General features: G+C 62.0%; 48 protein-coding genes (1 of these 48 running past the window's edge). 34 read left to right on the top strand and 14 right to left on the bottom strand.

What is annotated here, in order from left to right:
• The 3 genes in view from lafT to PG887_RS09965 are tightly spaced (each overlapping or abutting the next) and all read left to right on the top strand, a layout consistent with a single transcriptional unit that may run on beyond the window.
• Positions 1-735, top strand: the 3' portion of a protein-coding gene (gene lafT / locus PG887_RS09975; protein ID WP_041211799.1) for a lateral flagellar motor stator protein LafT. The gene continues 123 nt to the left of window position 1, outside the view; only the last 735 of its 858 coding nucleotides appear in the window; the start codon falls outside the window, past its left edge; it ends in the stop codon at positions 733-735.
• A complete protein-coding gene (gene lafU / locus PG887_RS09970) occupies positions 735-1,682 on the top strand; it encodes a lateral flagellar motor protein LafU (protein WP_270821586.1) in 948 nt (315 codons plus the stop codon). The genes lafT and lafU overlap by 1 nt, the downstream gene beginning before the upstream one ends.
• On the top strand, positions 1,669-2,127 hold the full coding sequence (locus PG887_RS09965; protein ID WP_042015087.1) for a PilZ domain-containing protein: 459 nt from the start codon (positions 1,669-1,671) through the stop codon (positions 2,125-2,127). Before lafU ends, PG887_RS09965 begins: the two co-directional genes overlap by 14 nt.
• Here PG887_RS09965 and PG887_RS09960 read toward each other — a convergent pair.
• On the bottom strand, positions 2,063-2,920 hold the full coding sequence (locus PG887_RS09960; protein WP_045522257.1) for a lytic transglycosylase domain-containing protein: 858 nt from the start codon (positions 2,918-2,920) through the stop codon (positions 2,063-2,065). The two genes, PG887_RS09965 and PG887_RS09960, sit on opposite strands and share 65 nt — an antisense overlap.
• 255 nt (positions 2,921-3,175) lie before the next feature.
• Here PG887_RS09960 and PG887_RS09955 point away from each other — a divergent pair, with 255 nt between their 5' ends.
• The 20 genes from PG887_RS09955 to mutT all read left to right on the top strand — a co-directional run bounded on the left by PG887_RS09955 (position 3,176) and on the right by mutT (position 26,088).
• A complete protein-coding gene (locus PG887_RS09955) occupies positions 3,176-3,472 on the top strand; it encodes a hypothetical protein (protein WP_041211797.1) in 297 nt (98 codons plus the stop codon).
• Between the two features lie 238 nt (positions 3,473-3,710).
• Positions 3,711-4,169, top strand: coding sequence for a division/cell wall cluster transcriptional repressor MraZ (gene mraZ, locus PG887_RS09950; RefSeq protein WP_039040489.1), 459 nt, complete (start codon positions 3,711-3,713; stop codon positions 4,167-4,169).
• Entirely contained in the window at positions 4,170-5,108 is a 939-nt protein-coding gene (gene rsmH, locus PG887_RS09945) for a 16S rRNA (cytosine(1402)-N(4))-methyltransferase RsmH (protein ID WP_042015088.1), read from the top strand.
• Between the two features lie 3 nt (positions 5,109-5,111).
• Positions 5,112-5,426: a cell division protein FtsL gene (ftsL, locus tag PG887_RS09940; RefSeq protein WP_010675842.1), complete on the top strand. Its 315-nt coding sequence runs from the start codon at positions 5,112-5,114 to the stop codon at positions 5,424-5,426.
• On the top strand, positions 5,423-7,189 hold the full coding sequence (locus PG887_RS09935) for a peptidoglycan glycosyltransferase FtsI (protein ID WP_010675841.1): 1,767 nt from the start codon (positions 5,423-5,425) through the stop codon (positions 7,187-7,189). The genes ftsL and PG887_RS09935 overlap by 4 nt, the downstream gene beginning before the upstream one ends.
• Positions 7,190-7,284: 95 nt before the next feature.
• Positions 7,285-8,769 carry a UDP-N-acetylmuramoyl-L-alanyl-D-glutamate--2,6-diaminopimelate ligase gene (gene murE / locus PG887_RS09930; protein WP_039040490.1) on the top strand — a complete coding sequence of 495 codons (1,485 nt, stop codon included), beginning with the start codon at positions 7,285-7,287 and terminating at the stop codon, positions 8,767-8,769.
• A complete protein-coding gene (gene murF / locus PG887_RS09925) occupies positions 8,766-10,121 on the top strand; it encodes a UDP-N-acetylmuramoyl-tripeptide--D-alanyl-D-alanine ligase (protein ID WP_042864853.1) in 1,356 nt (451 codons plus the stop codon). The genes murE and murF overlap by 4 nt, the downstream gene beginning before the upstream one ends.
• Entirely contained in the window at positions 10,115-11,197 is a 1,083-nt protein-coding gene (gene mraY, locus PG887_RS09920; RefSeq protein WP_010675838.1) for a phospho-N-acetylmuramoyl-pentapeptide-transferase, read from the top strand. Before murF ends, mraY begins: the two co-directional genes overlap by 7 nt.
• 3 nt (positions 11,198-11,200) lie before the next feature.
• Positions 11,201-12,484, top strand: a complete 1,284-nt coding sequence (gene murD, locus PG887_RS09915) for a UDP-N-acetylmuramoyl-L-alanine--D-glutamate ligase (protein ID WP_270821584.1) — start codon at positions 11,201-11,203, stop codon at positions 12,482-12,484.
• On the top strand, positions 12,481-13,665 hold the full coding sequence (ftsW, locus tag PG887_RS09910) for a cell division protein FtsW (RefSeq protein ID WP_010675836.1): 1,185 nt from the start codon (positions 12,481-12,483) through the stop codon (positions 13,663-13,665). The genes murD and ftsW overlap by 4 nt, the downstream gene beginning before the upstream one ends.
• Positions 13,662-14,729 carry an undecaprenyldiphospho-muramoylpentapeptide beta-N-acetylglucosaminyltransferase gene (gene murG, locus PG887_RS09905; RefSeq protein WP_010675835.1) on the top strand — a complete coding sequence of 356 codons (1,068 nt, stop codon included), beginning with the start codon at positions 13,662-13,664 and terminating at the stop codon, positions 14,727-14,729. The genes ftsW and murG overlap by 4 nt, the downstream gene beginning before the upstream one ends.
• A 110-nt stretch (positions 14,730-14,839) precedes the next feature.
• Positions 14,840-16,294 (top strand): UDP-N-acetylmuramate--L-alanine ligase, encoded by a 1,455-nt coding sequence (gene murC / locus PG887_RS09900; RefSeq protein ID WP_041211792.1) that lies wholly within the window; start codon positions 14,840-14,842, stop codon positions 16,292-16,294.
• Positions 16,295-16,391: 97 nt separating this feature from the next.
• Positions 16,392-17,144, top strand: a complete 753-nt coding sequence (locus tag PG887_RS09895; RefSeq protein WP_029314839.1) for a cell division protein FtsQ/DivIB — start codon at positions 16,392-16,394, stop codon at positions 17,142-17,144.
• Positions 17,125-18,384, top strand: coding sequence for a cell division protein FtsA (ftsA, locus tag PG887_RS09890; RefSeq protein ID WP_010675832.1), 1,260 nt, complete (start codon positions 17,125-17,127; stop codon positions 18,382-18,384). Before PG887_RS09895 ends, ftsA begins: the two co-directional genes overlap by 20 nt.
• 39 nt (positions 18,385-18,423) lie before the next feature.
• Entirely contained in the window at positions 18,424-19,575 is a 1,152-nt protein-coding gene (ftsZ, locus tag PG887_RS09885; RefSeq protein WP_005305686.1) for a cell division protein FtsZ, read from the top strand.
• 102 nt (positions 19,576-19,677) lie between these two features.
• Entirely contained in the window at positions 19,678-20,601 is a 924-nt protein-coding gene (lpxC, locus tag PG887_RS09880; protein WP_010675831.1) for a UDP-3-O-acyl-N-acetylglucosamine deacetylase, read from the top strand.
• Between the two features lie 140 nt (positions 20,602-20,741).
• A complete protein-coding gene (locus PG887_RS09875; protein ID WP_039040495.1) occupies positions 20,742-21,647 on the top strand; it encodes a M23 family metallopeptidase in 906 nt (301 codons plus the stop codon).
• A gap of 57 nt (positions 21,648-21,704) precedes the next feature.
• The gene (secA, locus tag PG887_RS09870; RefSeq protein ID WP_041211791.1) at positions 21,705-24,425 is read left to right on the top strand and encodes a preprotein translocase subunit SecA; all 2,721 of its coding nucleotides are present in this window, start codon (positions 21,705-21,707) and stop codon (positions 24,423-24,425) included.
• Between the two features lie 65 nt (positions 24,426-24,490).
• Positions 24,491-25,675, top strand: coding sequence for a tetratricopeptide repeat protein (locus PG887_RS09865; protein WP_104452199.1), 1,185 nt, complete (start codon positions 24,491-24,493; stop codon positions 25,673-25,675).
• Positions 25,676-25,683: 8 nt separating this feature from the next.
• Positions 25,684-26,088, top strand: a complete 405-nt coding sequence (mutT, locus tag PG887_RS09860) for an 8-oxo-dGTP diphosphatase MutT (RefSeq protein ID WP_174213873.1) — start codon at positions 25,684-25,686, stop codon at positions 26,086-26,088.
• Between the two features lie 57 nt (positions 26,089-26,145).
• On the opposite strand, the gene yacG is transcribed toward mutT, so the two are convergent.
• From yacG to PG887_RS09815, 9 genes are all read right to left on the bottom strand, one after another.
• Entirely contained in the window at positions 26,146-26,340 is a 195-nt protein-coding gene (gene yacG, locus PG887_RS09855; RefSeq protein WP_039040499.1) for a DNA gyrase inhibitor YacG, read from the bottom strand.
• A gap of 10 nt (positions 26,341-26,350) precedes the next feature.
• A complete protein-coding gene (gene zapD / locus PG887_RS09850; protein WP_010675825.1) occupies positions 26,351-27,073 on the bottom strand; it encodes a cell division protein ZapD in 723 nt (240 codons plus the stop codon).
• 37 nt (positions 27,074-27,110) lie between these two features.
• Positions 27,111-27,725, bottom strand: coding sequence for a dephospho-CoA kinase (gene coaE / locus PG887_RS09845; protein ID WP_219596222.1), 615 nt, complete (start codon positions 27,723-27,725; stop codon positions 27,111-27,113).
• 18 nt (positions 27,726-27,743) lie between these two features.
• Positions 27,744-28,619, bottom strand: a complete 876-nt coding sequence (locus PG887_RS09840) for a prepilin peptidase (RefSeq protein WP_119197036.1) — start codon at positions 28,617-28,619, stop codon at positions 27,744-27,746.
• Positions 28,620-28,696: 77 nt separating this feature from the next.
• The gene (locus PG887_RS09835) at positions 28,697-29,938 is read right to left on the bottom strand and encodes a type II secretion system F family protein (protein WP_010675822.1); all 1,242 of its coding nucleotides are present in this window, start codon (positions 29,936-29,938) and stop codon (positions 28,697-28,699) included.
• A 127-nt stretch (positions 29,939-30,065) separates the two neighbouring features.
• Positions 30,066-31,772, bottom strand: coding sequence for a PilB family type IVa pilus assembly ATPase TapB (gene tapB, locus PG887_RS09830; protein WP_041211787.1), 1,707 nt, complete (start codon positions 31,770-31,772; stop codon positions 30,066-30,068).
• Entirely contained in the window at positions 31,772-32,161 is a 390-nt protein-coding gene (locus PG887_RS09825) for a pilin (RefSeq protein ID WP_080989820.1), read from the bottom strand. Before PG887_RS09825 ends, tapB begins: the two co-directional genes overlap by 1 nt.
• A gap of 312 nt (positions 32,162-32,473) precedes the next feature.
• The gene (nadC, locus tag PG887_RS09820) at positions 32,474-33,337 is read right to left on the bottom strand and encodes a carboxylating nicotinate-nucleotide diphosphorylase (RefSeq protein WP_069785553.1); all 864 of its coding nucleotides are present in this window, start codon (positions 33,335-33,337) and stop codon (positions 32,474-32,476) included.
• 3 nt (positions 33,338-33,340) lie between these two features.
• Positions 33,341-33,811 (bottom strand): retropepsin-like aspartic protease family protein, encoded by a 471-nt coding sequence (locus PG887_RS09815; RefSeq protein WP_042015101.1) that lies wholly within the window; start codon positions 33,809-33,811, stop codon positions 33,341-33,343.
• 128 nt (positions 33,812-33,939) lie between these two features.
• Here PG887_RS09815 and ampD point away from each other — a divergent pair, with 128 nt between their 5' ends.
• The 5 genes from ampD (at position 33,940) to lpdA (ending at position 41,877) form a co-directional block, all read left to right on the top strand.
• Positions 33,940-34,512, top strand: a complete 573-nt coding sequence (gene ampD, locus PG887_RS09810) for a 1,6-anhydro-N-acetylmuramyl-L-alanine amidase AmpD (RefSeq protein WP_053288099.1) — start codon at positions 33,940-33,942, stop codon at positions 34,510-34,512.
• Positions 34,513-34,788: 276 nt separating this feature from the next.
• Complete coding sequence (gene pdhR / locus PG887_RS09805) at positions 34,789-35,553, top strand: pyruvate dehydrogenase complex transcriptional repressor PdhR (RefSeq protein ID WP_010675815.1); 765 nt, start codon at positions 34,789-34,791, stop codon at positions 35,551-35,553.
• 83 nt (positions 35,554-35,636) lie between these two features.
• Complete coding sequence (aceE, locus tag PG887_RS09800) at positions 35,637-38,297, top strand: pyruvate dehydrogenase (acetyl-transferring), homodimeric type (RefSeq protein ID WP_039040509.1); 2,661 nt, start codon at positions 35,637-35,639, stop codon at positions 38,295-38,297.
• Between the two features lie 120 nt (positions 38,298-38,417).
• Positions 38,418-40,301, top strand: a complete 1,884-nt coding sequence (aceF, locus tag PG887_RS09795) for a pyruvate dehydrogenase complex dihydrolipoyllysine-residue acetyltransferase (RefSeq protein ID WP_270821583.1) — start codon at positions 38,418-38,420, stop codon at positions 40,299-40,301.
• Between the two features lie 148 nt (positions 40,302-40,449).
• Positions 40,450-41,877, top strand: a complete 1,428-nt coding sequence (gene lpdA / locus PG887_RS09790) for a dihydrolipoyl dehydrogenase (RefSeq protein WP_103259477.1) — start codon at positions 40,450-40,452, stop codon at positions 41,875-41,877.
• 73 nt (positions 41,878-41,950) lie between these two features.
• Here the strand turns inward: lpdA and PG887_RS09785 are convergent, their stop codons facing one another.
• The 3 genes from PG887_RS09785 to PG887_RS09775 all read right to left on the bottom strand — a co-directional run bounded on the left by PG887_RS09785 (position 41,951) and on the right by PG887_RS09775 (position 45,962).
• The gene (locus PG887_RS09785) at positions 41,951-42,133 is read right to left on the bottom strand and encodes a hypothetical protein (RefSeq protein WP_270821581.1); all 183 of its coding nucleotides are present in this window, start codon (positions 42,131-42,133) and stop codon (positions 41,951-41,953) included.
• Positions 42,134-42,276: 143 nt separating this feature from the next.
• On the bottom strand, positions 42,277-43,929 hold the full coding sequence (locus PG887_RS09780) for a methyl-accepting chemotaxis protein (RefSeq protein WP_270821580.1): 1,653 nt from the start codon (positions 43,927-43,929) through the stop codon (positions 42,277-42,279).
• Positions 43,930-44,051: 122 nt separating this feature from the next.
• On the bottom strand, positions 44,052-45,962 hold the full coding sequence (locus PG887_RS09775) for a methyl-accepting chemotaxis protein (RefSeq protein ID WP_201872796.1): 1,911 nt from the start codon (positions 45,960-45,962) through the stop codon (positions 44,052-44,054).
• A gap of 273 nt (positions 45,963-46,235) precedes the next feature.
• Between PG887_RS09775 and PG887_RS09770 the strand changes: the two genes are divergently transcribed.
• The 3 genes from PG887_RS09770 to PG887_RS09760 all read left to right on the top strand — a co-directional run bounded on the left by PG887_RS09770 (position 46,236) and on the right by PG887_RS09760 (position 53,169).
• Positions 46,236-48,539, top strand: coding sequence for a patatin-like phospholipase family protein (locus PG887_RS09770; protein ID WP_270821577.1), 2,304 nt, complete (start codon positions 46,236-46,238; stop codon positions 48,537-48,539).
• Between the two features lie 229 nt (positions 48,540-48,768).
• Complete coding sequence (gene acnB, locus PG887_RS09765; RefSeq protein ID WP_202041261.1) at positions 48,769-51,366, top strand: bifunctional aconitate hydratase 2/2-methylisocitrate dehydratase; 2,598 nt, start codon at positions 48,769-48,771, stop codon at positions 51,364-51,366.
• 231 nt (positions 51,367-51,597) lie between these two features.
• A complete protein-coding gene (locus PG887_RS09760; protein ID WP_104454839.1) occupies positions 51,598-53,169 on the top strand; it encodes an EAL domain-containing protein in 1,572 nt (523 codons plus the stop codon).
• Here the strand turns inward: PG887_RS09760 and PG887_RS09755 are convergent.
• A complete protein-coding gene (locus tag PG887_RS09755) occupies positions 53,166-54,083 on the bottom strand; it encodes a LysR family transcriptional regulator (protein ID WP_104454838.1) in 918 nt (305 codons plus the stop codon). The two genes, PG887_RS09760 and PG887_RS09755, sit on opposite strands and share 4 nt — an antisense overlap.
• Positions 54,084-54,159: 76 nt before the next feature.
• Between PG887_RS09755 and PG887_RS09750 the strand changes: the two genes are divergently transcribed.
• The 3 genes from PG887_RS09750 (at position 54,160) to PG887_RS09740 (ending at position 57,498) form a co-directional block, all read left to right on the top strand.
• Positions 54,160-54,777, top strand: coding sequence for a LysE family transporter (locus tag PG887_RS09750; RefSeq protein WP_270821575.1), 618 nt, complete (start codon positions 54,160-54,162; stop codon positions 54,775-54,777).
• Positions 54,778-54,892: 115 nt separating this feature from the next.
• Positions 54,893-56,299 (top strand): D-arabinono-1,4-lactone oxidase, encoded by a 1,407-nt coding sequence (locus tag PG887_RS09745; RefSeq protein WP_104454837.1) that lies wholly within the window; start codon positions 54,893-54,895, stop codon positions 56,297-56,299.
• Positions 56,300-56,370: 71 nt separating this feature from the next.
• Complete coding sequence (locus PG887_RS09740; protein WP_029314837.1) at positions 56,371-57,498, top strand: CobW family GTP-binding protein; 1,128 nt, start codon at positions 56,371-56,373, stop codon at positions 57,496-57,498.
• Positions 57,499-57,671: the final 173 nt, after the last annotated feature.

The following is a 57,671-nucleotide window of genomic DNA, read 5'->3' as shown; positions in this document are numbered from 1 at the left end:
GTCGGCTCCATGTTCCTTGGCAATTCCAAGGAGGTGATGCATGAAATGTGGCGCCAGATGAAGCTTTGCTTCAAGTCCAACAAGGACGAGAAGGAGATCTATCGCGAACTGCTGACCCTGATGCACCAACTGCTGGAAGAGACCCGCAACAAGGGGATGAAGGCGCTGGACGAACACGTGGAGAATCCGCAGCAGAGTTCCGTCTTCCTCATGTATCCCCAGGTATCGGAAGATCCGCAACTGCTGGGCTTCATCATCGACAACCTGCGTCTGCTGGGCATGGGCAAGATCACGCCCCATGAGCTCGACACCATACTGGAGCAGGAGATCATGGCCATCGAGGAGGACATGCTCAAGCCCGCCCACGCGCTGCACAAGACAGGGGAGGCCTGCCCCGGCTTCGGGATCCTGGCGGCGGTGATGGGGATCATCATCACCATGCAGCAACTCGACGGCCCCCTCAGCAACATAGGGGTGCATGTGGCGGCCGCCCTGGTGGGCACCTTCATCGGCATCTTCCTCTGTTATTGCCTGCTGGAGCCCATCAGCAATGCCATGGAAGAGATGGTCAAGCGTCGTATCGGCATGCTGATGTGCATCAAGTCGATTTTGATCGCTCAGCTGCGGGGCAAGACGCCGCTGCTCTCCGTCGATTCCGGCCGCAAGATGCTGGAACCTGACGTGAAACCCAGCTTCCTCGAACTGGAAGACTGGGTGACCAACAGGGCCATGTGATGCGCAACCACGAGCAGATCGTCATCAAGCGCCAGCAGCGGCGCAGCAGCGCTCCCAAGGGGGGCGGTGCATGGAAGGTGGCCTTCGCCGACTTCACCCTGGCCATGATGGCCTTCTTCATGGTGCTCTGGATCCTGGCCGTCTCCAGCCAGGAGGAGCGGGATGTGGTGGCCAGCCGTCTGCGCGACTACAGCATCATGGACAGCGAGGCAAACCCGTTCGACATCAGCAACAGCCCCTATCCGGTGGATCTTGGCGGCAACCCCTCGGTACTGGAGGAGTTGAGTCCCCAGTTCGTGGAGGAGGGGCAGCGCATGCCCAGACACATGGAGCGGGATCGCAGCATCTTTACCGATGGTGCCAAGGGAGGCTATGAGAGCCTGCTGGTGGGCAAGATTGAGGGAGAAAAGCAGATGGCGCAGTTGGCCGGTTTCATCGGGTCCATGGCGGATCAGATGCAGGCCAGAAACAACCTGGAGCTGCAACTGGTGCCCCAGGGTCTGCGGATCCTGATCCGCGACGATGACGAGCGCGAGATGTACAGCCGGGGCAGTGCGCGGATCAGCCCCTATTTCCGCCACCTGCTGATGGCTCTGGCCCCTGTTTTCCAGCGAGTGGAGAACCGGGTCATGATCTCGGGCCACACCGACAGCACCCCCTTTGCCGGTGACAACTACAGCAACTGGGAGCTCTCCTCCGATCGCGCCATGATGGCGAGGCGTGTCCTGCTTGCTGGCGGCATGCCCCCCGAGCGGGTGGGTCAGGTGGTCGCCATGTCGGATACCATGCTGGACAACACCGCCGATCCCAAAGACAGCCAGAACCGCCGCATCGAGTTGCTGGTGATGACGACCCAGGCGGAAAAGAGCCTGGAGCAGCTGTTCAGTGCCCAAACCCAAGCCGCCACCCGGACAGCCAAGGACGCCGTTGCCCATGGAAACCCCTGACGCCGATCTGCCCCCCGTGACACCGTTCAAGGATCCCAGGCGCAAACTGCCGCGCTGGTATCTCCATGACGGGACCACGCCCCTGGAATCCCAGAGTTGCGGCATCGCTGCCCGGCTCATGGTGTCCGGCCTGCTGTTCGACAAGCGCATCGGACGGGCGGTGATCAAGGATATCGGACCGGGTGGGGTCGGTTTCCTCGCCCCCGCCCGTTTTACCTTGCCCGATAACGTCAGCCTGTCGTTGTCACCGCGGATCGTGCTGGCGTGTCATATCACCCATCGCAGGGCCATAGGCCAGTACCTCAGCTTCTACGGCGCGCGATGGGTCGATCCTGACTCGGTGGATCTCGCGCCTGTTCTGAGCCACTGGCGCCACTGTTTCATGGCGCCAGCAGAGGGCGAGCCTGCTCCAATCCCAGTGGATCCGGCAACCGCTCAAGAGTGAGGCCTCCCCGCCCCATGTCCAGTCCCCGTGCAGGCAGCAACAGCAGGGGATCGTGCAGGCTTTCCAGGGACACGGCCCGCACCAGCTGCGGGCGTGTCTCTTGATGACGCGGGGCAGGAGGGGCCTTGCCCCCGCCATAAACGATGGGGCAGTCACTCACCTCCCGGGGATCGGGCAATCGCCAGGCGGGATTCCACCGGCTTGCCTCGTTCATGGCAACCCCCCGTTCCATGGCCCACTCCAGCAATGAGCAGCCCCCTGGCTGCCGCCAGACCCGGATATTTTCTCCCGCCTGCCAGGGCGGCAGGACAAACCCGTGCTGCGCCGCTCTGTCCAGCAATTGGGAGAGCGCGAGGAAGCGCGCCACATAGAGGCGCGTTTCGGTAGGCAACTGCAACTCCCACACATTGCGTGTCCCGCCGTTGAGCACCGCCTTCAGTACTCTTCCCTCTCCCGCGTTGTAGGCCGCCAGTGCCAGCAACCAGTCCTGCCCGAAGAATTGATGCAGCCACCCGAGGTAGGAGAGCGCCGCCTCCGTCGCCAATGGCAGGGAATAGCGGCCATCGAAGCCGTTCGTCATGGGGACGGAGAAGCGGGCTGCGGTATCCGGCATCAACTGCCAGGGCCCGGCGGCGCCCGCCGAGGAGATCACGTCAAGCCGGTAGCTGCTCTCGATCAGGGGCAGCAGTGCCAGCATGGGTGGGAGTTTTCGCGTCTGAACCTGCTCCGTGACCCAGCGGATCATGGGCTGGGACTCGGCGAGCCTCGTTTGCAGGTGGCTGCGCTGGCGCAGCAGAAAGCGGGTCTGCTCGTTGACCAGTTCGGCACCCGGGCCGACAACGGGGGTAGGAAAACCCGCCTGCCAGTGATAATGATCATAGGAGTAACAAACGGCACTGCTCAGTAGCGAGAGCCCGGGGAGAAGGCGCAGGGATATTTTGGCAACAGCGGACAGAGCCTGGCGGGAAAATGATAAAAACACGATGTATCTCAACAGTTTTTGACAATATCTGTCGACTGTTCATGTGGTATCCAGGACGTGATAAGCATGATAACACGAGTAAAAAAGACCCCAAAGGCGGGCAGGGCGATTCAGAAATTTCTGCTTTATCTGATCCTCGTTAATTTTGGTTTGATGTGGCTCTATATCATGTATGCCGACGAGCTGACATTGGGCGCCAATCTACTGCTGACTTTTCTTCTCATCGTCTATAACCTGCTGCTCTGCCAGCTGGTGGTGCTGCGAGCCCGTCGGGTAGGGGATGGCTATATCATCTATCCCGTGGTGGGCGTCAGCATTATCCTGTGCGCCGTCGTGCTGTTCCGTTTCATCATTTCCCCGTGAAATCGATTAATTACGAGGCACACTTCGCCGGGATGATTTAATTCCCCCATGAATAACTTGTGGAAAATCAATTCATTTAATCGGTAGTCCCATCACGCTGCGTCAATATGTTCCCCATGCCCGAGATCCTTGCTTGAAAAGCCCCCTGCTCGTCCTTAAACTTCATGGTGGAGAAAAGTGGATCAAAGTGGTTTTATTGGGCATCTAGCCCCCATAACTCACCTTCGGGGACTGCAATTTGTTGCGTGGCGCTCACGCCATCAGCCTGGACAGCAAGGGGCGGTTGGCGATTCCGACCAAATTTCGTGATTGGCTGCGCGACGAATGCGACGGCCAGCTGGTCTGCACCATCGACATCGCCCATCCCTGTCTGCTGCTTTATCCCCTGAATGAATGGGAAGAGGTGGAGCGCAAGCTGAAGACCCTTTCCAGCACCAACCCGGCAGAACGCCGCCTGCAGCGTCTGCTGCTCGGCCACGCGGCCGAATGCGAACTGGATGGCAATGGCCGTCTGCTGCTCAGCCAGCCGCTGCGCAGCCATGCCGGGCTGGACAAGAAAGTCATGCTGGTGGGCCAGCTCAACAAATTCGAGCTGTGGGATGAAGCCCGCTGGCAACAACAGATCAACGACGACATCCTGGGCCTGCCCGAGGACGACTGGGCAAGTTCACCACGACTACAGGATTTTTCTTTATAAATGACCCAAGCCGCTGAACACATCACAGTGCTGTTGCACGAAGCCGTCGAAGGGCTGGCCATCAAGCCGGACGGTATCTACGTCGACGGTACCTTTGGCCGGGGTGGTCACTCTCGTCTCATTCTCCAGCATCTGGGCCCCAATGGCCGTCTGATCGCCATCGACCGGGATCCCCAGGCCATTGCCGAGGCGGCCAAGATCCAGGATCCCCGTTTCGAGATCGTGCACGGTCCCTTCTCCGGCATCACCCGCTATCTGACCGAGCGCGGCCTGCTGGGCAAGGTCGATGGCTTCCTGCTGGATCTCGGTGTCTCCTCCCCCCAGCTTGACGATGCCGAACGTGGCTTCAGCTTCATGAAGGACGGCCCGCTCGACATGAGGATGGATCCCACCTCCGGTCAGAGCGCCGCCGAGTGGCTGGCCCGTGCCGATGTGGACGACATCGCCTGGGTGCTGAAAACCTTCGGTGAGGAGCGCTTCGCCAAGAAGATTGCTCGCGCCATCGTGCACGATCGGGTGACAGAGCCCTATGTGCGCACCCGCCAGCTGGCGGAGATGATTGCCCGGGTCAACCCGAGCAAGGAGAAGGGCAAGCACGCGGCGACCCGCAGCTTCCAGGCCATCCGCATCTATATCAACAGCGAGCTGGACGAAATTGAAACCGCCCTCAACGGCGCGCTGGACGTGCTGGCTCCTCACGGTCGTCTCTCCGTCATCAGCTTCCACTCTCTGGAAGATCGGCTGGTGAAGCATTTTATTCGCAAGCATGAGAAAGGTCCGGAAGTACCCCACGGGATCCCTCTGACCGAAGCCCAGCTGGCCGGTGGTCGCAAGCTGAAGTCGATCGGCAAGGCACTCAAGCCTTCCGACCACGAGGTCAATGAAAACACCCGGTCCCGCAGCTCGGTGCTGCGGGTCGCAGAGCGTCTTGCGGAGTAAGCGATGAGCGACGTGCGCGTTCACCTCGCCAGGGAGATCGTTGCGGATCTCTGGCGCCACAAGTTGCAGGTCCTGTTGACCGTCGCAGTGCTGGTCACCGCCTTTGCGGTGATCCTGGTGACCAACATGACCCGGGGTCTGACGGCCAAGCAGAACGATCTGATGGCGGAGGAGGACAGGCTCAACATCGAGTGGCGCCACCTCTTGCTGGAACAGGGCACACTGGCTGAGCACTCCCGGGTGGCGAGTCTGGCCATGGACAAGTTGCAGATGGCTCGTCCCCTGGTGACCACTGAAAAGGTAATTACACAACCATGACACGCAAGGCCGCCACCAAGGCTCCGGCAAAGGACAAAGCCAAGGCGAAAGCACCCTCACTCTACCCGTGGCGCTTTCGTACCCTGGTTTTCTTCATCGGCATCGCGTTTGCGGGGCTGATCCTGCGGCTGGCCTGGATCCAGGTGATCGATCCGGACAGACTGCGCCAGGAGGGGGACATGCGCTCCCTGCGCACCACCTCCACCCAGGCGGTGCGCGGCATGATCACGGACCGCAATGGCGAACAGTTGGCGGTATCCGTACCGGTCGAAGCGGTCTGGGCTGATCCCAAGACGGTGCATGAGTCCGGTGCCATCCACAACGAGCGTGCCTGGCTGGCACTCTCCGCGGTGCTCAAGCTCGACATCAACACCCTCAAGCATCGCATCGCCAACCCGAGCAAGCGCTTCGTCTATCTGCAGCGGCAGGTGACGCCTGCGGTGGCCGAGTACATCAAGGGGTTGAAGCTGGGGGGCATCTATCTGCGCCCCGAGGCGCGCCGTTTCTACCCGACCGGCGAGATAAGCTCCCACTTGGTGGGGGTGACCAACATCGATGGCAGCGGCATCGAGGGGATTGAGCGCAGCTACAACGAGTGGCTGACCGCAACCCCTGGCGAGATGAGGGTGCGCAAGGACAGGCAGGGCCGCGTCATCGAGCGCCTGGGCCTGGTGAAAGAGGGCAAGCACGCCAACGATCTGCAACTGAGCATCGATCAGCGGGTGCAGGCGCTGGCCTATCGCGCCCTCAAACGGGCTACCGACGAGAACAAGGCCACCTCCGGCTCCATGGTGATGCTGGATGTGAAGACCGGCGAGGTACTCGCCATGGTCAACACCCCCTCCTACAACCCGAACAACCGCGGCCAGTACCAGAGTTTCCGGGTGCGAAACCGGGTGGTCACCGACACCTACGAGCCGGGTTCCACGGTCAAGCCCTTGATTTTGCTCAGTGCCTTGCAGGCCGGCGTCACCAGCTGGAAGGATTTCATCCCGGGTGGACCGCTCTTTATCGGGGCCAAGCAAATCCGTGATGTGAGCATCCACAAGGCGACCAACCTGTACGACATCCTGCGCTACTCCTCCAACATCGGCATGTCGCGCATCGCGCTGCGGATGCCGGCCCAGGAGATGATCAACACCCTCAGCATGGTGGGCTTCGGGATGGATACCGGCAGCGGCCTGATGGGGGAGAGCAGCGGCATGCTGCCCCAGCGTCGCCGCTGGTCCGACATCGAGCGGGCCACCCTGTCGTTCGGCTACGGCCTCCGGGTGACCCCGCTGCAGCTCGCCTCCGCCTACGCCACCCTGGCCAACAAGGGCAAGCGGGTGCCGCTCTCCATCATCAAGGTGACCAAGCCGCCCAAGGGTGAGCAGGTCATCGACCACAACAACGCGGCCGCCATGCTGCAGGCGCTGGAGTACGTGGTCAGCAATGCCATTCCCAAGGCCCAGATCCCCGGTTATCGGGTCGGTGGCAAGAGTGGTACCGCCAAGGTGGCCGTGGCTGGGGGCTATGGCAAGGACTACATGGCCTGGTTTGCCGGTTTCGCGCCGGCCAGCAATCCCCGTTTCGTCATGGTGGTGGTGATCAACGAGCCCAAGGGGGATGCCTACTACGGCGGTGCCGTGGCGACCCCGCCCTTTGCGGAGGCCATGGGAGGCGTGTTGCAGCTCTTCAACATCCGTCCCGATGCGATCCCGCCCGAGGTACCCGCCAAGCTTGCCCGCACGGAGGCCAACAATGGCGCACCGCGTACTTGACGGGCATCCGGCTTTTTCCATCGGCCCCGCTGCTGTCGGGGCGTTTTCCATGGCGTGTACGAGCGCCCGCATTCCCGCATTTTCGGAGGCTTCCCATGCCGCCCCGCACACTTGATCAACTGATGAGCCGCTTCGGCATCGATGCCCCGGCGCTTTCCCTCACCGATCTCCAGCTCGACAGCCGGCGGGTCGGTCCCGGCTCGCTCTTCGTGGCGATTCGTGGCCATCAGGTGGATGGCAGGCGCTTCATCGAACAGGCGGTGGCTCAGGGAGCGACCGCCGTGCTGTTTGAGGAGGACGGAGAATTCGTCCCTCCGGCGACCCAGATCCCCTGCATCGGCATGAGGGATCTTCCCGCTCGTCTCTCCGAGCTGGCCGGTCATTTCTACGGTCACCCTGCGCAAAAGCTGCAACTGGTGGGCATCACGGGCACCAACGGCAAGAGCACCACGGCCCTGCTGGTGGCCAACTGGCGCACCCTGCTGGGGGGCAAGGCCGGGGTCATGGGCACCATAGGCAACGGTCTGTTTGGCGAGCTCATCGAAGCAGAGAACACCACGGGCAGCGCGGTCCAGGTGCAGGCCAATCTGGCCGCCTTGCAGCAGCAGGGGGCTGATCTGGTGGCGATGGAGGTCTCCAGCCACGGTCTGGTGCAGCATCGCGTGGCGGCCCTGCCGTTTGCCGCGGCAGTCTTCACCAACCTGAGCCGGGATCATCTGGACTATCACGGCACCATGGAGGCCTATGCCGCCGCCAAGGAGGAGCTGCTGAAGCTGGTGGATGAGCCTTGCGCCGTCATCAACGCCGATGACCATCTGGGACGGCAATGGCTGGCGACCTATCCCGGTGCGGTGGCCTTCGGGGTTCATGGTCCGATTGAAAACCATGCCGGACGACAACTGACGGCGCAGGATCCCCACTTCCACCAACAAGGTTTTGATACGCGCATTAACTCCAGCTGGGGGAATGGTGTATTATCCGCCCCCTTGCTCGGCCGCTTCAACGTCAGCAACGTGCTGGGCGCCATGGGTGCCATGCTGGTGCTCGGCTACGACTTCGATGACCTGCTGGCGACGGCCCCCAGACTGCAACCGGTGACCGGTCGCATGGAGTGCTTCGGCGGTGGCGATGCGCCGCTCGCCGTGGTCGATTACGCCCACACCCCGGATGCGCTGGAGAAGGCCTTGCAGGCCCTGCGGGTGCACTGTCACGGCCGGCTCTGGTGCCTGGTGGGTTGTGGTGGCGACAGGGATCGCGGCAAGCGTCCCATGATGGCTGCCATGGCGGAGCAGCATGCGGACTGCGTGATCCTGACCGACGACAACCCCCGTACCGAGGAGCCGGCCCGGATCATGGCCGACATGGTGGCGGGTCTTCGCGATCCCGGCGCCGTGCAGATTGAGCACGACAGGACCAAGGCAATCCAGCTGGCACTGAGTCAAGCGAGCAAAGAGGACATCATCCTGGTGGCTGGCAAAGGCCACGAGGATTATCAGATCATTGGAACCGACAAGCGGCACTACAGCGATCGGGAAACCGTCGCAGCCGCCTTGCACACATTAATGGAGTCATTCAAATGATGACCCTCAGGCTTGCCGACCTGGCGCAGGTGCTCGATGCCCGTCTGATCGGGGGCGACCATGAGATCACGGCGGTCAGCACCGACACCCGTACCCTGGGCGCGGGGGCGCTGTTCGTGGCCCTGCGCGGCGAGCGTTTCGACGCCCACGATTTCTGCGACCAGGCGGTTGCCGCCGGCGCCAGTGCCCTGCTGGTGGAGCGCGAATTGCCGCTGGCCATTCCACAACTGGTGGTGGGCGACACCCTCAAGGGGCTTGGGCGTCTGGGCAGGCTGGTGCGCGAGCGCATCAATCCGAAAGTGCTCGCCATCACCGGCAGCTGTGGCAAAACCACGGTGAAGGAGATGGCGACGGCCATCCTGCGTTGTGAAGGGGAGGTGCTGGCCACCGCCGGCAACTTCAACAACGAGGTGGGGGTGCCGCTGACCCTGCTGCGCCTCGAGCCGCAACACCAGTTCGCGGTGATGGAGCTGGGAGCCAACCACCCGGGCGAGATCGCCTGGACCACGTCGCTCGCCAGACCCGACGCCGCCATCATCAACAACGTCGCTGCCGCGCACCTGGAAGGCTTTGGCTCCCTGGAAGGGGTGTTCCATGCCAAGAGCGAAATCTTCGAAGGGTTAGGCGAGGGCGGCACCGCCATCGTCAATGCCGACAACGAGTTCTGGCCGAAGTGGCGTGAAAAGGGCATCCACTGCGCCTTCTCCCTCGAGGATCAGCGTCAGCCGTTCCACGCCCGCGACATCGTGCTCAACGAGCAGGGTTGTGCCGGGTTCGTGATGGTGACGCCCCAGGGAGAGGTGAACCTGACCCTGGCCATTCCGGGCCGCCACAACGTGGCCAACGCCCTGGCTGCTGCCGCCGGGACCCTGGCCCTGGGCGCATCGCTTGCGTCCGTCAAGGCGGGGCTGGAGCAGATGGCGCCGGTCAAGGGCCGTTTCTGCGTGCAACGCTGGGGTGGCCTCACCCTGGTGGATGACACCTACAACGCCAGCGTGGAGTCCGTGCTGGCGGGTATCGATGCCCTGACCGCCATGAACGGCTACAAGGTGCTGGTATTCGGTGACATGAAAGAGTTGGGTGAGGAGTCCGCCGCGCAGCATGCCCGGGTCGGACACCACGCCCGTGAGCAGGGCCTCGATGCCGTGCTGACCGTAGGGGAACAGAGTCGCCACACCGCAGATGCCGCGGCTGGCCGACATTTCGATAACAAGGCGTCGTTGTTTGAAGTGCTTGCGCAAATGATAAAGACACATCAGGAAATTTCGATTCTGGTCAAGGGCGCCCGTGGCTCCCGCATGGAAGATATCGTCGAGATGGTCAAGGGCCATCAGGAGTCAGCCACATGCTAGTCTGGCTGGCGGAACTGCTCACCCCGCACTTCACCTTCTTCAACGTCTTCTCCTACCTGACGTTTCGCGCCATCCTGTCGATCATCACCGGTCTGGTGGTGGCGCTCTGGATGGGGCCGCGCCTCATCCGTCGCCTGCAGATCATGAAGTTCGGCCAGGTGATCCGCAACGACGGTCCCGAATCCCACCTCAGCAAGAAGGGCACCCCGACCATGGGCGGCCTGATGATCATTGCAGCCATCTTCACTTCTGTGCTGCTCTGGTGCCGCCTCGACAACCCCTATGTCTGGCTGGTGCTGTTCGTGCTGGGGGCCTATGGCGCCATCGGTTTTGCCGATGACTATCTCAAGGTGGTGCGCAAGAACACCGACGGCCTCATCGCCCGCTGGAAGTACTTCTGGCAGTCCGCGGTCGCGCTGGGTGTGGCGGTCTTCCTCTACGCCACGGCCACCCACGATGGTCAGACCCAGCTGGTGGTCCCCTTCCTCAAGGATGTGATGCCCCAGCTCGGCCTGATGTTCATCCTGCTGACCTACTTCGTCATCGTCGGTACTTCCAACGCGGTCAACCTGACCGATGGCCTGGATGGCCTCGCCATCATGCCCACCGTGATGGTGGCGGGGGGCTTCGCCCTGATCGCCTGGGCGACCGGCAACGTCAACTTCGCGAACTACCTGCACATTCCCTACGTGCCCTACACCTCCGAACTGGTGATCGTCTGTACCGCCATCGTGGGCGCGGGCCTGGGCTTCCTCTGGTTTAACACCTACCCGGCCCAGGTCTTCATGGGGGACGTGGGTTCCCTGGCCCTGGGCGGCGCGCTCGGTACCATCGCGGTGCTGGTGCGCCAGGAGTTCCTGCTGGTGATCATGGGGGGCGTCTTCGTGATGGAGACCGTCTCGGTGATCCTGCAGGTCGGATCCTACAAACTGCGCGGCGTGCGGATCTTCCGCATGGCCCCCATCCATCACCACTATGAGAAGAAGGGCTGGCCGGAGCCGCGCGTCATCGTGCGCTTCTGGATCATCACCCTCATGCTGGTGCTGCTTGGCCTCGCCACCCTGAAGGTGAGGTAAGCCATGGTCATCATCATCGGACTCGGCAAAACCGGACTCTCCTGCGTCGATTACTTCCTCGACCGCGGCGTCACGCCCCTGGTGATGGACACCCGTGCCAACCCGCCGGGCAAGGACGAGCTTCCCCCCGAGGTGGAGCTCATCCACGGGCTGGACGCGGAGCGGCTCAAGCAGGCGCACATGATAGTGGCCAGCCCGGGCATAGCCCTGGCGACTCCGGAGTTGAAGGCTGCCGCCGAGTTCGGGGTGCGCATCGTCGGTGACATCGAACTGTTCGTGCGTGAAACCCAGACGCCCGTCATCGCCATCACCGGTTCCAACGGCAAGAGCACGGTCACCACGCTAGTGGGTGAGATGATCGCCGAGGCGGGGCTCAAGGTCGGTGTGGGGGGCAATATCGGCACCCCGGCGCTGTCGCTCCTCAAGCAGCCCATGGATCTCTGCGTGCTGGAGCTCTCCAGCTTCCAGCTCGAGACCACCCACAGCCTGCGGGCCGCCGCCTCCGTGGTCCTGAACCTCAGTGAAGATCATATGGATCGCTATGCCGGCATGGCGGATTACCGCGCCGCCAAGATGGAGATCCATCAGCACTCCCAGCACATCCTGGTGAATCGCGACGATCCCCAGACCCTGCCCGATGTGGGTCAGGTGTGGCAGAGTTTCGGCCTCGACTGCAACGGCTACGGTCGCTGCGAGCTGGAGGGCCGTCACTGGCTGACCTTGCACGGCGAGCCACTCCTGGCGGTGGACGAGATGAAGATAGTGGGTGCCCACAACCAGGCCAATGCCCTGGCGGCCATGGCCCTGTGCGATGCGGTGGGCATTCCCCGCGAGGCACAACTTGCCGTGCTGCGCCGCTTTGAAGGCCTGCCTCACCGTGCCCGCTTCGTGCGGGAGGTAAATGGGGTGCGCTGGATCAACGACTCCAAGGCCACCAACGTGGGGGCGACCCTGGCCGCCGTGGCCGGGGTGCGTGAAGCGGTCAAGGGCCGCCTGCTGCTGCTGGCCGGTGGCCAGGGCAAGGGGCAGGACTTCGGCCCGGTGCAGGCCCTGCTCGGCAGCCAGATCGATCACATGTACTGCTTTGGTCAGGATGCCGAGGTGCTGCTGGCCCTGGGCGAACAGACCGAGCGGGTTGCCGATCTTGACGCTGCTGTCGCCAAGGCGGCGGCCGATGCCAGGCCCGGAGACTGGGTGCTGCTGGCCCCGGCCTGCGCGAGCCTGGATCAGTTCAAATCCTTTGAAGCGCGCGGCGATCGCTTCACCGAACTGGTGATGGGCTTATGAACGCCCTGCGCGTGGTTGCGGGATTCTTGCAACGCTGGTTGCTACCGGCGCGCCCCGCCGGTCTCTACGATCGGCAGCTGGTGGTACTGGCTCTCGCCCTGATGGGCGTCGGGCTGGTGATAGTGGCGTCCGCTTCCATTCCGGAGGGGATCGCCATCAACAACGACCCCTTCATGTTCGTGAAGCGCCACGGCATGTTCCTGGTGATGGCGCTGGGTATCTCCTGGTTCGTGTTGCAGGTACCCATGGCACGCTGGCAGCACTACAACGGCCCCATGTTGTTGCTGGCCATCGTGCTGCTGGTGATGGTGTTGCTGGTGGGGCGCAGCGTCAACGGCTCGGTACGCTGGCTGCCGCTGGGCCCCTTCAACCTGCAGCCGGCCGAGTTCGGCAAGCTGGCGCTGTTCGTCTATCTGGCGGGCTATCTGGTGCGCCGCCAGAGCGAGGTGCGCGAACGCTTCATCGGTTTCATGAAACCCATGGCGGTGCTGTTCGTGGTGGCCATCCTGCTGCTGGCTCAGCCGGATCTCGGGTCAGTGGTGGTGATGTTCGTCACCTCCCTCGGGATGCTGTTCCTGGCCGGTGCCCGGCTGGTGCAGTTCATCGGTCTCATCCTGGTGGGGGTGAGCGCCGTGGTGACCCTGATCATCGCGGAGCCCTACCGGATGCGGCGGGTGACCTCCTTCCTCGACCCCTGGGCCGATCCCTTTGGCAGCGGCTATCAGCTGACCCAGTCCCTGATGGCCTTTGGTCGGGGGAGCTGGTTTGGCGAGGGGCTCGGCAACTCCATCCAGAAGATGGAGTACCTGCCGGAGGCCCACACCGACTTCGTGTTCGCCATTCTGGGCGAAGAGCTGGGCTACGTGGGGGTGCTTGGCGCACTCTTCCTGATTTTTGCGCTGGCGGTGAAGGCGCTCAAGCTGGGTCACCAGGCGCTGGTGGCCGAGCGGCTCTATGAAGGTTATCTGGCCATCGGCATCGGCATCTGGTTCAGTTTCCAGACTTTCGTCAACGTCGGTGCCGCCAGCGGCATGATGCCTACCAAGGGGCTGACCCTGCCGCTGGTCAGTTATGGCGGCTCCAGTCTCATCATCATGATGGTGGCGGTGAGCATGTTGATTCGTATCGATTTCGAGTTGCGCCAGGCGAGTGCCCAGGCGCGCGTGCGGGAGGTTGCGTGAGCAAGACGTTACTGGTGATGGCGGGTGGTACCGGGGGGCATGTGTTCCCCGGCCTGGCCGTCGCCGATCGCCTCAAGGCCCAGGGCTGGACCATCCACTGGCTTGGCACTGCCGACCGGATGGAGGCGGAGCTGGTGCCTGCCCATGGTTATCCCATCTCCTTCATCGACATCCAGGGGGTGCGTGGCAACGGCATCAAGCGTCTGCTCGCGGCGCCCTACCGTGTCATCAAATCCGTGCTGCAGGCCCGCCAGGTGCTCAAGACCATCCAGCCCGATGTGGTGCTGGGCATGGGGGGCTTCGCCTCCGGCCCGGGTGGCGTGGCCGCCTGGCTGTCCGGCATTCCGCTGCTGCTGCACGAGCAGAATGCCGCCGCCGGCCTGACCAACAAGCTGCTGGCCCGTATCGCCAGGCGGGTACTGATGGCCTTCCCCGGTGCCTTCGCCCCCAATGCCCGCACCGCCGTGGTGGGCAACCCGGTGCGCCCCGAGGTGGTGGCGCTGCCGGATCCCCAACTGCGCAGCAGCAGCGATCCTCTGCGCCTGCTTGTGGTCGGTGGCAGCCTGGGGGCCCGGGTCCTCAACGAGCAGGTGCCTCCTGCGGTTGCAGCTGCCGGTGTGCCCATCGAGGTGCGTCACCAGTGCGGCAAGGGCAACGGGGAGGCCGTGGCTGCCTCCTATGCCGGGCTGGGGGTCGAGGCCGAGGTGAGTGAATTTATCAAGGACATGGCGGATGCCTATGCCTGGGCGGACCTGGTAGTGTGCCGCGCCGGCGCATTGACCGTCTCCGAAGTGGCCGCCGCCGGTGTGGCCGCCATCTTCGTGCCCCTGCCCCATGCGGTGGACGATCACCAGACCCGCAACGCCCTGACCCTGGTCGACGGCGGTGCGGCCGAGTTCCTGCCCCAGTCAGAGCTGACGCCGGCGGCGCTGGCGTCGCGCCTCTCCTGGCTCGCCGGGCGCAGGGAAACCCTGTTGAACATGGCCCAGGCCGCGCGCCGGGTCGCCATCATCGATGCCGCCGAACGGGTTGCCGATGAGTGCAAACGGCTCGCCACCGGCTGAGCCAAACGAGATGGAAGGCCAAGATGTGCCGCCAAGGCCCCGCTTCTGTCTTCGAACTGATGAATGTCGCCGAATGAAAATGGCCTGTGGCCACGAATTGAGAAAGAACTATGACCAAGGTTGAACTGGCAAAACTGCGTACCGTTATCCCCGAAATGCGCCGCGTGCGTCGCATCCACTTCATCGGCATCGGTGGCGCCGGTATGGGCGGTATTGCGGAAGTGCTTGCCAATGAAGGGTATCAGGTGACCGGCTCTGATCTGGCCCGCAACGGGGTGACCGAACGCCTGGCCTCTTTGGGCGCACACATTTTTGTCGGTCACAGTGCCGAGCATGTGGACGGTGCCAGCGTGGTGGTGGTTTCCACCGCCATCAAGCAGGACAACCCCGAGCTGCTGGCTGCCCGCGAGCTGCGTATTCCCGTGGTGCGCCGCGCCGAAATGCTGGCTGAGCTGATGCGCTTCCGTCACGGCATCGCCATTGCCGGGACCCACGGCAAGACCACCACCACCAGTCTGGTGGCGAGCATCTATGCCGAGGCGGATCGCGACCCCACCTTCGTCATCGGCGGTCTGCTCAACAGCGCCGGCACCAATGCCCGCCTGGGCAGCAGCCGTTATCTGATTGCCGAGGCGGACGAGAGCGACGCCTCCTTCCTGCATCTGCAACCCATGGTCTCCATCGTGACCAATATCGAAGCGGATCACATGGACACCTATGGTGGCGATTTCTCCAGGTTGAAGGCCACCTTCATCGATTTCCTGCACAATCTGCCGTTCTACGGCCTGGCCGTGGTGTGCGTGGATGACCCCGTGATCCGCGGCATGCTGCCGGAGATCGCCCGTCCTACCCTCACCTACGGTCTGAGCGATGATGCCGATGTGCAGGTGCTGGACTTCGTGCAGACCAGCAATCGCAGCCGCTTCCGGGTGCGCCGTGCAGGGGCGGGTGAGCTGGAGGTGACCCTGAATCTGCCGGGCATCCACAACGCCCTCAACGCCGCCGCCGCCATCGCGGTGGCAACCGAAGACGGCATCGGCGACGAGGCCATCATCCAGGCACTTTCCAAGTTTGAAGGGGTGGGGCGCCGCTTCCAGCAATATGGCGAGTTTGAAACCGGCCGTGGCAAGGCCATGCTGGTGGACGATTACGGTCATCACCCGAGCGAAGTGAAGGTGACCATCAACGCCGCTCGCGCCGGCTGGCCCGAGAAGCGGCTGGTGATGGTGTTCCAGCCGCACCGCTACAGCCGTACCCGGGATCTCTACGAAGATTTCGCGGACGTGCTCTCCAAGGTGGACGTGCTGGTGATGCTGGAGGTCTATGCCGCCGGTGAGGAGCCCATTCCCGGTGCCGATGGTCGTGCCCTGTGCCGTTCCATCCGCTCCCGCGGCACCCTGGAGCCCATCTTTGTCGCAACGCCGGACGATGTGCCCGCGGTGCTGGCCGACCTGATTGGTGAGGGGGATCTGGTATTGACCCAGGGGGCGGGTAACGTCGGTGCGCTGGCCCGTCGTCTCGGCGAGATGAAATTGAGCGTGGATAGCATGAAATCCGGTGCCTGAGGGCCCAATGAGTATTTTGACCGCCAAGCCGAGGCCTATATAATGGCGAACCGGTCTGCAAGTGACCGGCATGGCGCGTTTTACGGGGATCGATCGGGTGGAGGCAAGGGCACAAGGGCGCACCAAGGGGGGCTTCATCGCCGGGGTGGCATTTTTCATCCTGGTCATGTGGGGGCTCTACCAGACTGCGCTGGATGTTAAAGACTGGCTGACGGATGCCAGTCGGTTGCCCATGAGCGAGCTGTTGCTGCAGGGGCAACACGAATATTTGAAGGCCGATGAGTTGCGTGCTGCCGTGCTGGATGGTGCCGAACTTCGCAACTTCTTCGAGCTGGATGTGAACGAATTGCAGGCGCGTCTGAACGCTCTGCCCTGGGTGGCCCAGGTCTCGGTACGAAAGAAGTGGCCGAACAAGATCAAGGTCTATCTCACGGAACAGGATGTGGCGGCTCGCTGGAACGGCAACCGCTTCGTCAACACCAAGGGTGAGGTATTCAGTGCCCCGGACAGGGTGAAGAAGCCCCTGATGCAGTTGTCCGGGCCCGATGATCAGGCCGCCAAGGTGCTGGAAGCCAGCCATCAGTACGAAACGCTGCTGGCGGCCAAGGGATACAAGTTGCTGGGGGTGAATCTGACCCCCCGCCATGCCTGGGAACTGACCCTGGATGGCAACATTCAGCTGTTTGTGGGGCGCTCGGATATCGCGCTTCGTCTGCAGCGGTTTATCGATGCCTTTCCGGTCATCGAGCCCCGTGAGCGGGTTGCTTACGTGGATCTTCGATACGACACCGGGATGGCAGTTGGCTGGAAGAAAAGCGAAGAGAAAGTGAATGACCAACACCGCAGATAGAAATTTGATTGTCGGACTGGATATCGGCACGACCAAGGTGGCGGTACTGGTTGGCGAAGTATTGCCTGATGGCGAACTCAATGTCATCGGCATGGGCAGCCACGCTTCTCGCGGGATGGAGAAGGGCGGGGTCAATGACCTCGACTCCGTGGTCAAGTCCCTGCGCCGCGCGGTGGAAGAGGCCGAGATGATGGCAGACTGCCAGATCAGTTCCGTCTATCTGGGGCTGTCCGGCAAGCACATCGATTGCCGCAACGAGACCGGCATGGTGCCCATCTCCGACGAAGAGGTGACCCAGGAGGATGTGGACAACGTCATCCACACCGCCAAGTCGGTGCGGTTGTCTGACGAGCTCCGGGTGCTGCACGTGCTGCCCCAGGAGTTCGCCATCGACTATCAGGAAGGGATCAAGAACCCGGTCGGCCTCTCCGGCGTGCGGATGGCAGCCAAGGTGCATCTCATCACCTGCCACAACGACATGGCGCGCAACATCGAGAAGTGTGTGGAGAAGGTGGGTCTGCGGGTGGATCAGCTGATCTTCTCCGCCCTGGCCTCCAGCTACGCCGTGCTGACCGAAGACGAGAAGGAGCTGGGTGTCTGCGTGGTGGATATCGGTGGCGGCACCATGGACATGTCGCTCTTTACCGGCGGCGCCCTGCGTCACACCAAGGTGATTCCCTATGCTGGCAGCACGGTGACCAGCGACATCGCCTATGCCTTCGGCACGCCGCCGCTGGATGCGGAGGCGATCAAGGTGCGCTACGGCTGCGCCCTCGGCCGCCTGGTCAGCAAGGAAGACAATATCGAAGTGCCCAGTGTCGGCGGTCGCCCGGCGCGCAGCCTGCAACGGCAGACACTGGCGGAAGTGATTGAACCCCGTTACACCGAGTTGCTCTCCATGGTGAATGACGAGCTGGTGCGGGTGCAGAGCGAATTGAAGGCACAGGGGGTCAAGCATCAGCTGGCCGCCGGTGTGGTCTTGACCGGTGGCGCGGCCCAGATCGAAGGCATTGTGGAGTGCGCAGAGCAGATCTTCCAGAGCCAGGTCCGGGTGGGCGAGCCCATGAATATCCGGGGATTGAGTGATTACGTACAGGCACCGGTGTACTCGACTGCGGTCGGGTTGTTGCAGTACGGCCGCACCAACCAATCCACCGGCAGTAACAAGGAATATGCCGCCAAGGCAAGCGTAGGTGGGCTGGTCAAACGGGTCAGCAACTGGTTGCGTGGCGAGTTCTAAAGATTTTGCTGAGTCAGGCAAATAAAGCGGAGAGACAACATGTTTGAATTTATGGATAGCCACACTGACGAAGCCGTCATCAAGGTGATAGGTGTGGGTGGCGGCGGCGGCAACGCAGTCGAGCACATGGTTCGTCAAAACATCGAAGGTGTCGAGTTCATCACCGTGAACACCGACGCCCAGGCACTGCGCAACTCCAGTGCCAATACCACCTTGCAGATCGGCGGTGGCATCACCAAGGGTCTGGGTGCCGGGGCCAACCCGGAAGTGGGTCGTGACGCCGCCATGGAAGACAGGGAAGCGCTGCGCGAGCTGCTGACCGGTTCCGACATGGTGTTCATCGCTGCCGGCATGGGTGGTGGTACTGGTACAGGTGCTGCCCCGATCGTGGCCGAAGTGGCCCGCGAGATGGGTATCCTGACCGTTGCCGTCGTGACCAAGCCGTTCTCCTTCGAAGGGAAGAAGCGGATGGGCTTCGCCGCTCACGGCATCGAAGAGCTCTCCAAGAACGTCGACTCCCTGATCACCATCCCCAACGATAAGTTGCTGAAGGTGCTGGGTCGCGGCATCTCCCTGCTGGACGCCTTCAAGGCGGCCAACGACGTGCTGCTGGGTGCAGTACAGGGCATCGCCGAGCTGATCACCCGCCCGGGCCTCATCAACGTCGACTTCGCGGACGTGCGTACCGTGATGCGCGAGATGGGTACCGCCATGATGGGTACCGGCTCCGCCTCCGGTGACGACCGTGCCGAAGAAGCGGCCGAGAAGGCCATCTCCAGCCCGCTGCTGGAAGATGTGGATCTGGCCGGTGCCCGCGGCATCCTGGTCAACATCACTGCCGGCATGGACATGACCATCGAAGAGTTCGAGACCGTGGGTAACGCGGTCAAGGCCTTCGCGTCCGAGAACGCCACCGTGGTGGTGGGTACCGTAATCGACCCGGAAATGCACGACGAACTGCGCGTTACCGTAGTGGCGACCGGTATCGGTGCCGAGCGCAAGCCCGACATCACCCTGGTCAAGAACAACATGGTTCAAGAGCGTCCGGCCCGTCAGCCCCTGATCAGCGAAGCTCTGCAGTCTCGCGTGATGGAAGAGGCCCCGGCCAAGGTGGTGAACGCCGAGCCGCAAGCTCGTCGCGAACCGGATTATCTCGATATTCCTGCGTTCCTGCGCAAGCAGGCAGACTAAGCCTCTGATGGCTCTGGTTTGTTTGTTGCTTAAGGATTGTGCTAAGATGGCTCGGCAACGACCATCTGGTCAGGAATTTGAGCTGTTAAAGCGGATACGCCCATGATTAGACAAAGAACCTTGAAAACGAGTGTCCAGGCCACCGGTGTGGGCCTGCATTCGGGCCGGAAAGTCACTATGACGTTCCGTCCGGCGCCTGTTAACACAGGGATCGTTTACTTGCGTACCGATCTGAATCCTGTGGTCGCGCTGCCAGCCAACGCCGATCAGGTGCGTGATACCGTGCTTTGTACCGCTCTGGTGAACGAAGCCGGTGTTCGCGTGTCGACCATCGAACATCTGTCTGCCGCTCTGGCCGGGATGGGGATCGACAACCTCTATGTCGAGGTTGATGCCCCCGAGATCCCGGTAATGGACGGCAGTGCGCATCCGTTCATCTATCTGCTGCAGGAAGTGGGTATTCGTGAACAGAACGCACCTAAGCAGTTCGTGCGGATCAAGCAGAGCATCCGGGTTGAAGACGGCGACAAGTGGGCGGAATTCCACCCCTACCGCAACGGCTTCAAGATGGATCTCGAGATCGATTTCCAGCATCCGGTGTTTGAAGGCCGCAACCAGCGTTGCGTGCTGGACTTCTCCGGCAGCTCCTTCGTGAAAGAGATCAGCCGTGCCCGTACCTTCGGCTTCATGCGTGACATCGAGTACCTGCGTTCCCAGAACCTGGCACTGGGCGGCAGCCTGGAAAACGCCGTGGTGCTGGATGACTACCGGGTGCTGAACGAAGATGGTCTGCGCTACGAAGACGAGTTCGTGAAGCACAAGATGCTGGATGCCATCGGCGATCTGTACATGTGCAATCGCAGTATCATCGGTGAATTCCGTGCCTACAAGACGGGCCATGCCCTGAACAATAAGCTGCTGCGTGCCCTGCTGGCCCAGCAGGAGGCCTGGGAACTGGTGACCTTCGAGGGTGAGGGCGACAAAGCGCCTATCGCTTACTACGACAACGGTCTGGTTCTGGCCTGATAGCTGTGCAACAGGACGTCGGTCATCTCTCCGCACCGACGTCCTGTCATTTGTTTATTCCATCCTTTAATACCGATTATCTCCCGGTTTTATTGCCCGTGCAGGCCCTTGGCCTCACCTGACCGAGAAGACAGATTTCTATGAGCATTACCCTGATCCTCCACGGTAAGCAGCGCCGCAGGTTGCACTTACCCAAACAACGTCTGGCCTGGGTCGGCGGTATTCTCTTCACTGTATTGGCCTTGGGGGGCGGCTGGCTCTGGCAGAGCTGGCAGCAGAAAATGGAGGCGCTGGAAGTGGCGCTGACCCTGGCGCAGCAGCAAAAATCCACGCAAGGGGCCGATGAAGCCCGCGAACAGCTTGCCATGCTGGCCGCCCAGGTGGGCACCATGCAGGGACAACTTGGTCGCCTCAACGCCCTCGGCGAGCGCCTGACCGAGAAGGCGGACCTCGATCCCGAGGAGTTCAACTTCAAGGAGCTGCCCCCGATGGGCGGCCCTTCCTACGATGCAGACCTGGAAGTCAGCCTGGGTGAACTGCAAGATTCCATGGAACACCTCAGCCGTCAGCTCAGCAGCCGCGAAGAACAGCTGTCGGTACTTGAATCCTTCATCATGAACCACCATATCACCGATGCGGGTTTCATCCCCGGCTCACCGGTCAAGCAGGAGCGTGTCTGGATCTCCTCCGGTTTCGGTGGGCGGGTCGATCCGTTCAACGGTCGCGCCAAAATGCACAAAGGGGTGGATTTCCGCGGCAGGCCCGGCACCCCCATCCTGGCGACAGGCAAGGGGATTGTCAGCTGGGCGGGGCGCCATCCGGAGTTTGGCAACATGGTGGAGATTGACCATGGCAATGGTCTGGTCACCCGCTATGCCCACAATTCCAAGTTGCTGGTGGATGTGGGCACCCTGGTCGATGAGGGCCAGAAGATTGCCCTGATGGGGCGAACCGGTCGTGCAACCGGAGTTCATTTGCATTACGAAGTGTTGAAAGATGGTCGTCAGGTCAACCCCGCGCGCTTTCTGAATGCCAGACGGGGTTAGGTTTTTTCTTCGGGTTCCAGTGACGGAACGCTTATATAACCAAAACAGTTGGTACCCATGATTAGCACACTGCTCACCAAGATTATCGGCAGCCGGAACGACAGAACGCTCAAGGCTTTGCGCAAAATTGTAAAACAAATCAATGCGATGGAGCCTCAATTCGAGGCACTGTCCGATCAGGAACTGCAGGCGAAGACCGCCGAGTACCGTCAGCGTCTGGAGCAGGGCGAAACACTGGAGCAGTTGCTGCCGGAAGCGTTCGCCACCGTCCGTGAAGCCTCCCGCCGTGTGTTCGGCATGCGTCACTTCGACGTCCAGCTGATCGGCGGCATGGTGCTGAACTCCAACCGCATTGCCGAAATGAAGACAGGTGAAGGTAAAACCCTGACGGCCACCCTGCCGGCCTACCTGAACGCCCTGACCGGCCGCGGTGTGCACGTCGTGACGGTGAACGACTATCTGGCCAAGCGTGATGCGGAAGCCAACCGCCCGCTGTTCGCCTTCCTCGGCATGACGGTGGACTGCAACGTGCCCGGTATGGATGCGTCCCAGAAGCGCGATGCCTACGCTGCCGACATTACCTACGGTACCAACAACGAATTCGGTTTCGACTACCTGCGCGACAACATGGCATTCTCGCCGGAGCAGCGCGTACAGCGTCCGCTCAACTACGCGCTGGTGGATGAGGTGGACTCGGTGCTCATCGATGAAGCTCGTACTCCGCTCATCATCTCCGGTCCGGCGGAAGACAGCTCCGCCATGTACACCCAGATCAACAAGTTGATCCCCCTGCTGGTCAAGCAGGACAAGGAAGACTCCGAGGAGTACACCGGCGACGGCCACTACACGGTGGACGAGAAGAACCGCCAGGCGCTGCTGACCGAAAACGGCCAGATCTTCGTGGAAGAGCTGCTCAAGAAAGAGGGACTGCTGGCCGAGGATGACTCCCTGTTCTCCGCCACCAACATCAGCCTGCTGCATCACGTCAATGCCGGCCTGCGCGCGCACACCCTGTTCGAGCGCAACGTCGACTATATCGTCCAGAAGGACGAGATCGTCATCGTCGACGAGCACACCGGCCGCACCATGCCGGGTCGTCGCTGGTCAGACGGTCTGCACCAGGCGGTTGAGGCGAAGGAAGGGGTCAAGATCCAGAACGAGAACCAGACCCTGGCCTCCATCACCTTCCAGAACTACTTCCGTCTGTACGACAAGCTGGCGGGCATGACCGGTACTGCGGATACCGAAGCCTTTGAATTCCAGCAGATCTATGGCCTGGATACCGTGGTCATCCCGACCAACAAGCCGATGGTGCGCAAGGACATGGGCGATCTCGTCTACCTGACCGCCCAGGAGAAATACGCGGCCATCGTGCAGGACATTCGCGAGTGCGTGAAGCGCGGCCAGCCCGTGCTGGTCGGTACCGTCTCCATCGAGAACTCCGAGCTGCTCTCCGGCATCCTGACCAAGGAAAATATCCCGCACAAGGTACTGAACGCCAAGTTCCATGCCATGGAAGCGGAGATCGTCGCCCAGGCCGGCCAGACCGGCGCCGTCACCATCGCCACCAACATGGCCGGTCGTGGTACCGACATCGTGCTGGGCGGCAACTGGCAGGCGGAGATCGCCCAGCTGGAAAACCCGTCAAGCGAGCAGATTGCCGAGCTGAAAGCGGCCTGGCAGGTGCGTCATGACGAAGTGCTGGCGGCCGGTGGCCTGCACATCATCGGTACCGAGCGTCACGAATCCCGTCGTATAGACAACCAGCTGCGCGGCCGTTCCGGTCGTCAGGGTGATCCGGGTTCCTCCCGCTTCTACCTCTCCATGGAAGATACCCTGATGCGGATCTTCGCCTCCGACCGCGTGACCGGCATGATGAAGAAGCTGGGCATGGAAGAGGGCGAGGCCATCGAGCATCCCTGGGTAACCAAGGCCATCGAGAATGCCCAGCGCAAGGTGGAAGGTCGCAACTTCGACATCCGTAAAAATTTGCTCGAGTTCGACGACGTGGCCAACGATCAGCGCAAGGTGGTCTACGAGCAGCGCAACGAACTGCTGGACACCAATGACATCTCCGAGACCATTCACGTCATCCGTGACGACGTCTACGGCGCCATCATCGACGAGTACATCCCGCCCCAGTCCCTGGAAGAAATGTGGGACGTGCCGGGTCTGGAAGCGCGTCTGAAGTCCGATTTCGCCCTGGATCTGCCGCTGCAGCAGTGGCTGGCGGAAGACGACAAGCTGTATGAAGAGAAGCTGCGCGAACGTATCCTGGATGAAGCCACCAAGCTCTATGCCCACAAGGAAGAGCTGGTCGGCAAGGAGGTGCTGCGCAACTTCGAGAAGGCGGTGATGCTGCAAACGCTGGATGGTCTGTGGAAGGAGCACCTGGCGGCCATGGATCACCTGCGCCAGGGCATCCATCTGCGCGGCTACGCCCAGAAGAACCCCAAGCAGGAGTACAAGCGCGAATCCTTCGATCTGTTCACCCAGATGCTGGAGACCCTCAAGCGCGACGTGGTCAGCATCCTGAGCCGAGTACAGGTGCAGGAGCGGGATGTGGAGGCGATGGAAGAGCAGCAGCGCCAGCAGGCCGAAGCCGCTCCCCGTACCTACACCCATGCCACGGCCGAAAACCAGCTGGCTGACGAGGATACGGGTGGGGCCGAGGGCCATACCACCTTCGTGCGCGACGAGCAGAAGATCGGGCGCAACGATCCCTGCCCCTGTGGTTCGGGTAAAAAATACAAGCACTGTCACGGTCAGCTGACCTGACACCCTGCCATGATGAATACACCGCCTCCGGGCGGTGTATTCATTTTCGGACCAAGGAGGGGACGATGAGCAGATTGCCGGCGGGATGGGATGGGGAGGCACATGGGCACTGGCTGCAGGAGAGACGCCAGGAGGCGATCCGTTGTGTGCTGAGCAGGCTGAACGCAGAGACGAACAAATCCGTTCCCCTGCAACTGCAGTTTGCCTATTACCTATTTTTGTCCGGCGATCCCGCTTCGGCGGCACAGGTGCTGACGCTGGCGTACCGGTCCGCGCCCGATAACACTGAGGTGCTGCGCAATCTCTGTGTCTGCCTCTCGCGCTCCGATCAGCATGAGCGGGCCGTGATGCACCTGGTCGAACTGGTGCGGCGCGAGCCGGATGATTATCTGGTCCATGACGGGCTTTGCACTTCCCTTGCCAAGCTAGGACGCCATGAAGAAGCGGCACAAGCGGGAACCCGTGCCCTGACTCTCAAGGATGAGGCCGTCTCGCAGCCTGTCGCGGGGTGGGTGCTGCCGGCAGAGGGGCCGGATGACTGGCTCGCGGAGCAGGGGGAGAAGCAGGCAGTCATCGCCTTCTCCTTGTGGGGAGTACAGCCCCGCTATTTGCGGGGAGCGCTCGACAATGTGCTGGCCGCAGCCTACCTCTATCCTGGCTGGCGGGTGCGCTTCTATGTGGATGGCAGTGTCCCTCAGGGGTTTCTGGCCTGCCTGCAGGAACATGGCGCCGAGATAAAGGTGCAGCCCGATGGTCAATCCCAGCGTCAGCGCCTCTGCTGGCGCTTCCAGGTCGCCAATGATCCCGGCGTGGGGCGCTTTCTTGTGCGCGATGCGGACTCCGTGCTGAATCTGCGGGAGCGGCTGGCGGTCGATGACTGGCTTGCATCGGGGCGCTGGTTCCATATCATGCGTGACTGGTGGAGCCACACCGATCTGGTGCTGGCCGGCATGTGGGGCGGTGTGGCCGGTGTGCTGCCTCCCCTTGCGCCGCTGATGGCGAGCTATCAGCCCAGTACCATGGAAACACCGAACATCGACCAGTGGTTCTTGCGGGACTGTTTATGGCGCTATCTGCGCCAGAGCGCGCGGGTACACGATCGTTGTTTCACTCCGCCCGGTGCGGTGCCCTGGCCGCAGGTTGCGCCGCCGGGCAATGAGCATGTCGGGCAGGATCTCTTCAGGGCCCGGGGGGATCAGCAGGCCATTCGGCTTGCCCCCTGGATCGCCCGTTTGCCGTGTTTACGCTGAGGACAATGATGGAACAGAAGAAACGGATCTGGGTGGCGGTGGGCGTCATCGAGAACGAACGGGGCGATATCTTCATCGCCAAACGCTCAGCCGATCGCCATCAGGGGGATCGCTGGGAGTTTCCCGGTGGCAAGGTGGAGTCGGGGGAGGATCTGCTCACCGCGCTGGACAGGGAATTGTGGGAAGAGATCGGGATCCGAGTGCAGGATTGTGCCCCCTTCATGGAGCTGCACCACGATTATCCCGACAAGCAGGTCTTGCTGGATATCTGGAAGGTGACCCGTTTCCACGGCGAGCCCTTTGGCAAGGAGGGACAGGAGTGCCGCTGGGTACCACTGGCCTCGCTGCACGAATACCACTTCCCGGATGCCAACGGCCCCATCGTCGCGCGGTTGCAGGCCTCGCTTGCCTGAAAGGGAATCAATACCAGCGAAAAAGGGCCTGAGGGCCCTTTTTTGATCGTGAAGTGTTTATTGCCAGGGATCGCCCTGTTCCGGATCGGGCAGCAGATCCGGGTTGATCTCGCCCGGGATGCGCTTCTGTTCATCCGCCCACTCGCCGAGGTCGATCAGCTGGCAGCGCTTGCTGCAGAAGGGGCGAAACGGGCTCTGCGGACCCCATTCGATCTCGCTCTGACAGGTCGGGCACTTTACCTTGGTCACCATGGGGCGCCCCTCAACAACAGGCAAGCTGGAAGGAGACGTCGCCTATCTGCTGTTCCGTCGTCGGCAGGAAGCGCAGGGCGAAGCGGTTCTTGTGGCCGCTCAGGGTCGGATAGCAGGGCTGGGTGCCCGCCAGACGGATGCGGATCAGTTCAGCCCCTTCGGCGGTATCCTGGAAGAAGCCGTTGGTGGCCACCTGGTCGCTGAAGTTGCCCGACTCGCGCCACAGGCGCAGCAACAGGGAGATGGCGTTCATCAGCAGGGTGATGTCACTCAGCCATTGCTGCATCTGCTGGTGGCGGGTGACGGCCGGGGTCGCCAGCCAGTGGTGCAGTTGCGGCACATCGAAGGCGCACAGACCACCCGGAATGGAGAAGCGCTGACGAATGGAGCCGAGCAGGCGATCCTCTTTCAGACGGGCGCCGGGGCGCGGGGAGTTCAGCAGGTTGCGGGAGAGCTGGGTGCTCTCCTGCTGCATCCGCTGGATCTGCTCGAGATCGACGTCAGGCAGACTGGCCCAGTGGCTCAGGCGTTGGCCGAGGCGCTCCAGATCCTTGATGAGATCGGCACGCAGGTCACCACGCTCCAGCAACTCCTGCAAATCGAACAACCCCTTGAAGAAGGCGATATGTGCCCAGGACTGGTCACTCTCCAGATTGTCGCGGATCTGGGAAAACAGGGACTCCAGACGAAGATAGGTCCGGCTTTTTTCATTGAGGGGGAAATCGTAAATCATGCCTAATCCTGGCCAGCCATAAACCGGCCTAGTGTACTCACAGTTGGTGGGCTTGTTGAGAGGCAAATGCCAGATATGTCTGGTGCAGGGCGAAAATTCGCTCCTCTATGGTCTCACTCGTACCACTCTGGTTGTCCAGGACGTCGTCGGCCATCGCCAGGCGCTCGCTGCGGCTCGCCTGGGACGCCAGTATCGCCTGGGCCTGTTCCCGACTGACGCCATCGCGGCGGCAGGTACGCTCGATTTGCGTCGCTTCGTCCACATCGATCACCAGTACCCGATCGGCGAGGGAAGTGAGTCTGTTTTCCACCAGCAAGGGGACGACCAGCAGGCAGTAGGGGGAGCGGGTTGCCGCACACTGGCGCAGCATCTCGCTACGGATGAGGGGATGGAGCAGGGCATTGAGCCACTCCTTGGCCTGTGAGTCGGTGAAGATCCGCTCTCGCAGCCGGCGGCGATCGAGCTGGCCATCGGGGGCAACGACATCCGGGCCAAAATGGGCTGCGATGGCAGCCAGAGCAGGGGTGCCGGGCTCCACCACCTCACGGGCGATGATGTCCGCATCCACCACCTCGATGCCCAGCTCGGCAAAGCGGTTGGCAACCGTGGTCTTGCCGCTGCCGATTCCCCCAGTGATTGCGACTACATACATGGGTCAGAGATCCTTTTGCTAGAGCACGACATCAAGATACCAGCGGGTGATGCTATCGCCCCACAGCAGCGTTATCCAGCCCGCGATGGCGAGATAGGGGCCAAAGGGAATGGGTTTGCCCTGGTGGTGGTTGCGCAGCAGGATGAGACCGATGCCGATGATGGCGCCCGCCAGCGAAGAGAGCAGCAGCACGATGGGCAATGCTTGCCATCCCAGCCAGGCGCCCAGCGCCGCCAGCAGTTTGAAGTCGCCATAGCCCATCCCTTCCTTGCCGGTCAGCAGCTTGAAGGCCCAGTAGAGGCTCCAGAGCACCAGATAGCCCGCCATGGCGCCGACCACCGCATCGGCCAGGGGCACGAAACCGCCCGCCAGATTGAACAGCAGGCCACCCCAGAGCAGGGGCAGGGTGAGCTGATCCGGCAAGAGCATCTTGTCCAGGTCGATGAAGGTCAGTGCGACCAATGTCCAGGTGAGCAACAAAGCGGCAAGGGTGCCCCAGCCGGGGGCAAGCGCGGCTGCTACCGAGACCGACAGCAGGGCGGTGAGCAGCTCGACCAGGGGATAGCGAGCCGAAATGGGGGCGTGGCAGTTGCGGCAGCGCCCCCTGAGCCATAGCCAGCTCAGCAGGGGAATGTTCTCCAGCGCCCCTATGGGGTGGTCGCAGTGGGGGCAGCGGGAGCGAGGTACCATGAGGTTGTATCGTCCGGTTGCAGGAGGAGTCTCTTCACCGTCACCGAAATAGTCGCTGTATTCGGCATGCCAGGCCCGCTCCATCATGATGGGCAGGCGATGGATCACCACGTTCAGGAAGCTGCCCACCATCAGGGAGAAAAGGAAAATCAAGGAGAGATAGAGCCAGGGCAAGCCCTGGGCCAGTTCGATCAAAGGCACCATAGATCAATCGCTTGTGTCGGGAACGGGGATGACAGATGGCCGGGGGAAATGCACCGCCCGGCCCTCTGTCGAGGGGGTCAGTGTATCACAGAGCCCAGCTTGAAGATGGGGAGGTACATGGCCACGACCATGCCGCCGACCAGCACCCCGAGCACCACCATGATGATGGGTTCGAGCAGGCTGGTGAGGCCGTCGACCATGTCGTCCACCTCCTGTTCGAAAATGGCGGCGACCTTGGAGAGCATGTCGTCGATGGCGCCGGATTCCTCACCGATCATCACCATCTGGGTCACCATGTCGGGGAAAAGATCCACGGTGCGCATGGCGACGTTGATCTGCATGCCGGCCACCACCTCGTTGCGAATGGCCATGGTCGCAGTGCGATAGACATAGTTGCCCGATGCTCCAGCCGCCGAGACCAGGGCATCCACCAGCGGAATACCGGCGGAGAAGGTGGTGGAGAGGGTGCGGGCAAAACGGGCCATGGCCGCCTTGTGCAGTATGTTGCCCACCACGGGAATGGTGAGGATGAACTTGTCCGTGTTGTCCCTGACCTTCTGGGATTTTCGCCAGGCCCGCACATAGAGGAAGACGGCGAGAGCCGCGCCGCCAAAGATGGCGTACCACCACTCCTGCATGAAGCGGGAGATGGCGATGACGAACCGGGTGAAGGCGGGTAGCTCGGCACCGAAGCTCTTGAAGATATCCTCGAACTGGGGAATGACGAAGAGCAGCAGGATGGAGGTGACGACGATGGCCACCAGAATGACCATGGACGGATAGAACATGGCCTTCTTGATCTTGGATTTGAGGGCTTCGTTCTTCTCGCGGTAGATGGCGATACGGTCGTAGATGGTCTCCAGGGCACCGGATTGCTCCCCGGCCTCCACCAGGTCGCAATAGAGGTCGTCGAAGTGGCGGGGATGGCGGCGCAACGCCTCCGAGAGCGGGGTGCCCGTTTCCACATCGGCGGCGATCTGGCCGATGAGCTCGCGCACAGCCGCTTTCTCGTGGCCGCGAGCAATGATCTGAAGACTCTGCACCAGAGGCACGCCGGCGGAGAGCATGGTGGTGATCTGGCGGGAGATGACGGCGATGTCCATCGGCTTGATCTTGGCGCCGCCCTTGGAGAAGAGCCCCTGGCTCTGCTTGCTGACCCTGGTGACGTTGACGCCCTGCTTGCGCAGCTCGGCCTTGACGGTGGTGATGCTGTCGGCTTGCAGCTCGCCGGAGACCTTCTGTCCCTTGCGGTTGACGCCGTGCCAGCGGTAGGAGAAGACTTTTTTCGGTGCGTTGCGTTTTTGAGCTAATGTGGCCATCACTGCATCCTGCAATTGGGCGACGGTGGCCGGATGCTGCTGCCTGTCCGGCTCATCTTGGCTTGAAGAAGGTCATCGGGGTGATGGCAGCGGCTTCACCCGGCGAGATGACTCGGGCACTGCGAACTCAGTTGGTGGTGATCCTGTTGATTTCGGCCAGGCTGGTGACGCCAAGACGCGCTTTCTCGAGGCCGGATGTACGCAGGGTGCGCATCCCTTCCTTCTGGGCTATCGCGGCAATCTGCAGCGAGTTGGCTCCCTGCATGATGAGTTTGGCGATGTTGTCGGACATCAGCATGATCTCATAGATGCCGACCCGGCCTCTGTAGCCTCCCGAGCACTCCTTGCATCCCACGGGCTTGAACAGCCGCAACCCGGCGGCCAGTTGCTGCTGGGTGAAGCCCAGCTCCAGCAACTCGGCTTCCGGCACCACTTCTGGCGCCTTGCAGTGATCGCAGAGTTTGCGGGCAAGGCGCTGGGCCATGATGAGGGTGACCGAAGAGGCGATGTTGAAGGCCGGCACCCCCATGTTCATCATCCGGGTGAGCGTTTCTGCCGCCGAGTTGGTGTGCAGGGTGGAGAGCACCAGATGACCGGTCTGGGCGGCCTTGATAGCGATCTCGGCGGTTTCCAAATCCCGTATCTCCCCCACCATGACGATGTCGGGATCCTGGCGCAGGAAGGAGCGCAGGGCGCTGGCGAAGGTGAGCCCCGCCTTGGGATTGATCTGCACCTGGTTGACGCCGGGCAGGTTTATCTCGACCGGATCTTCGGCGGTGGAGATATTGACCTCGCTGGTGTTGAGGATGTTGAGGCCGGTATAGAGTGAGACCGTCTTGCCTGACCCCGTCGGGCCGGTCACCAGGATCATGCCCTGAGGTTTGGAGAGGGCGTGCAGGTATTGCGTCTTCTGCCGGTCGTCAAAGCCGAGTTGATCGATATTGAGCCGGGCGGCCGAGGAGTCCAGCAACCGGATCACGATCTTTTCGCCCCACATGGTGGGCAGGGTGTTGACCCGCATGTCCATGGATCTGTTGCGTGAGATCTTGAGTTTGATCCGGCCATCCTGTGGCAGGCGCCGTTCGGCAATATCGAGCCGCGCCATCACCTTGAGGCGAGCCGCGAAGCGGTTGGCCAGGTTGACCGGCGGCGTGGCGACTTCGTGCAGTATGCCGTCTACCCGAAAGCGGATCCGGTACTTGGTCTCGTAGGGTTCGAAATGCAGGTCGGAGGCCCCGCGCTTGATGGCATCCATCATGATCTTGTGGATGTATTTGACGATGGGGGCGTCATCGTCCGCGGTGTTGACGCTCTCGTCGAGGCGGGAACTCTCGTCGGAGACCTCGAGTTCGGAGATCTCGGCCTCGTCGATATGATCCATGCCCAGGGTATCCTGCTCGCTCTCCATCAGCTTGCCGATGGCGGCGGTCAGCTTGCTCTCTTCGACCAGCAGGGCTTCCGTGTGCAGGCCAAAACTGAAGCCAAAATCCTCCAGAGCCGACACATTGGTCGGATCGGACATGGCGATATAGAGGGTATGCCCCTGGGTGTAGATGGGCAGGACATGGTGCTTTTCAATCAGCTTTTGATTGAGGTATTTCTGCGGGATCTCGGCGAGATCGAAGGCCGCCAGATCCAGCAGAGGTACCCCATACTCCAGCTCGCAGAAATCCGCCAGCGCCTTGCTGTCGAGGATATCGTTCTCGATCAGGAAGGTGACAAAGGGCTTGCGCTGCGCCCTGGCCTGGCTCAGATAACGCTGTGAGTCCGGCTCACTGAGGAGGGAGGAAGCGGCCAGGCTGGTGGCCAGGCCGCTATTGAGTGAGGAGGTCATTAATTACAAAGAGTGGTTGGACTGCAGGTAGCGGTCCAGGTAACTGCACCACCAGAAGTAGCTGCTACAAGTTGGTATGCTCCTGATGGGTTTGTCATGCTACTTTGAATCGTCAGGCTTGTTGCACTGCTTGAAGCCCCAGTGATTGTTAGAGCAACCCCAGTTGGCGCAGCAGCACTGGCAAGCAGAGCAGGGCAGCCAAATGCCCCTGTTGTCTGGAAGCAAACTTCCGCCTCAGTCTTGATTCCACCAGCTGATGAGATTGCCTGTGTGAAGCGAGCCTTATTGGTATAGTTCTGATACGCTGGCAACGCGATGGCGGCCAGAATGGCGACGATCGCAACCACTATCATCAATTCGATTAGCGTAAACCCTGACTGTCTTTTCATGTCAAATATCCTTTTGTCCATGGTTCCTGAAAAGTGCTGGTGGAAATCTATCCACACTCCAGCATCTTATCCGAGCGCTTCGGGTTGGCAACAGAGGCAGGGCCCTTGTTAACCACTTTTGTGTCATTTAGTGAAAATGATAGCAAAATCAAGGATTAAATGGTCTCTAATGACGCTTCTCAAGATTGGGGAGGGCCCATCTTCACACTCCTTATGTCGTGGGATCCTGCATATAGAAAAGGCGCCGATGGCGCCTTTTGCAAGTTTCGAGCCCTGTAATATTTTTGGGCACGAGCAACGGATGGGGCTTGCTCAAGCCGCGACAAAGCGCATGGAGAGATCCAGTGCCCGCACATGCTTGGTCAGCGCTCCCACCGAGATGAAGTCGATCCCGGTCGCGGCGTATCCGGCAAGGGTATCGAGGGTGACGTTGCCGGAGACTTCCAGCTTGGCTCTGCCCTGATTGAGGCGAACGGCTTCCTGCATCATGGGGATGTCGAAGTTGTCCAGCATCACGATGTCGGCCAGTGCGGCCAGGGCCTGCTCCAGCTCGGCCAGGGATTCGACCTCGACTTCCACCGGTTTGTCCGGATTGAGACGGCGCGCTTCGCTGATTGCTTCAGCGATGCCGCCGCAGGCGAGAATGTGGTTCTCCTTGATGAGGTAGGCATCAAACAGACCGATGCGGTGGTTTTTGCCGCCGCCGCAGGTGACCGCATACTTCTGGGCGCTGCGCAGGCCGGGCAGGGTCTTGCGGGTATCGAGCAGGCGGCAGTCAGTGCCTTCCAGCTCGGCTACATAACGGGCGGTCAGGGTGGCGACCCCGGAAAGGGTCTGCACGAAGTTCAGCGCATTGCGCTCGCCGGTCAGCAGCACGCGGGCGGGGCCATGGAGGCGGAACAGCTCCTGATTGGGGGCAAGGCGTTCACCATCTTGCACTTTCCACTCGACCTTCACTTCGCCACCGAGCTGGGCAAACACCTCGTCGACCCAGGGCTGGCCGCAGAAGACGCCCGCCTCGCGGGTGATGACTCGCGCGGTCGAGATGCGATCGGCCGGGATCAGCTGGGCCGTGATGTCGGCGCTGGCATCCGGTTGATCCAGCGCGGTGAGGGCATCGCCCAAGTCTTCGAGAAGTGCGGCGCGCACGGCGCGGCGGATGTCCTGTTGTAACATGCCTTATTCCTGCAAGGGTCTGAGAAGCAATTGCCTGTCTTTCTGGCGCAATTCCAGCCTGCCCAGGGCATTCATGCCCACCAGGATCTCCTCCCCGTCGGCAGCCGGATTGATAAAGACGGACAAATCGTACAGGGTCAGCGGACCCATCGCCAGACTTTCGATCCGGCCAGTTTCGACCTGGATCTCTCCGGCTGCCGTGTTGACCCGGCTGCGGCCCGTGGCGACGAGGCCGAGCCGGGCGGCCACCTGGCTCGGTATGGTCACCCGGGTTGCTCCTGTGTCCAGCAGCAGTTGCACCGGCTGGTCGTTGATGGCACCCTCCAGACGATAATGGCCGCTGGCATCGGCCCTGAGCAGCAGATCGCCGCTGGCGGTCACCGACGGTTGTTCACGACCATGGAAGTAGAGGGTCAGCAGACCCAGCAGCGAGAGCCAGGCGAGCAGCCAGAGACGGCGTGCCATCGGGTGCATAGTGTGTCCCATATCGCGCGAGTGAATGGCTCAGCCTAACATAGCGTTATCCATGAATTCAGAGACTTGTTCCCAGTTTTCCCATCCCGCCAGAGGCACATCGCTTCCATTTGTGAGTCGAGCAGACGATGACACAACCCACAACCCTGTTTTCCATCGATCGTGAAGGATGGTGCGAGCAGGCCCGCAAGGTGCCTTCCCCCCATCACAATGAGAGGCTCAGCCCGGAGGATGTCTCCTTGCTGGTGATACACGGCATCAGCCTGCCCCCCGGGCAGTTTGGTGGCCCTTTTATCGACGATCTGTTTCTGGGGCGCCTCGATCCCGGTGCTCACCCCTATTTCGCCGGTATTCACCAACTGAGGGTCTCGGCCCACTGCCTGATCCGCCGCGATGGGGAACTGGTACAGTACGTGCCTTTTGGCGCCAGGGCATGGCATGCGGGAGTCTCGATCTGGGAGGGGAGGGAGGCATGCAACGATTTTTCCATCGGGATCGAACTGGAAGGGACCGACGAGCTTCCCTACAGCGACAAGCAATACGAGGTGCTGTCGGACCTCAGCCGGGCGATTGTTCACCGTTATCCCGCCATCACGGCGGACCGTATTGTCGGCCACTGCGACATCGCGCCGGGCCGCAAGACGGATCCGGGTGACAGTTTCGAATGGCCTCGCTATCGGGAAAAGCTTCACTTTGAGTGAAAAATCTAAAATTTATTTTGTGTTTTTAGAATCAATGGCTTGCCTTGTCTGGCAAGCCATTTTTCATGCTGTTGAACAAATGTTATCGGTGAGCAAGCTCACAAATATTGGTCAGACCATTTTCTATGAGCTATATCATGATTCCGCGTTTTTACCCCCAAAGTGGCAGCCTAGCTTCTTGATTCAGATCATCTTTTGGGTGGACTTTTTTCAAGCCCTCTGCTAATTTTCGCCCCAACCATAAAATTGGTAATACCAATTTAACAAAGTAGCCTCATGCCCTATATCAAGATAACTCAGCCCAAGCTGGCCGACGCCATTGTCGCCGAGCTGGAAAGCATGATTCTGGAAGGCAGCCTGCAGCCGGGCCAGAAGTTGCCGCCCGAGCGGGAACTCGCCATCCAGTTTCAGGTGTCGCGCCCTTCCTTGCGCGAAGCCATCCAGCGCCTGGAAGCGAGAGGACTCTTGTATCGTCGTCAGGGCGGTGGCACTTACGTACAAAATGCCCTGAGCAAGGGGATCGCCGACCCCCTGTTCGAACTGCTCAGCACTCACCCGGAAGCCCAGTACGACCTGCTGGAGTTTCGTCACGCGCTGGAAGGCATCTGTGCCTACTATGCGGCGCTGCGGGGCACCGAGGCTGATTTCGAACGGATTCGCCTGGCGCAAGCCGCCATCGAAGAAGCCGGTCAGCAAGGGTCGCTGGTGGTCGAATCGGCCGCCGTGACCCAGTTCTATCTGGCCGTGGCCGAGGCCTCCCACAACGTGGTGCTGCTGCACCTGTTGCGGGCCATGGGCCCCATGCTCGAGCAGAACATTTTACGCAATAACGAAATTTTGAATCGCCGTCCGGGAGTGGTCGCCAAGATCCGTCGCCATCGTGCGAGCCTGATCGAGGCTATCCTGTCGGGGGCTCCGGAGCGGGCCAGGGCTGCTTGTCATGAGCACCTGGCCTTTATCGAGGACACCTTGTTGGATATGCAGAGGGAAGACAGCCGGATCCAGCGATCCATGCGTCGGATCCGTCAGCAGGAAAACTAATCCCACAAGGCTTTCTTAATTGTCGAATGCTTGCGCCCTTCGCCGTGCAATGCCGTGCAATCACAACAACATAGGAACCAGCCATGTCTGATATCCTGAAGAACGATGTGGACCCGATAGAAACGCTGGAGTGGCTTGCCTCTCTGGAATCCCTGCTGCGTGAAGAGGGTCCGCAACGCGCTCAGTTCATCCTTGAACAGTTGGCCGAGAAAGCCCGCGCAAGCGGTGTGGACGTGGCTGCCAAGGCAAACCGCGACTACATCAACACCATCCCGTCCAGCGACGAGCCGGCTTACCCGGGCGACCTGGAAATGGAACGCCGCATTCGCGCCATCATCCGCTGGAACGCCATGATGATCGTGCTGCGCGCCTCCAAGAAAGACCTGGACCTGGGTGGTCACATGTCTTCCTTCGCTTCTTCCGCGACCATCTACGAAGTCTGCTACAACCACTTCTTCCGTGCCCGCAACGAGAAGGACGGTGGCGATCTGGTCTACTTCCAGGGTCACATCTCCCCGGGCATCTACGCCCGTGCATTCGCCGAAGGTCGCCTGACCGAAGAGCAGCTGGACAACTTCCGTCAGGAAGTGGATGGCAAGGGTATCCCTTCCTACCCGCACCCGAAACTGATGCCGGAATTCTGGCAGTTCCCGACCGTTTCCATGGGTCTGGGCCCCATCGCCGCCATCTATCAGGCGCGTTTCCTGAAGTACCTGACCGACCGTGGCATCAAGGATTGCTCCGAGCAGACCGTTTACGCCTTCCTGGGTGACGGCGAGATGGACGAGCCGGAAGCCAAGGGTGCCCTGACTGTTGCCGTGCGTGAAAAGCTCGACAACCTGGTGTTCGTGGTCAACTGCAACCTGCAGCGTCTGGATGGTCCGGTTGTCGGCAACGGCAAGGTCATCAACGAGCTGGAAGGTCTGTTCGCCGGCGCTGGCTGGGACGTGACCAAGGTCATCTGGGGTCGCAAGTGGGATGAGCTGCTGAAGAAAGACACTTCCGGCAAGCTGATCCAGCTGATGAACGAGACCGTGGACGGTGACTACCAGACCATGAAGTCCCGTGACGGTGCCTACGTGCGCGAGCACTTCTTCAACCGTTACCCGGAAACCGCCGCGCTGGTCAAAGACATGACCGACGAGGAGATCTTCGCCCTGAACCGCGGTGGTCACGACCCCCGCAAACTGTTCGCCGCCTTCTCCAAAGCAGCACAGACCAAGGGCAAGCCGACCGTGATCCTGGCCAAGACCATCAAGGGCTATGGCATGGGCGAAGCGGCCGAAGGCAAGAACATCGCTCACCAGGTCAAGAAGATGGATCTGGGCTCCGTGCGCCACCTGCGCGATCGTTTCAACCTGCCGGTCACCGACGAGCAGCTGGAAAACCTGCCGTACCTGAAGATCGAAGAGGGTACCGAAGAGCACAAGTACCTGCACGCCCGCCGTGCCGCACTGAAGGGCTATGTACCGACCCGTCTGCGCGAGAGCACCACCAAGCTGGAAATCCCGGCGCTGGATGCCTTCGGTCCGCTGCTGGGTGAACAGGCGCGCGAAATCTCCACCACCATGGCGTTCGTGCGTTCCCTGAACGTGATGCTGAAAGACAAGTCCATCGGCAAGCGCATCGTCCCGATCCTGGCTGACGAAGCCCGTACCTTCGGTATGGAAGGCCTGTTCCGCCAGATCGGTATCTACAGCCCGCACGGTCAGCAGTACACCCCGCAAGACCGCGACATCGTCTCCTACTACAAGGAAGACAAGCAGGGTCAGGTTCTGCAAGACGGTATCAACGAGCTGGGCGCCATGTCCTCCTGGCTGGCTGCTGCCACCTCTTACAGCACCAACGACTGCCCGATGATCCCGTTCTACATCTACTACTCCATGTTCGGCTTCCAGCGGATCGGCGACATGGCGTGGGCAGCCGGTGACCAGCAAGCCCGTGGCTTCCTGCTGGGCGCGACCTCCGGTCGTACCACTCTTAACGGAGAGGGCTTGCAGCACGAAGATGGCCACAGCCACATCCTGGCCAACACCATCCCGAACTGCATCTCCTACGACCCGTCCTACGCCTATGAAGTGGCGGTGATCGTACAGGACGGCCTGCGCCGCATGTACGGTGAGAACCCGGAAAACGTGTTCTACTACATCACCACCCTGAACGAGAACTATGCCATGCCGGCTATGCCGGAAGGCGCCGAGGAAGGCATCCGCAAGGGTATCTACAAGCTGGAAACCGTGGCCGGCACCAAGGCCAAGGTACAGCTGCTGGGTTGTGGTTCCATCCTGGGTCACGTGCGCACTGCCGCCCAGATCCTGGCCAGCGAGTACGGCGTGGGTTCCGACGTGTTCAGCGTCACCTCCTTCAACGAACTGGCTCGTGACGGTCAGGACGCGGATCGCTGGAACATGCTGCACCCGACCGCCGAAGCGCGTGTGCCCTACATCGCTCAGGTGCTGGGTTCCGAAGCCACCATCGCCGCGACCGACTACATGAAGTCCTTCGCCGATCAGGTGCGTGCCTTCGTTCCGACCGAGAACTACCGTGTACTGGGTACCGACGGTTACGGCCGCTCCGACAGCCGTGCCAACCTGCGTCGTCACTTCGAAGTGAACGAGTTCTACGTAGTGGTTGCAGCCCTGACCGAACTGGCCAAGCGCGGCGAGGTAGACAAGCAGGTTGTGGCCGAGGCCATCGCCAAGTACGGCATCGATGCCGACAAGGTCAACCCGCTGTACGCGTAAGAGGATTGAGTGTCGCGCCGGGTATCCGGCGCGACCTTGCCTGGGTTTAAACGGATAACGCGGGATGCGCGTGGTGATGCTCAGGCTGCCACGCGGATGCACGCAAGAGGATAAAGCGCAATGTCCAAACAGATTATGGTGCCGGATATCGGTGCTGATGAAGTTGAAGTCACCGAGATCATGGTGGCCGTGGGTGACAAGGTCGAACTGGACCAGTCCCTGATCGCCGTGGAAGGTGACAAGGCCTCCATGGAAGTCCCGGCACCCGCCGCCGGTATCGTCAAAGAGATCCTGATCAAGGTGGGCGACAAGGTTGCCACCGGTTCCCAGATCATGGTCTTCGAAGCCGAGGGTGCTGCCGCACCGGCTCCGGTCCAGGCTGCTGCCCCGGTTGCTGCCGCGCCGGCCGCCGCTCCTGCCGCTGCCGCTCGCAAAGACGTGCACGTGCCGGACATCGGTGACGACGAAGTGGACGTGACCGAGATCATGGTTGCCGTGGGCGACATGGTTGAAGCCGACCAGTCCATCATCGCCGTGGAAGGTGACAAGGCCTCCATGGAAGTGCCTGCACCGTTCGCCGGTCGCGTGGTCGAGATCAAGGTTGCCGCCGGCGCCAAGGTTTCTACCGGCTCCCTGGTGATGGTCTTTGAAGTGGCGGGCGCTGCCCCGGCCGCTGTTGCCGCGCCGGCTCCTGCTGCTGCCCCCGTGGCTGCCGCTGCTCCGGTTGCCGCCGGTGCCAAGGACGTCAACGTGCCGGACATCGGCGGTGACGAAGTGGAAGTGACCGAAATCATGGTCGCCGTGGGTGACAAGGTTGAAGCCGACCAGTCCCTGATCACCGTGGAAGGCGACAAGGCCTCCATGGAAGTGCCTGCGCCGTTCGCCGGTGTGGTCAAGGAGATCAAGGTGAAGGCGGGTGACAAGGTCTCCACCGGTTCCCTGATCATGGTATTCGAAGTGGCGGGTGCCGCTCCGGCTGCCGTGGCTGCTCCGGCTCCTGCCGCAGCGCCCGTTGCTGCCGCCGCTCCTGCGCCGGTTGTCCAGGCTGCTGCCGCCTCCGATTTCGTCGCCAACGACGCCTATGTCCACGCCTCCCCGGCTGTACGCCGTCTGGCGCGCGAGTTCGGTGTCAACCTGGCCAAGGTGAAAGCCTCCGGTCGCAAGGGTCGCATCGTCAAAGAAGACGTGCAGGCTTACGTGAAGGATGCGGTCAAGCGCGCCGAGTCCGCTCCGGCTGCCAGCACCGGCACTGGCAACGGCATGAGCGTCGTGGCCTGGCCGAAGGTTGATTTCAGCAAGTTCGGCCCGGTCGAAGAGCTGGAACTGACCCGTATCCAGAAGATCTCCGGTCCTGCCCTGCACCGCAACTGGGCCATGATCCCCCATGTCACCCAGTTCGACGAAGCCGATACCACGGATCTGGAAGCGTTCCGCAAAGAGCAGAACATCCTGGCCGAGAAGCAGAAGCTGGACGTGAAGATCACCCCGCTGGTGTTCATCCTGAAGGCGGCCGCCAAGGCCCTGGAAGCCCATCCGCGCTTCTGCAGCGCCCTGTCCGAAGACGGCAGCAAGCTGATCATGAAGAAGTACATCCACATCGGTGTGGCGGTGGATACCCCCAACGGTCTGGTGGTTCCGGTGGTTCGCGACGTCAACAAGAAGGGCATCCACGAGTTGTCCCGCGATCTGGCCGAGATCTCCAAGAAGGCCCGTGCCGGCAAGCTGACCGCTGCCGACATGCAGGGCGGTTGCTTCACCATCTCCAGCCTGGGTGGCATCGGTGGTACCAGCTTTACCCCGATCGTCAACGCGCCGGAAGTGGCCATCCTGGGCGTCTCCAAGTCCGAGATGAAGCCGAAGTGGAACGGTAAAGAGTTCGTGCCGCGCCTGATGCTGCCGCTGGCTCTGAGCTACGACCACCGCGTCATCGATGGCGCCGACGGTGCCCGCTTCATCACCACCCTGAGTGGTGTGTTGTCCGACATTCGTCGACTGGTCCTGTAAGTGAGAGGGCGGGCCCAGAGCCCGCCCTTTTTGCTTCTCATTTCGTTAACAGGATTGTAAACTTGCCCCGTTTTTTTCACGGCTGCAGCGGCCTTGTTTGGCATAAGACTGTGCTGTCCGGGGATATAAGAACGACAAAGAGGTCATGATGAGTAAAGAAATCAAAACCCAGGTCGTAGTACTGGGTGCTGGCCCTGCCGGTTATTCCGCTGCCTTCCGTGCGGCTGACTTGGGTCTGGATACCATTATCGTCGAGCGTTACTCCACCCTGGGTGGCGTCTGTCTGAACGTGGGTTGCATCCCGTCCAAGGCACTGCTGCACGTCGCCAAAGTCATTGAAGAAGCCAAGGCGCTGGCCGAGCACGGCATCGTCTTCGGTGCCCCGCAGACCGACATCGACAAGGTGCGTCTGTGGAAAGAGAAGGTCATCAACCAGCTGACCGGCGGTCTGGCTGGCATGGCCAAGATGCGTAAAGTCCAGGTTGTTAACGGTTTCGGCAAGTTCACCGGTCCGAACACCCTGGAAGTGGAAGGTGCCGACGGCAAGACCACCGTCACCTTCGACAACGCCATCATCGCCGCCGGTTCCCGTCCGGTGAAGCTGCCGTTCATCCCCCATGACGACCCCCGCGTATGGGACTCTACCGATGCGCTGGAGCTGACGACCGTTCCTGGCAAGCTGCTGGTCATCGGTGGCGGCATCATCGGTCTGGAGATGGGTACCGTGTACTCCTCCCTGGGTTCCGAGATCGACGTGGTGGAGTTTGCCGACCAGCTGGTACCGGCTGCCGACAAAGACATCGTCAAGATCTACACCAAGCGCGTTGCCAAGAAATTCAACATCATGCTGGAGACCAAGGTCACCGCCGTTGAAGCCCGTGAAGACGGCCTGTACGTCTCCTACGAAGGCAAGCACGCCCCGGCCGAGCCGGTTCGCTACGACAACGTGCTGGTTGCCGTAGGCCGTGTGCCGAACGGCAAGATGCTGGATGCCGAGAAGGCCGGTGTTGCCGTCAACGAGCGCGGTTTCATCGAAGTCGACAAGCAGCTGCGTACCAACGTGACCCACATCCACGCCATCGGCGACATCGTCGGTCAGCCCATGCTGGCCCACAAGGGTGTACACGAAGGCCACGTGGCGGCCGAAGTCATCGCCGGCAAGAAGCACTACTTCGACCCGAAAGTGATCCCGTCCATCGCCTATACCGAGCCGGAGATGGCCTGGGTGGGTCTGACCGAGAAGGAAGCCAAGCAACAGGGTCTGAACTTCGAAGTCGCCACCTTCCCGTGGGCTGCTTCCGGTCGCGCCATCGCGTCCGACTGCTCCGACGGCATGACCAAGCTGATCTTCGACAAGGAGAGCGGCCGCGTCATCGGTGGTGCCATCGTGGGTACCAACGGCGGTGAACTGCTGGGTGAAATCGGTCTGGCCATCGAGATGGGTGCCGACGCTGAAGACATCGCGCTGACCATCCATGCTCACCCGACTCTGCACGAGTCCGTGGGTCTGGCTGCCGAAGTGTTCGAAGGCTCCATCACCGACCTGCCGAACGCCAAGGCCAAGAAGAAAAAATAATCTTCTGCCCGTTTCATAAGAAAAGCCGCTCCATGGAGCGGCTTTTTGTTGTCTGTCTTTCGGCACCCTGCGGTCAGCAGCGCCCCTTCTTGGCCTGTCCCGGTGGGCAGAAGGTACCGTCGCCTCCGCGATCCCCATCACTGACCCGGATCCAGGTATCGTCCACGCTCACATCGGCCCCGTGCACCCGCACGGGCCCGCTGCTGCAGGCACTGAGCAGCCCCCCCAGCACTATCATCATGACCAGCTTGCCCATCATACCTCCTCGCGTTTTCCTGATTATGAGGCATGTGGCAGGGCGGTGGGAGACGACGTATCCCCCGTGCGTCACGGCTTGCCGTGGTCATGAAGAAGGGCGCCGAAGCGCCCTGGTGCGGGTCAGGAAGAGGTGCCGGACGCTCAGAGGCGGAAGTTGCCGACCAGCTTGTCGAGCTCACCGGAGAGGTGCTGCAGGTTGCGGCTTGACTCGGTCAGGTGATGAGCGATATCGGCGGTCTCCATGGTGAGCTGGTTGATGTCCTCCACGTTGCGGTTGAGCTCCCCCACCACGCTCGACTGCTCTTCGGTGGCGGTGGCGACCTGGATGTTCATGTCGCTGATCTGGGTGATGTGTCCGGTGATCTGGTCGAGGGCGCCGTTGGCCTCGTCGGCCTGGGTCACCACCCGCAGGCTCTGGTTGCGGCCCTGGGCCATGGCGCTGACGGCGCGGGCGCTCTGCTCCTGGAGGCTGTTGATCATGCCCTGGATCTCGGCGGTGGAGGCGGCGGAGCGGCTGGCGAGGTTGCGCACCTCGTCGGCCACCACGGCGAAGCCACGGCCCTGCTCGCCGGCCCGGGCGGCCTCGATGGCGGCGTTGAGGGCCAGCAGGTTGGTCTGCTCCGAGATGCTGCGGATGGTGTCGAGGATGCTGCCGATGGAGTCGGTCTGGCTCGCCAGGGACTCGATGACCCCGGCCACCTGTTCGATTTCACCGGAGAGGCCGACGATGCCGTGACGAGCCTGGGCGACGACCTGGGCCCCCGCATCGGCCTGCTCGTTGGCCTGCTTGGCGACGTCGGCGGCGAGAGACGCATTGCCGGCGATCTCGGTGACGGTGGCCCCCATCTCGTGGATGGCGGTGGCGACCTGGACGGTGCGATCCCGCTGGGCGGTGCAGTTGTGCTGGGTGAGCTGGGCCTTGGCAGCCACCTCGCTGGCGGTGGCTGCCACCTGGCGGGAGTTGCTCGCCACCTGCACGATGGCACCGTGGATCCGGGTCACGAACTGGTTGAAGCTGTGGGCAATCTCGGCCAGCTCGTCCTTGCCGGTGAGACTGGCGCGGCTGTCGAGGGCGAGGTGGCGGGCCACCTCGCCAATATGGGATTGCAGGAAGGAGACCCGGCGGCGCAGCCCGATGAGGATGAGGGTCGAGACGAGCAGCGAGATGGCGATGGCGATGGCGATGACGATGATGGCGATCATCTGGGTACGACCGCTGTCATAGCTGTTTTCGCTCAGGTCGTTGCGATGCTGGGCCTGACCTATCAACCCGTCGAGCAGCTCATTGGCGCCCTTGCGCATGACTCCGTAGCTCTGGCTGTAGCGATCCCGGTAGATGGCGCGTGCCTCGTCCATCTTGTTGTCAGAGAGCGCCTGCAACATGGGGGTCAGCTCCTCCCGCTCCACCCGGGTGAATTGATCGAGCAGGGTCTGGGCCCTGGCCCGGGCGTCGGGATCGACCTGGGCCTTGACGGCCTGCTCCATGGCCTGGCGCATCTCGGGAATGTCTTCCTCGCGGGTCTCCTTGACCCGGGTCAGCACCCCCTTTTCGTCGCGCAGGGAGGTGTCCTGCAGCAGCATCATGTCGATGCCGACGCGCATGCGCGGGATGCGGGAGGCCACTTCCGCCATGGCCCGCATGGGGGTGGCGGTATTCTGGAACAGCTCTTCGGCCTGCTGCCTGATGTTGTCCATGCTGCGCAGACTGGCGGCGCCAACCAGCAGCAGGGCGAGACAGGGCACGGTGACGGCCAGGATCAGTTGGGTTTTGATGGTGAGGTTGCCTGCCAGCATGTTGACTCCTTGGTGTGTTGCTGTGTCGCTACTGCAGCGGCTTGTCATGACGGTTCGCCGTCATGGGGGTCGGTATTCCCTGTCGACCCGTTGAAAAAAGGGCGCCGCAGCGCCCTTTCATCTTATAACCGGAAGTTGCCGACCAGCTTGTCGAGCTCGCCGGAGAGCTGTTGCAGGCTGCGGCTGGACTCGGTCAACTGGTGGGCGATATCGGCGGTCTCCATGGTGAGCTGGTTGATGTCTTCCACGTTGCGGTTGATCTCCCCGACCACGCTGGACTGCTCTTCGGTGGCGGTGGCGACCTGGATGTTCATGTCGCTGATCTGGGTGATGTGCCCGGTGATCTGGTCGAGGGCGCCGTTGGCCTCGTCGGCCTGGGTCACCACCCGCAGGCTCTGGTTGCGGCCCTGGGCCATGGCGCTGACGGCGCGGGCGCTCTGCTCCTGGAGGCTGTTGATCATGCCCTGGATCTCGGCGGTGGAAGCGGCGGAGCGGCTGGCGAGGTTGCGCACCTCGTCGGCCACCACGGCGAAGCCACGGCCCTGCTCGCCGGCACGGGCGGCCTCGATGGCGGCGTTGAGGGCCAGCAGGTTGGTCTGCTCCGAGATGCTGCGGATGGTGTCGAGGATGCTGCCGATGGAGTCGGTCTGGCTCGCCAGTGACTCGATGACCCCGGCGACCTGTTCGATTTCACCGGAGAGGCCGACGATGCCGTGACGAGCCTGTGCGACGACCTGGGCCCCCGCATCGGCCTGCTCGTTGGCCTGCTTGGCGACGTCGGCGGCGAGAGACGCATTGCCGGCGATCTCGCTGACGGTGGCTCCCATCTCGTGGATGGCGGTGGCGACCTGGACGGTGCGATCCCGCTGGGCGGTGCAGTTGTGCTGGGTGAGCTGGGCCTTGGCGGCCACCTCGTTGGCGGTGGCGGCGAGCTGGCGGGAGTTGCTCGCCACCTGTTCGATGGAGCCGTGGATCTTGGCGACAAAGTTGTTGAAGCCGGTCGCCACCTGGGCCAGTTCGTCACGGCTATCGACCTTGAGGCGATGGGTGAGGTCGCCATCACCGCTGCCGAGTTCGCGGAACAGGCGGGCCAGTTCGTTGAGGGGGCGGCTCACGGAACCCGCCAGGAGAACGCCGAGCAACCCCATGCCGACGGCGATGGCCAGGCTGACCAGCACCATGTGCAGGCGCGCTCTGTCCAGTTCGGCATAAATCTCGGCCTCCGGCACCTGGGCCACCAGATACCAGTCGAGCAGGGGGATGTAGCTGCTGGCCAGGATCACGGGCTGGCCGTCGACCTCGGCATGGGTGGCGGAAAAGGGCTGCTTGTTGAGCAGGTTGGTGCTACTGCCGCTGGCCAGCTGGGTCAGGTTGTCCCGATCGATGCGGGCGGCGTCGGGGTGCAGCTTCACCTTGCCGCTGCCGTCTGTCATGAAGACGAAGCCGCTGTCGTCGATGCGGAAGTTGGCGAGCATGCTGACCATGCTGTCGAGGGATTTGGCGAGGCCGGCGAGGCCGCGTCCGTCGAGTTGCTGGAAGTTGACGAACAGTTTCACCTCGCCGTTGCTTTCCCGAAAGATGCTGAGCATCAGATCCTGGCGGCTCTTGGTGTAGTCATAGAACCAGTTGTCCTGCTCGTGATTAAGAATGCGCAGAAAACCGTCCTGGTTGTAGTAGGCGGCACTCTGGCGATCGGCGAAGGAGGCGGTGACCAGACCATACTGGCTCGTCATGTCCTTGAGCTGGTTGATGAGGATGGACTCCTGCTCCTTGGGCATGCCGCGCTCGACCCAGTCCAGCACGAAGCGGTCGTTGGCAAGCTGTCTGGCGGCATTGGCGACCGAGGTGAGATCCTTTTCGATCTCCTTGCCGATGCGCTGGGTCAGGTTGGGCAGCTCCTGCTCGAACATGCGGTCCTCGATCAGCTGCTGGGCAGAACGCTGGCTGAAATAGCCCACCAGCAGGCAGGAGAGGGCCACGGCGAGGATGACGGTGGCCAGAATTTTCTGTTTCAGTGTCAGGCTTGCGAACATAAGGGTGACTCCGAAGTGTGAACCAGGGTTGAACTCATAATAGCGGCTGATTTGGCGCGCTCTTGAGGCGGCGGGGGCCTTTATTGTCGATTAACGTTTGCGCTCACGCCCGGATTGGGCTGGATTGGCGCCCGATTTTGCCAAGACATCGTCGCAAGCGGGGCGACCCCTCGCCAGCACCCCGGCTTGCGGTTAAAGTGCTTGCACTTATAGTAGGCTGCACCTGACTGGCGGCCTGCCCGCTCGACTCGCACCGGATTTATGGACTCTCATATGCGCATCTTTCATCGGGGATGGACCCACCTGCTCGTGCTCCTGCTGGCGACCCTGCCGTTCATGGCGGCGGCCGGAGCCAATGATCCCGCGCCTTCGGCCAGAAACCCGGGGGCAACCAAGATGGAGCGTCCGAGGATCGCCCTGGTACTGAGCGGCGGCGGTGCCAAGGGGTCGGCCCATATCGGGGTGCTCAAGGTGCTGGAGGCAAAGCACATCCCGGTGGACATCATCGTCGGGACCAGCATGGGCTCCTATGTGGCGGGCATGTATGCCATGGGGCTCAGCGCCGAGGAGGTGGAGCGCACGACGCTGGCCATCGACTGGAACAAGGGCTATCAGGACAAGGTGGGGCGCGACGAGCTCTCCCTGCGCAAGAAGCAGCAGACCGAGAAGTACCAGCTGCGCACCGACATCGGGGTCAACGGTGACCAGACCCAGCTGCCGGACGGCTTCTTCCAGGGACAGTCCATGGCCAGCCTGCTGCGCCACGCCACCTCCAACCTGCCGGCGCAAAAGAGCTTCGACAACCTGCCTATCCCCTATCGCGCGGTGGCGACCGACATGGAGACGGTGACCCCCTTCGTGCTGGATCACGGCAGCCTCGCCAAGGCGATGCAGGCCTCCATGTCCATTCCCGGTGCCCTCAAGCCGGTGGACTGGGACGGCCGCATCCTGGCCGATGGTGGCACGGTCAACAACATGCCGGTGGACGTGGCCAAGGCCATGGGGGCCGACGTGGTGATCGCGGTGGACATCAGCGCCAAGCTGCGTACCCGGGAGTCCCTCAAGTCGGGATTGGCCATGATCGATCAGCTCACCACCTACATGACCCAGGTGGGGACCGAAAAGCAGAAGGCGCTGCTGGGCCCCAGGGACATCCTGCTGACCCCCGAGTTCGGCAACATGGGGATCGCCGACTTCGCCCTGATGCCGGAGGGGATCAAGATCGGGGAGGCGGTCGCCAACAGTGCTGCGGCCCGGCTCGATGCGCTCTCTCTCTCGCCCGTCGCCTACGCCGACTATCGCAACGGCAAGCTGAGCCGGCGCGCCGAGCGCAGCGGCCAGCCCGCCTACTACATCGACAAGGTGGAGATCATCAACAAGTCGCGCCTCTCCGACGACACGGTGCGGGCCATGCTGAACGTGCGTCCGGACAAGGTGCAGACCTACGAGAGCCTGGAGGCGGGGATCCGTCGTCTCTACGCCCTGGAGTCGTTCGATCGCATCACCTACGAGGTGGAGGAGCGGGACGGGGAGAACGTGCTGGTGGTGGACGCCAGCGAGAAGAACTGGGGGCCGGGTTATCTCAACTTCCAGCTCGGTTTCTCCGATGACTTCGAGAGCAGCTCCAACTACAACGTCGGCATGTCCTACACCCTGACCAACGTCAACGACTGGGGAGGCGAGTGGCTGACCGAGGCGTCCCTCGGGACCGCCAAGCACCTCAAGACCGACTTCTACACCCCGCTGGAGCCCTCCCAGACCTACTTCGGCGAGACGAGCCTGGCCTACGACAAGACCCAGCGACGCGTCTTCTTCCCGGAAGAGAGCAGGTCCTCGTCCGGGGTCAGCTATCTGGACTCCGAGTACAGCTTCACCAGCGTGGATCTCGCCGTCGGCTGGAATCGCCAGCCCTGGAGTCGCTTCTCCCTTGGGCTGGAGGGCAAGATCGGCAGCGTGGAGATCCAGAACCTCACCAACGCGGATGCCGATGCCTCCGCCTGGGGACCCTACATCCGCTTCGAGCACGACACCCTCGACAGCCGCTACTTCCCCTATCAGGGGGTCTACTGGGACATCAAGGGGGGCTACTCCTACGTCGATCTCGACCCCTCGGACGGCCCCTCCGAGCAGGCCGAGGGGGTGAATTACCGGCTGGTGATGATCAAGCCCTGGTCCTGGGACAGGCACAGCCTCAACCTGATGCTGGAAGGGGGCGGCTCAAGCTCCCAGGAGACGGTACCGCTGTTCGTGCAGGATCTGGGGGGGCTGTTCCGCATGTCCGGCTTCCAGCATTACCAGTTGAGCGGTCGATACAGCCTGTTCGGCGGATTGCGCTACATCTACCGGGTGGCGGACAACGACTTCGGTGCCTTCAAGGCGCCCCTGTTCCTCGGGGGCTCCCTCGAGCAAGGGGGGGTCTGGGACAAGGGAGAGGACATCAGCATCGAATCCTCCTATACCTCGGGTTCTCTCTATATGGGGGTGGAGAGTTTCCTCGGTCCCATCTTCCTCGGCTATGGCGTGGCGGAGGGGGGGCACGACATGTTCTATCTGCAATTGGGCACTACGTTCCAATAAGGGCGAAATGCTGCCTTTTTGTTAACTCACCTTGGGTGGGCGGCTTGTCACTCTAAAAAAACCTAATGGGTTTATATGGTTATGCTGGTTTGATGAATAACTGCACAGGGTTTGGATTTTAATTAGTCGTTAAAACTTATATAGTGGGGGGCACCCTACGGGTGTCCCGCAAGGACGATCGCCGCGAGCTTGGGCGAACCCCAAAAAAAAGACCAAAGAGGAATTAGTCGTGCTTGAAACATACCGTAAACACGTCGCAGAACGTGCCGCCGAAGGCGTGGTTGCCAAACCTCTGGACGCAGAGCAGGTCGCCGCCCTGGTTGAGCTGATCAAGAATCCGCCCGCCGGCGAACAGGACTTTCTGAAAGAACTGTTGTCCTCCCGCATTCCCCCGGGTGTTGATGAAGCGGCCTATGTGAAAGCCGGCTTCCTCACCGCCGTCGCCAAGGGCGAGGCCCATTCCCCCATCCTGACTGCCGCCGAAGCCGTCGAGCTGCTCGGTACCATGCAGGGTGGTTACAACATTCAGCCGCTGATCGACCTGCTGGACGATGCGACCCTGGCTCCTCTTGCCGCCAAGGGCCTCTCCCACACCCTGCTGATGTTCGACTCCTTCCACGACGTGGAAGAGAAGGCCAAGGCGGGCAATGCCCACGCCAAACAGGTACTGCAATCCTGGGCTGACGCCGAGTGGTTCCTGAACCGCCCGGCCCTGGCCGAGAAGATCACCGTCACCGTGTTCAAGGTGACCGGCGAAACCAACACCGACGATCTGTCGCCGGCGCCGGACGCCTGGTCCCGCCCGGACATTCCGCTGCACGCCCTGGCGATGCTGAAGAACGCCCGTCCCGGCATCACCCCGGACAAGGATGGCGTCATCGGTCCCATCAAGACCATTGATTCCCTGAAAGAGAAGGGTTTCCCGCTGGCTTACGTGGGTGACGTGGTCGGTACCGGTTCTTCCCGCAAATCCGCTACCAACTCTGTGCTCTGGTTCATGGGCGACGACATTCCGCACGTGCCGAACAAGCGCGCCGGCGGTGTCTGCCTCGGCGGCAAGATTGCCCCGATCTTCTTCAACACCATGGAAGATGCCGGCGCTCTGCCCATCGAAGTGGACGTCTCCAAGCTGGAAATGGGTGATGTGATCGACATCTACCCGTTTGCCGGCAAGATCTGCAAGCACGGTACCGACCAGGTGCTGGCGCAGTTTGAACTGAAAACCGACGTGCTGATCGACGAAGTGCGCGCCGGTGGCCGCATTCCGCTGATCATCGGCCGCGGCCTGACCGACAAGGCCCGCGAGGCGCTGGGTCTGCCGTTCTCCACCGTGTTCCGTCGTCCGCAGCCGGTGGCCGATACCGGCAAGGGCTTTACCCTGGCCCAGAAGATGGTGGGCAAGGCGTGCGGCGTGAAGGGCATTCGCCCCGGCACCTACTGCGAGCCCAAGATGACCACGGTCGGCTCCCAGGACACCACGGGCCCGATGACCCGCGACGAGCTGAAAGACCTGGCCTGCCTCGGCTTCTCCGCCGATCTGACCATGCAGTCCTTCTGCCACACCGCGGCCTATCCCAAGCCCATCGACGTGCAGACCCACCACACCCTGCCGGACTTCATCATGAACCGCGGCGGTGTTTCTCTGCGTCCGGGCGACGGCGTCATCCACTCCTGGCTGAACCGCATGCTGCTGCCGGATACCGTGGGTACCGGTGGTGACTCCCACACCCGTTTCCCCATCGGTATCTCCTTCCCGGCTGGCTCTGGTCTGGTGGCCTTCGCCGCCGCCACCGGCGTGATGCCGCTGGACATGCCGGAATCCGTGCTGGTGCGCTTCAAGGGCGAGCTGCAGCCGGGCATCACCCTGCGTGACCTGGTCCATGCCATCCCCTACGCCGCCATCCAGAAAGGGCTGCTGACCGTCGAGAAAGCGGGCAAGAAGAACATCTTCTCCGGCCGCATCCTCGAGATCGAAGGTCTGCCGACCCTGAAAGTGGAGCAGGCGTTCGAACTGGCGGACGCCAGCGCCGAGCGCTCTGCCGCTGGTTGCACCATCAAGCTGGATAAAGAGCCGATCATCGAGTATCTGAAGTCCAACATCGTGATGCTGAAGTGGATGCTCTCCGAAGGCTACGGCGACGTGCGCACCATCACCCGCCGCATCAAGGGGATGGAAGAGTGGCTGGCCAACCCGGTACTGATGGAAGCGGACAAGGACGCCGAGTACGCCGAAATCATCGAGATCGATCTGGCCACCATCAAGGAGCCGATCCTGTGCGCGCCGAACGATCCGGACGATGCCCGTCTGCTGAGCGACGTGGCGGGTGACAAGATCGACGAGGTGTTCATCGGTTCCTGCATGACCAACATCGGCCACTTCCGCGCCGCCGGCAAACTGCTCGAGAAGTACCAGGGCGAGCTGCCGACCCGCATGTGGATCGCGCCGCCCACCAAGATGGACAAGGATCAGCTGACCGAAGAGGGCTATTACGGCATCTTTGGTCGCGTCGGTGCCCGCATCGAGATTCCGGGCTGCTCCCTGTGCATGGGCAACCAGGCGCGGGTAGCGGAAGGGGCCTCCGTGGTCTCCACCTCCACCCGCAACTTCCCGAACCGCCTGGGCAAGGGTGCCAACGTCTATCTGGCCTCTGCCGAGCTGGCTGCGGTTGCCGCCATCATCGGCAAGATCCCGACCGTGGAAGAGTATCTGCAGTACGCCAAGACCCTGGACGCCACTGCGGCCGACACCTATCGCTACCTCAACTTCAACGAGATCGCCTCCTACACCAAGAAGGCCGATGCGGTGATCCTGCAGCAAGCGGTCTGAGACTCGCCGGTCTGACCACTGAAAATAACAATGCCGCGTCTCGACGCGGCATTTTCCATTTCAGGGGGCTGCGCGATAATGACCCGCCATGCCCAGCAACGGCGTCGTCGATTTGCCTGGTACGCGCGTTGCGCTTTCGTTGTCTGGCCATGATGGCCCCACCGTTTCCTGGTGGGCATTTTTATACCGCGGTACCTGCGAAGCGGGCCCGCGCATTGCGGCGTGGTTGCTATGTTTCTGTTCCGGATTGATCTGGCCCGCATGAAGTGGCGCCTTGGTTGTGCCCTGCTGATGTTGGCCCTGCCCCTGGTGGTGGGAGGGTGGATAGTGCACGACAGCTACGAACAGGAGCTGAAGAACGATGCCAGCGCGTCAGCCAGCAAGGCCAGAACCTTGCTGGAGCGCATGCTGGATCAGGCCGAACGGGCCAACCTCGAGGTATTGCCGCTGGCCGGTCGACCTTGCAGCGACAACCTGCTGCTGCTGCGCAAGCGAGTGGCGCTGGAGCCGTTCCTGCGCTCCATCAATCTGGTGCGACAGGGGATCATCAACTGCACCTCGCTGTTCGGGCCTGCCAGGGAAGTGGATGACGGCTCCCGCTACACGGATCGCAAGTTGCTGCTGATGAGCGGCAACCTGGTGCGCAAGAATCACCCCTTGCTGGTGGTGCGTCAGGAGCGGGGGCGTGATGCGGCACTGAGCGCCATTGACAGCAGCCAGCTCAGTTTCATGCTCACCCTGAGCAGCGATCCCAGCGAGCTGTTCTTGCAGGTGGGGTCCGCCTGGCTCGATGAGTCCGGCCACTTCCAAAGCGATCCGCCGAAACTGCACAGCAAGTTTGCCCTGATACTCGCCTCCCAGCGTTACCCCTTCACCATCCACGCCGGTTATGCCATGCCGATCTACTGGCGTGCCCTGTGGGAGGCTCGCCATCTGCAACTGATCTGGCTGGGAGCCAGTTCGCTGGTGCTCTCACTGCTGGTGTGGTGGCTGCTTGGGCGGCCTGGGGCCCTGACGGACGAGCTGAGACGCGGGCTGCGAGCCAGGGAATTTGTCCCCTATCTGCAACCGCTGATCGCCAGCAAGGGCGGCAAGATGGTGGGAGCCGAGGTACTGATGCGCTGGCAACATGCCACCGAGGGGCTGATCCGCCCCGATCTCTTCATCCCCCAGGCGGAAGAGTCTGGCCTGATCGTGCCCATGACGGTCAACCTGATGAAGACGGTGGCCAAGACACTCCACCCGGTGCAGGAGCAGTTGCCCGAGGCATTTCACATCAGCTTCAACATCAGTGCCATCCACTGCCGGGACCTCTCCCTGGTGGCGGAGTGCCGCGACTTCCTCGGCCACTTCGTGCCGGGACGGGTGGTGCTGGTGCTGGAGCTCACGGAGCGGGAGCTGCTGGTGACCAGCCCGCAGACCCTCTCCCTGTTTCGCCAGCTCGACGAGATGGGAGTGCAGCTCGCCATCGATGATTTTGGCACCGGCCACTCCAGCCTCATCTATCTGCAGCAATTCCACGTGGACTATCTCAAGATCGACCGCTCCTTCATCGGCCGTATCGGGACGGAGTCCCTCTCCGAGCACATCGTGGACAACGTCATCGACCTTGGGGGACGGCTGGGGTTGTCCCTGGTGGCCGAAGGGGTGGAGACGGAGCAGCAGGCCGCCTATCTGAGAGGCAAGGGGGTCCAGTATCTGCAGGGATACCTGTTTGCCCGCCCCATGCCGATACGCCAGTTCTGCCGGGAGCTGACGGCGGGAGAGATACAGGTCGCTGCCGGGCGCACCGCCCAGGGCTAGGCCGGGCCCACCAGGCTGTGCAGCCAGTTCACCAGGATGTCGTGGGGGCTGCCGGGTTCGGGAGGGGCGGGGGCGAGCAGGTGATAGCCGGTGCCGTCGGGGACGAAGCCGAGCGGTGCCACCAGCAGACCGGCCTCGATATCGTCGCACACCTGCCGGTAAGGGCCGATGGCGACTCCCAGCCCGGCGACTGCCGCCTGCAGGCTGAAATAGAAGTGTTCGAAGGTCTGACCCGGCACCTCCTCGTCGGCGGACATGCCTGCGTGCTGCTGCCACTCCAGCCAGGCGCCCGGACGGGTCTTGGTGTGCAGACGGGGTGCCGTTGGCCTGAGGGCCTGCACATCCCCCCTGGATTCAAAGAAGTGCGCCACCTTGCCCGGCGGGCAGACAGGGCCGGTCCGCTCTTCGAACAGCAACTGGTTGTAGAGCTCGGCAGGCCAGTGAAAGTCGTTGCGCCGGATGGCGAGATCGATGCCGCTGCCAAAGCTGAGGGCGCCGCCGCCCGCCATCAGGTGTACGTCCAGCTCCGGGTGCAGAGCCTGGAAGGCGGGCCAGCGCGGGATCAGCCAGCGCATCAGGAGGGTGGGTTCGCAGGAGAGCACCAGTGATTGGGGGCGGCTCTGCTGGCGCAGGGCCTGCGCCGTCTGGCGGATGCTGCCTAGCCCCTCTCTGACCGCCTGATAGAACCGTTCACCCGCGTCGGTCAGAAAGACCCGGCGCTGGCGCCGCTCGAACAGCATGACCCCCAGATCCTCCTCGAGCAGACGTACCGCCCGGCTGATGGCGCCATGGGTGAGATGCAGTTCGTCGGCGGCGCGGCCGAAATGCTCGGTGCGGGCAGCCACCTCGAAACAGCGCAGGGCGGTAAGGGAGGGAAGTGAGAGGGCTTTTTGTGAGTTTTTTTCACCATTCATGTCAGAAATCATCGTTCGTTATTGGTGTTATTGGCAAATAAAATAGCCGATATCCCCTCTAATCAGGACTCTTTTCATGACTGAACTGTTAGCCGTTGTCGCCATTACTCTCTTTGCCGTCATCAGCCCCGGGCCCGATTTTGCCATGGTGTCGCGCAACAGCCTGCTGCTCTCGCGCCGCACCGGCGTGCTGACGGCGATCGGCATCGCGGCCGGGGTCTGCGTGCACGTGACCTACACCCTGCTGGGGGTGGGCCTGCTGATCCAGCAATCCCTCTGGCTGTTCAACCTCATCAAGCTGGCAGGGGCCGCCTATCTCATCTTCCTCGGCATCAAGATGCTGCGGGCCAGGCCGGCTGCCGATGCAGAGAGCATCTGTCAGCCTGCCCTCTCCAGTCTGGGTGCGCTGCGCACCGGATTTCTGACCAATGTGCTCAATCCCAAGACGACCATCTTCATCGTCAGCCTCTTCATGCAGGTGGTGCAGCCGCAGACGCCGCTGGCGGTCCAGATCGGCTATGGCGCCTTCATCGCGCTGGCGCACGCCCTCTGGTTTGGTGCGGTGGCGCTCTTCTTCTCTACCCCTGCGGTGCGCGACCGACTGCTGGCGGTACGCCACTGGATCGATCGGGTATTCGGGGGCCTGCTGGTGGGATTCGGCATGTTGCTGGCATTGACCCAGCAGACGCGCTGAGGCGGGGAGGGGCGCTCCCCCTATCCACCCCCGACTGTAGGGTCTTGTTTTTCATGCCTTGGCAGCCACTTTTCGGTAGAATTGGCGCTCATTTTGAAGTCAGATGAGGCGCGGTATGACGGTCAGGTTCCAGGCATTTCACAGCATCAAGGCGATTGGCAATCGGGAGGTGCTGTTCAACTGGTCCAGAACCAACCCCCTCGGCGCCCTTGATCAGGTATGGCGCCCGACGACCCGTGACGAGCTGCAGCAACTGCTGCGGGAATATCCCGAGCGCAAGCTGCGGCTCATCGGCTCCGGCCTCTCTTTCGAACCCATCCACAGCGTCTACGCCGAAGGCAGCCAGGCGCTGCTGGTGGACCTGCACCACCTGCGCGGCCAGCTGGACAAGACTACCGATACGGTGACCTACCTGGCGGGGACGCCGCTTGATACCGTCTATGCCGACCTCATCGCCATGGATCGCATGCTGCCGGCGTCCCCCGGCGTCATCGGCATCCAGACCCTGGGCGGTGCGCTCAGCACCGGCACCCATGGGCAGGGATTGCACCAGTCCGCCCTGTGCGATGCGGTGGCTGCCCTGACCGTGATGCTGGCGAGCGGCGACATCATCCGTGTGGATCGCACCGATCCGCGCTTCGGCGCCTTCGTGATGGGCATGGGGATGCTCGGCATCCTGCTGGATGTGACCCTCAACACTGTGCCCAACCGCATCATGCGCTGCACCAAGTTCACCACCGACTACCCCTTCCTGCTGGAACACAACGAGCGCCTCAACCGGGAGCACGCCTTCGTGAAGAGCTGGTGGTTCGCCTGGACCGGCGAGAGCCACATCTGGCTGGTGGATCCCGCCTCCGATGACGAGGTGGCCCGCTACCGGGCCGGGGGCAGCGAGCCGCTGGTGCTGGAGGGAGACATGGACGAGCGCATGAACCTGGCGCTCAATGCCACCATAGACGCGACCCTGCAGAAGATGGCCAGAGACACCAAGGACGAGGCCAGGGCAGGCGAGCACTTCGAGACGGTGCGCCGCTTCAAGGACGCCTCGGATCTGGTGGGCAACGTCTACCAGATCCTCTGCAAGGGGATCCCGGCGCCCCAGATCAACTGCGAGGTGGCCGTGCCCCTCGAACGCATGGGGGAGGCCCTTGCAGTCCTGCAGGCATGGCAGGAGGCGAACCCCGGCGTGCTGCACTACCCCTTCATCCTGCGCTGCACCGGTCCCTCCGTGGCCTGGCTCAGTGCCGCCCATGACAAGTCGGTGTGCTGGATAGGTTTTCTGGTCTATCTGGCGGCAGACGGGACCTTCGTCGGGGGCTCCATGGAGCAGATGCGCGAGTTGCAGCAACTGCTGGTGCCGCTCGGCGGTATTCCCCATTTCGGCAAGCACCTGGCGATGGACCTCTACGACTTCCCGGCCCTGTTGCCGCGCTGGCACGACTTCCTGGCCCTGAAGCGGGAGCTTGACCCCCATGGCCGTTTCGAAAACAGCTGGCTCGGCGACCTGTTCGCCAACCGGTAAGGATCTGACATGACCGATATGCAAGACACTCGCTTACTCATCCTCCTGCCGATCAGAGGGGGGGCAACCCGATGACAGACATGCAAGACACCCGCATCCCCGTGACCCTGCTGACCGGTTTTCTCGGCAGCGGCAAGACCACCTTGCTCAACCACTGGGTCAAGCAGCCCGAGCTCGGGGAGTGCGCCGTGCTCATCAACGAGTTCGGCTCCGTGGGGCTGGATCACCATCTGGTACAGCAGGTGGACGAGCAGGTGGTGCTGCTCGATTCCGGCTGCATCTGCTGCTCGGTGCAGGGCTCCCTGGTGGAGGCGCTGCAGGGGCTTTTCATGAAGGCCATCCAGCGCAAAATCAAACCCTTCAAACGGCTGATCATCGAAACCACTGGTCTGGCCGATCCGGCCCCCGTGCTGTTCACGTTGAGGGAAGAGGGCTTTATCGCCCAGCGCTACCGCTTCGACGGCACCGTCACCGTGGTGGATGCCGGTCATATCGAGCAGCAGCTGGCCGCTCAATATGAGGCGGTCAAACAGGTGGCGCTGGCGGATCTGCTGGTGGTGAGCAAGGGCGATCTGGTGGATGAAGAGACCCTTGCTCGGGTGGAAGCCCAACTGGCGGCCCTCAATCCGGCAGCCCCCATCCAGCGGGTCAGCAATGGGGTGCTCTCACCTGCGGTGCTGGAGAAACTCGGCGCCTACAACGAGGCAGCGGGGCGCGACGTGCGCCAGTTGCTGGCCTGGCTGCGTACCGAATCCCCGAAACAGGGGCTGGCTTCGCCCATGCAGCCGAAGATGACGCCGTTTGCCGCCAAGGTGGGGACGGCCGCGCCCACCCGCTTCGAGCACGGCAATATCGAAAGTTTCTCCCTGCGCATCGGCGAGCCGCTCAAGCCCTCCCGCCTGCTGGCCGCCATCGATGCGGTGCAGGCGCAATACGGTGATGCCCTGCTGCGTCTCAAGGGGATATTGCAACTGGAAGGGGAGAGCCAGCCCGTGGTGATCCACGGCGTGCACGGCCAGCTCTATCCGTTGCAGGCGCTGGGGGAGTGGCCCGAAGGCAAGGCCCAGTCCCGGCTGGTGTTCATCGTGAAGAGCCAGGACAGGGTAGGCATAGAGCAGTTGTTCCTCTCAACCCTCAAGGCCCCCGAACCCAGCCTGGAAGAGCACCTCAAGGCCATGCTCGGCCAGCCGGATGCCTGATATGCTGATATGACCCGCGCTCGTGCGGGTCTAATGAGATGGTCACCCCCACCCTGTGAGCGGTACGCTGACAGGGTGTTTTTCTTTCAGGAGAGACCATCATGGAAAACGTTGCGCTTATTGGTATTGATCTCGGTAAACACTCTTTTCACATTCACTGTCAAGACCGGTTC

It is taken from the genome of Aeromonas sp. QDB14 (assembly GCF_027707845.1).
In the GTDB taxonomy this organism is placed as follows: Bacteria; Pseudomonadota; Gammaproteobacteria; order Enterobacterales; family Aeromonadaceae; genus Aeromonas; species Aeromonas caviae.
Note: the sequence above shows the minus strand (reverse complement) of the source record. Positions and strands in the feature narration are given on the sequence as shown.

Excerpts from the sequence above, each read along its gene's own strand:
- lafU (WP_270821586.1), top strand. The coding sequence starts at position 735 with ATGCGCAACCACGAGCAGATCGTCATCAAGCGCCAGCAGCGGCGCAGC.
- PG887_RS09965 (WP_042015087.1), top strand. The coding sequence starts at position 1,669 with ATGGAAACCCCTGACGCCGATCTGCCCCCCGTGACACCGTTCAAGGAT.
- PG887_RS09955 (WP_041211797.1), top strand. The coding sequence starts at position 3,176 with ATGATAACACGAGTAAAAAAGACCCCAAAGGCGGGCAGGGCGATTCAG.
- rsmH (WP_042015088.1), top strand. The coding sequence starts at position 4,170 with ATGACCCAAGCCGCTGAACACATCACAGTGCTGTTGCACGAAGCCGTC.
- ftsL (WP_010675842.1), top strand. The coding sequence starts at position 5,112 with ATGAGCGACGTGCGCGTTCACCTCGCCAGGGAGATCGTTGCGGATCTC.
- PG887_RS09935 (WP_010675841.1), top strand. The coding sequence starts at position 5,423 with ATGACACGCAAGGCCGCCACCAAGGCTCCGGCAAAGGACAAAGCCAAG.
- murE (WP_039040490.1), top strand. The coding sequence starts at position 7,285 with ATGCCGCCCCGCACACTTGATCAACTGATGAGCCGCTTCGGCATCGAT.
- murF (WP_042864853.1), top strand. The coding sequence starts at position 8,766 with ATGATGACCCTCAGGCTTGCCGACCTGGCGCAGGTGCTCGATGCCCGT.
- mraY (WP_010675838.1), top strand. The coding sequence starts at position 10,115 with ATGCTAGTCTGGCTGGCGGAACTGCTCACCCCGCACTTCACCTTCTTC.
- murD (WP_270821584.1), top strand. The coding sequence starts at position 11,201 with ATGGTCATCATCATCGGACTCGGCAAAACCGGACTCTCCTGCGTCGAT.
- ftsW (WP_010675836.1), top strand. The coding sequence starts at position 12,481 with ATGAACGCCCTGCGCGTGGTTGCGGGATTCTTGCAACGCTGGTTGCTA.
- murC (WP_041211792.1), top strand. The coding sequence starts at position 14,840 with ATGACCAAGGTTGAACTGGCAAAACTGCGTACCGTTATCCCCGAAATG.
- ftsA (WP_010675832.1), top strand. The coding sequence starts at position 17,125 with ATGACCAACACCGCAGATAGAAATTTGATTGTCGGACTGGATATCGGC.
- ftsZ (WP_005305686.1), top strand. The coding sequence starts at position 18,424 with ATGTTTGAATTTATGGATAGCCACACTGACGAAGCCGTCATCAAGGTG.
- lpxC (WP_010675831.1), top strand. The coding sequence starts at position 19,678 with ATGATTAGACAAAGAACCTTGAAAACGAGTGTCCAGGCCACCGGTGTG.
- PG887_RS09875 (WP_039040495.1), top strand. The coding sequence starts at position 20,742 with ATGAGCATTACCCTGATCCTCCACGGTAAGCAGCGCCGCAGGTTGCAC.
- secA (WP_041211791.1), top strand. The coding sequence starts at position 21,705 with ATGATTAGCACACTGCTCACCAAGATTATCGGCAGCCGGAACGACAGA.
- PG887_RS09865 (WP_104452199.1), top strand. The coding sequence starts at position 24,491 with ATGAGCAGATTGCCGGCGGGATGGGATGGGGAGGCACATGGGCACTGG.
- mutT (WP_174213873.1), top strand. The coding sequence starts at position 25,684 with ATGGAACAGAAGAAACGGATCTGGGTGGCGGTGGGCGTCATCGAGAAC.
- yacG (WP_039040499.1), bottom strand. The coding sequence starts at position 26,340 with ATGGTGACCAAGGTAAAGTGCCCGACCTGTCAGAGCGAGATCGAATGG.
- zapD (WP_010675825.1), bottom strand. The coding sequence starts at position 27,073 with ATGATTTACGATTTCCCCCTCAATGAAAAAAGCCGGACCTATCTTCGT.
- coaE (WP_219596222.1), bottom strand. The coding sequence starts at position 27,725 with ATGTATGTAGTCGCAATCACTGGGGGAATCGGCAGCGGCAAGACCACG.
- PG887_RS09840 (WP_119197036.1), bottom strand. The coding sequence starts at position 28,619 with ATGGTGCCTTTGATCGAACTGGCCCAGGGCTTGCCCTGGCTCTATCTC.
- PG887_RS09835 (WP_010675822.1), bottom strand. The coding sequence starts at position 29,938 with ATGGCCACATTAGCTCAAAAACGCAACGCACCGAAAAAAGTCTTCTCC.
- tapB (WP_041211787.1), bottom strand. The coding sequence starts at position 31,772 with ATGACCTCCTCACTCAATAGCGGCCTGGCCACCAGCCTGGCCGCTTCC.
- PG887_RS09825 (WP_080989820.1), bottom strand. The coding sequence starts at position 32,161 with ATGAAAAGACAGTCAGGGTTTACGCTAATCGAATTGATGATAGTGGTT.
- nadC (WP_069785553.1), bottom strand. The coding sequence starts at position 33,337 with ATGTTACAACAGGACATCCGCCGCGCCGTGCGCGCCGCACTTCTCGAA.
- PG887_RS09815 (WP_042015101.1), bottom strand. The coding sequence starts at position 33,811 with ATGCACCCGATGGCACGCCGTCTCTGGCTGCTCGCCTGGCTCTCGCTG.
- ampD (WP_053288099.1), top strand. The coding sequence starts at position 33,940 with ATGACACAACCCACAACCCTGTTTTCCATCGATCGTGAAGGATGGTGC.
- pdhR (WP_010675815.1), top strand. The coding sequence starts at position 34,789 with ATGCCCTATATCAAGATAACTCAGCCCAAGCTGGCCGACGCCATTGTC.
- aceE (WP_039040509.1), top strand. The coding sequence starts at position 35,637 with ATGTCTGATATCCTGAAGAACGATGTGGACCCGATAGAAACGCTGGAG.
- aceF (WP_270821583.1), top strand. The coding sequence starts at position 38,418 with ATGTCCAAACAGATTATGGTGCCGGATATCGGTGCTGATGAAGTTGAA.
- lpdA (WP_103259477.1), top strand. The coding sequence starts at position 40,450 with ATGAGTAAAGAAATCAAAACCCAGGTCGTAGTACTGGGTGCTGGCCCT.
- PG887_RS09785 (WP_270821581.1), bottom strand. The coding sequence starts at position 42,133 with ATGGGCAAGCTGGTCATGATGATAGTGCTGGGGGGGCTGCTCAGTGCC.
- PG887_RS09780 (WP_270821580.1), bottom strand. The coding sequence starts at position 43,929 with ATGCTGGCAGGCAACCTCACCATCAAAACCCAACTGATCCTGGCCGTC.
- PG887_RS09775 (WP_201872796.1), bottom strand. The coding sequence starts at position 45,962 with ATGTTCGCAAGCCTGACACTGAAACAGAAAATTCTGGCCACCGTCATC.
- PG887_RS09770 (WP_270821577.1), top strand. The coding sequence starts at position 46,236 with ATGCGCATCTTTCATCGGGGATGGACCCACCTGCTCGTGCTCCTGCTG.
- PG887_RS09760 (WP_104454839.1), top strand. The coding sequence starts at position 51,598 with ATGTTTCTGTTCCGGATTGATCTGGCCCGCATGAAGTGGCGCCTTGGT.
- PG887_RS09755 (WP_104454838.1), bottom strand. The coding sequence starts at position 54,083 with ATGAATGGTGAAAAAAACTCACAAAAAGCCCTCTCACTTCCCTCCCTT.
- PG887_RS09750 (WP_270821575.1), top strand. The coding sequence starts at position 54,160 with ATGACTGAACTGTTAGCCGTTGTCGCCATTACTCTCTTTGCCGTCATC.
- PG887_RS09745 (WP_104454837.1), top strand. The coding sequence starts at position 54,893 with ATGACGGTCAGGTTCCAGGCATTTCACAGCATCAAGGCGATTGGCAAT.
- PG887_RS09740 (WP_029314837.1), top strand. The coding sequence starts at position 56,371 with ATGACAGACATGCAAGACACCCGCATCCCCGTGACCCTGCTGACCGGT.